This window comes from Endozoicomonas sp. 4G (assembly GCF_023822025.1).
Lineage (GTDB): Bacteria > Pseudomonadota > Gammaproteobacteria > Pseudomonadales > Endozoicomonadaceae > Endozoicomonas_A.
The window spans coordinates 4,800,226-4,857,896 of sequence record NZ_CP082909.1 but is presented as its reverse complement, the minus strand read 5'-3'; the positions used below and the strand labels follow the sequence as shown (position 1 = coordinate 4,857,896).

Below are 57,671 nucleotides of genomic sequence, written 5' to 3'. Positions count from 1 at the left end.
GTCAATGATGGTGCAACCATAAAAACATCGCACCTTATGGCTACATCGGGTATTTCTTCCAACAGATTATGGATCAGTTTAAGCGGGTTTGAATAGGTCAGGAACAGTCGGATAAAGTACTCATTAAAGCAACTTCTTTCGAATCGTATTATGGGTGGGTGTTGGTCAGATAGGTTGGCTTTATCAATGATGTCCAGAACAATCCTGGACAAAATCCTCAGGTTGTTGTTGCCTGCTTCCGGCATTACCCGATGGTCAGTTGGGGTGATGTGTTGGAGTTCAGACCAAATATCAGGACTATTGAAAGGCTTTCTTACGCCGCTTGTGGCCAGTATCAGCTGCTTAATAAACAGATTGCGAATTGAATTATCTTTGGAAACACGACGCAGCTCCAGCACCGCCTCAAGAGGCGTGACAGGACGACCCTCGAAGTTTGTGCCTGTTGTTTCCAGAACTTGTAAACGCTGAGGCATGTCCAGCCCATTCAGAATATCCTTCAGCTTAAATGCAGCAAGGCGATTGTTGCGTTCAATGATGGCAATAAGCCGGTTTGCCAGCTCCTGAAGGTTCTGAGTCGTAGCGCTTGGAGAGGGAGAGTTTCCAGCTCCCTCGCCATTGTCGTCTTTTCCGTTTTCTTCTGGTGGTGGGTTCTCCTGACCTTCAGATTCATCACTTTGCTCTTGGTCATGGTTATTTTCACCCTCTGGTTGATTGTCTGGTGCCTCGCCAGAGGGTTTTCCATCGACATTGCCTGCCTCTGAGTGATCCGCATAATGTGTCTTCAAGGCTGTGTGCTCAAGAAACTGTTTTAAATAGCTCAGTTGCCACTCAAACGAGACAGAATGCTTACCGATGGACATCAGCCAGGAGATGATGGGTTGTAGAATAACCAGGTCAATGTCGAATAATCCCGATGGCTTGCCACCGCCACCGCCCCAGGGAGGAGGCGGCGAATAAAAGAAGCCCCCGTTGCCGACGCCGGGAAAATCGACATCGCCAGCGAGCTTGCCTCCGGTCAATGTCAGGGTGCTGTTGCCTGCCTGACCGGTTTCCAGCCCACTGTCTGCCATGTTGTCGGGGAAGGCCGGACGAGGGTCTGTGTCATCATGGATTTCAATCCAGGCTTTGTGCCCATCAGGATGATGCCAGTCAACGATGATTGAGGAATGGCATAATGGCACAAACGCCATAGCCATTAGCGAAACAATAGCCAGTAGCGAAAGAATAAATGGTATCAATAAGTAGTAAAACCGCATTCGAATCTCACTACAATTCAGCCCGGTCAGACGGCTAATCATGACTTGCACCAGAACACAAAGACGCTCTGCAAACAGGGCAGGTTCTTATCCCATTTTGAATCATCGCTTTATAACATTCACTGTGAACCTTGTGGGAGCAGGGCAATATCCGGCAGCCGCTGAAGACATCTTCCAGGCAGATGCCGCACTCATCGTGCCCTGAATCAGGTCGGCATTTATGATTGTTCAGTAGTCTTGTATCCAGGCAGACATTGCAAACATCACAGTGAAAGGACTTATCACGGTGTATTCTGCAAATACCGCATTTATCGCAGTGGTATGGCTCTTTATCATGTGAGGTGAAGTGTTTGCATATTGAGCAGTAATATTGACACACTGGGTTATTGCAGTTTGGGCATGTACGGGAGCCTTCATTAATTTCGCTCTCATAATCACATAGAGAACATTTAATCCTTTTTGCTTCTTTGGCTTTAACCTCTTTCGTGCACGGCTTATTAGTGTCGTTATGACATCTATGGCACGGGAAAAACGTCCTACAGCAGTTAAAGCTCACATAGCAGTACCTCTGGTAATGACCGCATAACGGTTTCGGGTTTTGTTGCCGTGCTCTCTGCATATCCAACATGATTTCCTGACGATCAAGACGATTTGCAACATTGTTTGGTGGTGGCGGTTCTACAGGGTTGCCAGATGGGTTAGCCTGCTCATCCGACCCGGTTTCCTGATGATCAGGACGGCTCATTGCGCCTGCGCCATCGTTTGGTGGTGGCGGTTCTACAGGGTTGCCAGATGGGTTAGCCTGCTCATCCGACCCGGTTTCCTGATGATCAGGACGGCTCATTGCGCCTGCGCTATCGTTTGGTGGTGGCGGTTCTACAGGGTTGCTAGATGGGGTAGCCTGCTCATTCAGCCGACTGTTCTGTGCTGCCTGTAACTCTTCGAGTTTCCGGTTTTTCAATTCAAGATGAGTAGTCAAGAGTTTGTTCCGAACTTCCAAAGACTTCACGGATTTTTGTAACTCCTTCTTATCTCTTCTTAACCTTTCATTCTCTAACCTTATCTCTTCAAATTGTTTGCTTATATCTTTATTCCGTCGTCTTTCTGCCTCTTGTCTTTCGCTCTCTTCTTTTATTTGGGCGAGGTTTCTTAGCCCAGCCTCTCTGTTAAACTCGCAGAAGCTGGTCAGGGCTTGCCCCAACCATCTCAAGCTTTGAGCTTCATGGTCGTCGAAACTGTGGCCAGCATTCAGTGTATTTTCCTGAGTTCTCGCGGGGGGCAGCGCAGCCAGTTCCGGGGTATCCGGGGCAGGCAAAGTGGTTTGCGGATAAGATGGGTGAGTCAAAATAGAAGCATCGGTCGAATGTCTTCTCAGGAAATCCAGCTTTAGCCCCAACTCTTGGGAATCAGATCGAGCTTGTGCCCTGTGAGTTTGATTATCACCGTTGGTGCGTCGTGCCTGTAATCGCCTTTGAGAAGCGTTATTTGACCGGTTAGTTTTTGGCCTTGCGCCCTGCTGCAAGTATATGTCGTTGGCTGGGTCAGGAGCGACAGCGCCAGAGGCGCTGTGGTCGCTATCAGGCGGTGCCGGGAGGGCAGCCTGATAGATCAGTTTATTTTTGAAATCTTGTAATTCATGAAACGATGGGTGCTGGTGAAATCTTATAAAACCCTCTAAAAAACGGCTGGGAAGTGTCAATGCCTCTGTATTCGTCAGAACATCACATCTTATGGCTACATCCGATATTGCTCCTAACAGATTACGAATCAGTTGCAGCGGGTTTGAATAGGTCAGGAACAATTGGGCAAAGTACTCAGTAAAGCACTTTTTTTCAAATGCCCCTATGGGGGGCTGGTCAGATTGACTCGCTTTATGAACGATGTCCCAAACAATCTTGTGCAAAATCCTCAGGTTGTTGTTGCCCGCTTCGGACATTGCCTGGTCAGCCGTAATGATCGGTTGGAGTTCAGACCAAATATCCGGCTTATTCAAAGACTCTCTATTGCCGCTTGTGACCCGTATCAGCGCTTCGATAAACCCGTTGCGAATGCGAAGTGAAGCATTCTCTTTGAAAGCAAGCGGCAGTTTCAGCACCGCCTCAAGAGGCGTGACAGGATGACCGTCGGCGTTTGTGCCTGTTGTTTCCAGAACCTGCAAACGCTCAGGCATGTCCAGCTCTAACAGAATACCTTCCAGCTTAAATGTAGCTACAAAAGGGGAGTCGTAGCCTTCAATGATGGCGATAAGCCGGTTTGCTACTTCCTGAAGGTTCTGAGTCGTAGCGTTTGCAGAAGGAGAGTATTCAGCTCCCTCGCCATTGTCGTCTTTTCTGTTATCTTCTTCGTTGCCGTCATTGCTTTCTTCTGGTGGTGGGTTCTCCTGAGATTCATCACTTTGCTCTTGATCATGGTCATTTTCGTCCTCTGGTTCTTTGTCGGTAGCTGGACAGGATGTGGCAGCACGCTGGAACGGGATGTTCCAGAAATCAACATCGGTCAATTGTTCACTATTCAGAGAGTCAAGCCAGCTAACGGGTATAGCGGCTTCATTGGCAGAGCCATCGGCATTAACACGGGTGATTTGCAAATATTCCGGGGAGGGCTGCTCTTCAAACGAGACAGAATGCTTACCGATGGGCATCAGCGAGGAGATGACGGGTTTCAGGATAATCAAGTCATTTGAGCGGTTAGCAGGGGCAGGAGCGACAGAGCCAGAGGCACTGTGGTCGCTATCAGGCAGTGCAGAGAGGGCAGCCTGATAGATCAGTTTATTTTTGAAATCTTGTAACTCATTAAACGATGGGTGCTGGTGAAATCTTATAAAACCCTCTAAAAAACGGCTGGGAAGTGTCAATGACTCTGTATTCGTCAGAATATCACATCGTATGGCTACATCCGATATTGCTCCTAACAGATTACGAATCAGTTGCAGCGGGTTTGAATAGGTCAGGAACAATTGGGCAAAGTACTCAGTAAAGCACTTTCTTTCAAATGCCCTTATGGGGGGCTGGTCAGATTGACTCGCTTTATGAACGATGTCCCAAACAATCTTGTGCAAAATACTCAGGTTGTTGTTGCCCGCTTCGGGCATTGCCCAATCATCTGGAATGATCGGTTGGAGTTCAGACCAAATATCCGGTTTATTCAAAGACTCTCTATTGCCGCCTGTGGACTGTATCAGCAGTTCGATAAACCGGTTGCGAATGCGAAGTGAATAATTCTCTTTGAAAACACGCGGCAGTTTCAGCACTGCCTCAAGAGGCGTGACCGGATGACCCTCGGCGTTTGTGCCTGTTGTTTCCAGAACCTGCAAACGCTGAGGCATGTCCAGCTCTAACAGAATACCTTCCAGCTTAAATGCAGCTACAAAAAGGGGCTCGTAGCCTTCAATGATGGCGATAAGCCGGTTTGCCACTTCCTGAAGGTTCTGAGTCGTCGTGTTTGCAGAAGCAGAGTTTCCAGCTCCCTCGCCATTGTCGTCTTTTCCGTTATCTTCTTCTTCGTTACCCTCATCGCTTTCTTCTGGGGGTGGGTTCTCCTGACCTTCAGATTCATCACTTTGCTCTTGATTATGGTCGTTTTCACGCTCTGGTTCTTTGTCGGGTGCGGGTGCGTTGCCAGAGGGTTCTCCATTGCCGTCAGCGGCCTTTAAAGCCGTGTGTTCCAGAAACTGTTTTAAACAGCTCAGCTGCCACTGAAGGCTGTCGGTGGCTGGGCAGGACGTGGCAGCACGCTGGAACAGGGCGTTCCAGAAATAAACATCGGTTAGTTGTTCACTATCCAGAAAGTCAAGCCAGCCAACGGATATAACGGCTTCACTGGCAGAGCCATCGGCATTAACACGGGTGATTTGCAAACGTGCCGGGGATGGCTGCTCCTCAAACGAGACAGAATGCTTACCGATGGACATCAGCCAGGAGATGACGGGTTGCAGGATAACCAGGTCAATGTCGAATAATCCCGATGGCCTGCCTCCTCCACCTCCCCAGGGAGGAGGCGGCGAATAAAAGAAGCCCCCGTTGCCGACGCCGGGAAAATCGACATCGCCAGCGAGCTTGCCTCCGGTCAATGGCAGTGTGCCATTGCGACCGGTTTCCAGCCCACTGTTTCGGTCATGGAAGCCTTCTGGCAGCAGTAAGCTCAGCCGCCGCTGACTCACATCCTGAAGGTCTGTACCCTCATTGAATTCAATCCGAACCTTGTTCCCATCGGGATTATGCCGGTCAATGATGGTCAAAGAATGGCACATCGGTACAAACGCCATAGCTAATAGCGAAAGAATAAATGTGATCAATAAGCGGTAAAACTGCATTCAAATATGTGAACTACTCGCCCCTAAAGGAGCGAGCTTCCAATACTAAGCAAGCTACCGGGGTAGTTACCGTTCTTTTCTTTTTTGACGTTTCACTGCGAGCTGCACAAGAGGGCTTGCCCTTTCCCGACTTACATTTCGCTCCACGTCCTTTAGTTAGCACAGGAATTCCTTTGCCAACCAACTCCGTTCCAGAGTCCATAAAAAACTTAATTGCTCGTTTCTTGATTACGATGCTGGCGTTTCTGTCAGCGTTGTCAAAGTGTCCACATTGACCGCAAAGAAACCGTTCTTGTGTCTTGCGGTTGTCGGGGTGAGTGTGACCGCAATCAGCACACTCTTGACTCGTAAAGGGTGCAGGCACTTTGAAGACTGCTTTGCCTGCTCTTGCTGCTTTATATCGGGTGTAGGCTTCCAGGAAGTGCCATCCTACGTTGAGAATGGCCTTGTTCAGTCCGGCTTTTTGTTTCGCCTTGTTGGAGATGAACTTTCCGTTTTGATCTTTTTTTGCTTTTGGCCTGCGAGTCATTTTTGAGGTTTTCAGATCCTCGAAAACAATGACCCTGGCCTTGCTATCGACCATTTTACGGCTGGTTTGGTGGCAGAAATCTTGCCGAATGTTGGCTACTTTCTTGTGCTGCCTGCTAATCCTGTTCTTTGTTTTCTGACGACGGTTAGAGCCTTTGGTTTGGCGTGACAAACGGCGCTGAAACCTCTTTAGGTATCGCTGGCGCTTATCCATGCTCTTTGTCTGGTTTTCTGTAAAGTCGTGAGGCTTAACGCCAGTATGAACAGGTATAACAACACCTCGGTCCACGCCGATAACATGCTCTTCCAGCCACTCTTTGGAAGCACCTTTAAGGTATTCCAAATGCTCTTTTTCTGTAGCGGGTTCTTCTGATCCATCGTCATAACAGAAAGAAACAGAGTACTGACCAGCCTCTTTTCTAATGTAAATGGATTTTGGTTCGTTGAATGAGCGGTGAGTTTTAAACGACAAATAACCAATATTATTGGTCTTTGTGCCAATAAAAAGACGGGTTACACCATCTTCACAGACATCGAACCGGAACACTTCATTGGTAAGGTGAATGCTGCCCTTGTCAGATTTTGGCTTTTTCTTTGGCTTACCGCACTGGCCATTAATGTGTTTTTGGTAGGTCTGATACCAATTGACGGCAGAATTCCTGATTATCTGGCTGGGACAATCGGATAACCAGGGTGTTAATTCTTTGCTTTTGAATTGCGAAGTCTTCTGATCGACCGGAGCATGAGTTCCGACAGGACAATACTTTCTGGCGTAGGTGCTGTAATAGCGATGTTCATCACACTTTGCATTCCAGATAACCCGAGCGCAACCCATCCACTGAGACAGAACCAACTTTTGCTGATCTGTTGGATTGGCTTTGAGTTGGATACCTTGAAGCATTACATAACCCGTTGAATTGAATGGCTTCATGCTAGTCTGGTTACAAATATCAGTCAAATATGAAGTTTGTATGTACGAACGGAAATTATGTAAATCCTGTGTATTTAGGAATAACGTACATCTAGTATTTGGTACTAAATACCGTAGAACCGTGTTCACCAAGGAAATGATCGACCGGCTACGAAGCGACTGACACAGCAAGGCTAACGCCTTGCAAGGGCTTGACCCGCCTCTAAAGAAGCGGGATTGCGCCCTTAATTTCGTTCAAACAGCGAGTGTTAACAATACCAGCTCCGCCGTTAGCCAATCTTATTTTTCTCAGTACATCAGAGAATAGCCAAGAATTTCTGAATCGCTATATTTTGTACTGGTTTTGTTCAACCCGGTCGGTTAATCATCGTTTTCAGCTTTAAGTAGACGTACAGGGTGTCTGCAAATAGGGCAGGTTGTAATCCTGTTTTGAATCATTTTGAGAGCACAGTCGTTGTGAACTTTGTGGGAGCAGGGGAATATCTGGCCGCCGCTGAAGACATCTTCCAGACAGATGGCGCACTCATCGTGCCCTGAATCAGGTCGACATTTGTGATTGCCCAGCAGTCTTATATCCAGACAGACATTGCAAACATCACAGTGAAAGGAATTATCCAGCTTTGTTCTACAAATACCGCATTTATCGCAGTGGTGTGGGTCTTTAGCTCTTGAGGTGAAGTGCTTGCATATTGCGCAGTGATATTCCGACATTTGCTTTTTGCAGTTTGGGCATGTCTGGGAGCCTTCATTAATTTCGCCCTCATAATCGCAGAGAGAACATTTAAGCATTGTTGCATCTTTAGCCTGTTTCTTCGTTTTGCATGTTATCTCTTTGAGGTCAACTTTCTCGTTATGACATTTATGGCACGGGAAAAACGTGTTACAGCACTGAAAGCTCACATAGCAGAGCCTGTCGTAGTGAACGCATAACGGTTCTGGGGTTTCTTGCACAGGTTGCTGTACTGCCTGCTCATTTGACCCGCTTTCCTGATGATCAAGACAACTTATTGCGCCATTGTCTGGTATTGGCAGATTGGCCACACCCATCTGTTGATATTTTCCATGGATAATGCGTTCAACTGATGGTGACCCTGATGGTGGTGATAGTGATAGTGGTGGTGGTTTCAAATAGATAATATCGTCGACTGATAGTCTTGCTGGTGATACTTGTATTGGTGGTGGCGTTGGTGGTAATGGCAGTGGTGGTTCTACATGGTCATTATAAGGTGGTTCAGTCAAATCTGACCGGTTAGCAGGGGAGGGCTGTTTCGGTCTTGCGCCCTGCTGTAAGTATCTATCGTTGGCTGGGTCAGGAGCGTCGCTGTGGTCGCTAACCAGTGGTGAAGAGAGGGCAGCCTGATAGAACAGTTTATTTTTAAAATATTGTAATTTATCAAACGATGGGTGCCGGTGAAATCTTAGAAAACCATCTAAAAAACGGCTGGGAAGTGTCAATGATTCTGTATTCATAATAACAGCGTATCTTATGGTTACCTCTGATATTTCTCCTAACAGATTATCAATCAGTCCAAGTGGGTTGGAATAGATCAGGAACAAGCGAGCAAAGTACTCAGTCAAGCACATTTTTTCAAATTGTCCTATGGGTGGCTGTTGTTCAGATTGATTGGCTTTTTGAATGATGTTCCGAACAATCTTATGCAAAATCCTCAGGTCGTTGCTGCTCGCTTCGGGCATTGCCCGGTCGATTGGTTGGAGTTCAGACCAAATGTCAGGATCATTAAAAGGCTGTCTATTGCCGCTTGTGGCCAGTATCACCTGCTCAATAAACAGGTTGCGAACTGAATTCTCTTTGAAAACACGCGGCAGTTTCAGCACCGCCTCAAGAGGCGTGACAGGATGACCCTCGACGTTTGTGCCTGTTGTTTCCAGAACCTGCAAACGTTGGGGCATGTCCAGCTCTAACAGAATAACTTCCAGCTTATATGCAGCTACAAAAGGGGGCTCGTAGCCTTCAATGATGGCGATAAGCCGGTTTGCCAGTTCCTGAAGGTTCTGAGTCGTAGCGTTTGGAGAAGCAGAGTTTTCAGCTCCCTCGCCATTGTCGTCTTTTCTGTTATCTTCTTCGTTACCCTCATCGCTTTCTTCTGGGGGTGGGTTCTCCTGACCTTCAGATTCATCACTTTGCTCTTGATTATGGTCGTTTTCACCCTCTGGTTTATTGTCCGGCGCCCTGCCAGAGGGTTCTCCATTGCCATCAGCGGCTTTTAAAGCACTATCGGTGGACATCAGCCAGGAGATGACGGGTTGCAGGATAACCAGGTCAATGTCGAATAATCCCGATGGCCTGCCACCTCCCCAGGGAGGGGGAGGTAAATAAAAGAAGCCCCTGTTACCGACGCCGGGAAAATCGACATCGCCAGCGAGCTTGCCTCCGGTCAATGGCAGTGTGTTATTGCGCACTCTCCCATCATTGATTTCAAGCCGAACTCTGTCCCCATCGGGTTGATGACGGTCAATAAGGGTTGAGGAATAACATAACGGCGCAATCATCATAGCCAGCATCATAACCAGCATCATAACCAGCAGGAAAAAAATAAAAATACCCATCACGCCTTTCTTGTTTGCCAGAAAAAGCCAAGACAATCCGTGTTGAATATCTGTTCTGGAAAAATCAAGGAACGCCATTGGTGAATCTCATTATTCGTAGTGCATCCGAGAATAGCCAGGAACTAAAAACGTCGCCTGCAAATAGGGCAGGTACGTATCCCGTGTCTGCTCATCCCATCGGCGCATTCGCGATGAATATGGTGGCCGCAGGGGAGAATAATGCAGCCATCGAAGGTATCTTCCAGGCAGATGCCGCACTGATCGTGTCCTGCATTTGGTCGGCATTTGTGATTGTTTTTCAGCCCTATAGGCAGACAGGTGTTGCAAACATCACAGTGAAAGTTCTTATCCTTCTCTGTCCGACAAACACCACACTTATCACAGTGATATGGCTTTCTTCCCACGCCGGTGAAGTGCTTGCATTTTGCACAGAAATAGTCAGACATTAGCCCACTGCAGCACGGGCAGGTCTGGGAGTCTTCTGTAATGTCTCCCTCATAATTGCATACAGAGCATTGAAGCCCTATTGCATCCATAGCTTTGCGATCCATGACTGTGCATAAATCACTGTCGTTATGACATTGATGACAGCCGAAATACCATTCACAGCACCCAAAGTTTACACGACAGAGCCTTTCGTAATGACTGCATAATAGGTTTCGGGTTGCCTGCGCCGATGCCCCTGACGGCTGATTCGACGCGCCTGCCTCTTCATTGGAGAGGCTCAACTGACGGTAAGAAGCGGAATACTCTAAACCATTGCTATCTATCGTTCGATTAATGCGCGCTGCTGCCCGATGGTGTGCTTGATGAAGCAAATGGTCTACTAATTCCTGTTGTCTTCTGAGATCAAGAGCCATATTTTGGAGATCTTGTCTCAAGATGTAGTTTGTAGTCTGTACACCGGCAAACCGCTCCCTGAACAGCCGATTATTATCAATGAGATGTTGATTGTTTCTAGCTAAGCTCTGATAGTCTACTCTTGCTCTTTGAGCTTCTTTGGTTAGCTCCTGATTCTCTTCTCTTAACCCTTGAACTTCTCCAGTTAACGCCTGATTTTCTGTTCTCAACCTTTGAACTTCCATCGTTAACTGTTCCATCTGTCGTCTTTGCATTTCTTTTTTTTCCTGAGCCCGTCTTTTCAGCTCAGTGATAATGGAAGCATCGGTTGAATGCTTATTCAGGAAGTCTTTATTGACCCCCGACTTCTCCAGACTGGCTCGGTTCTGTGTCTCATCGGTTTGATGATGAGCACATGAAGGTTCTGTCTGTGATTCAGCAGGGGGAAGCCACTTTGGCCTTGCGCCCTGACGTGTATATTTATCAGTGGCTAAGCCAGAGGCACTTTGGCTGCTATCAACTGGCCGGACGGAATGGGTGAAGGTATCGGTATTGCTGACCATTATTTCGTTGGCGGTATGCGCCGGCCTCATCAGCTCATGCGTGAGGCGTGATAATGCATGGAACGATGGGTGCTGTTCAAGTTGCCTAAAGGTTTCACGAAAAGGGATTGAGAGTGTCAATGAGGGTGCATTCATCATAATGTCACGGATTATGACGGAATCTGATATTTCCCTTAACAGATTGCGAATCAGTATAAGTGGGTTTGAATAGATCAGGAACAGTTGAGCAAGGTACTCAGTAAAGCAACATTTTTCAAATTGCCCTATGGGTGGCTGTTGGTAAGATTGATTGGCTTTATAAATGATGTCCTGAACAATTCTATGCAAAATCCTCAGGTTGTTGTCGCCCGCTTCGTGTATTGCCCGGTCGGGTGGAATGATTGGTTGGAGTTCAGACAAAATGTCAGGGTTATTCAAAGACTGTGTTGGATTGCTTGTGGCCAGTATCAGCTGTTCGATAAACCGGTTGCGAAGTGAACTCTCTTTGGCAACACGCCGCAGTTCCAGTACCGTCTCAAGAGGTGTGACAGGATTACCCTCGGCGTTCGTGCCCAGGGTTTCCAGAACCTGCAAACGCTGAGGCATATCCAGTCCTTCAAGGATATCCCTCAGCTCGAATACCGCATGGGGTTGGTTGCCTTCAATGATGACGATAAGTTGGTTTGCCAGTTCATTAAGGTTCTGGGTCGTGGCGTTTGCAGAAGGAGAGTTGTCAGCCCCCTCACCATTGTCGTCTTTTCCGTTATCGCCTTCTTCATTACCCTCATCGCTTTCTTCTGGTGGTGGGTTCTCCTGACCTTCAGATTCATCACTTTGCTCTTGATCATGGTCATTTCCCCCCTCTGGTGCATTGTCCGGTGCCTTGCCAGTGGGTTCTCCATTGGCATCAGCTGCCTTTAAAGCACTACCGATGCACATCAGCCATGAGATGACAGGTTGCAGAATAGTCAGGTCAATTTCGAACAATCCCGATGGTCTGCCGCCTCCACCTCCCCAGGGAGGAGGAGGCAAATAAAAGAAGCCGCCATTGTCGGCGACACCGGGAAAATCGGCATTGCCAGCGAGCTTGCCTCCCGTCAATGTCAATGTGCTATTGCGTGTTCTCCCGTCATTGATTTCAAGCCGAACCCTGTGCTCATCGGGATGATGACGGTCAATAAGGATTGAGGAATAGCATAACGGCACAACCGTCATAGCCAGCATCATAGCCAGCATCATAGCCAGCAGGGAAAGAACAAACATACCAATCACACTCTTCTCATTCACTCTTCCTTCCAAAGTTCAGTGATTTTCGCAATGCTGACGTCACCGCCAATTGATGTGATGTAACCAGAGGTCACCACAAAGCGGCTATTGGCGCTGAAGTTGGCTAAGAATATCGGACCAGGGTTGTAGATAATGATTTCATGTTTCCACGACCCATCGTCACTCAGGAGATAGATTACCGCCCTCTCATCTCGACCAAAGGTCATCAAAACACGGCCATCGGTACTGAAGATGGCCGAAGTGATCATACCATCATGAGGGATAGTGATTCCTTCTTCCCATGATCCACCATTTTTGTAGCTATGGATTTTTGCCTTTCCAAACTTACCGGTGGTTACCACATGTTGGCTATCGGGGCTGAAGGAGGCAAAATTGATCGGCTCACGGTAACGGATAGTGATTTCTTCTTCCCATAATACATCGGTTTTTTCGACGTAGATTTTTGCCTGTTTATCGTCACTGGCGGTTACCACATGGCGACTATCGGGACTGAAGGTGGCTGTGTTGATACGACGACTATGGGAAATGATGGCTTTGATTCCCCATGATCCGTCGGCCCGTTTGCCAACGATTTTAACCAGGTTATCCTTGCCGACAGTCAGCACATGTCGGCTATCGGGGCTGAAGGCGCCTGATACGATCGGACCATCGGTGCTAATGTGGCTAATGGTGAACTCTTCTCCCCATGACTGATCGTCTTTCTGGCCAATGATTATTGCCGTGCCATCGCTACTGGCGGTCAACACATAGCGGTTATTGGGACTAAAGATGGCTAAGTTGACAGTGTCCTCATGAAAAACGATAGATTTTACTTGCCATGATCCATCGGCGGATTTGCCCGTGATTTTTACCAGGTTATCTTTGCCAGCCGTCACCACATGGCTATCATCAGCACTGAAGCTGGCCAAATGGATCGAACCATCATGGTTGATGCTCCCTTCTTCTTGCCATGGTCCACCCTCTTTCTGAACATGGATTTTTGCTGTCCCATCGTCACTGGCGGTCAACACACGGCTATTATCGGCGCTGAAGGTGGCTGAATGAATGGGCCCATGGTGGCGGATAGTGATTTCTTCTTGCCATGATCCATTCTCCTTCTGAATATGGATTTTTGCTGTCCCATCGTCACTGGCGGTCAACACACGGCGACTATCGGCGCTGAAGCTGGCGAATCTGACCGGACCATCGTGGTGGATAGTGAACTCTTCCTGCCAGGGTTCATCGGACCGATAAACATAGATTTTCGCAGTGCCATCGTCACTGGCGGTCACCACACGCTGGTTATTGGGGCTAAAGGCATTTGAGTTGATCTCACCGTCATGGTGGATCTTGGCTTTTGTCGCGGGATGAATGATGCGTCGCAAGAGTTTTACAAACTGTGAATCATCAGATGCCTGGCTGCGATGTCGGCACAATTGGACGAAATGGTACAAGGTGTCATGACTCGTTGATATTCTATTCCATTCCTCAACTGCTCTTTCTGCAGTCGCTAAAGAATGACTACCGTCGTATATCTTCAATAGTTTGTCAAAGTCGTTAAGTGTTGTACTTAAGGCGTCTAATTTTGTAGGACATGTAGGGCAAGGTCTCATTGAGCCATCGTGCTGCCTTTTTCTGAGCCACTGATTTAAACAATGGACGTGATAAAGGTGATTGCAGGGTGTTTTTACTATATTTGATGTGCGTACAAACTGCTCCTGACATAACGCGCACTTTGTACCAATAATGTGTGTAGGTTCTTCTTTATCCAAACGCAGTGCATCATCGTCGAAAGCACTGATAACCATGTCATCATCTGAGGTTTTAAAGATACTCATCAGGTGGCTGATGTCAGACAAAATCATCAGGTAGTGGTTGTCAGTGGCTGCTAACAGCTGCTTGATAAATTGGTTGCCTGTTGAGTGCTCATCGGAAGAACGCGGCAATGCCCATATCGCCTCACGAGGAGTAATACTATTGCCCATGGGGTTTGTGCCTTTTGTTTCCAGAACCTGCAAACGCTGAGGCATGTCCAGCTTATCCAGTATTTCCCTGAATTCAAAAGCGGCGTTGGGATCGTCGCTGTCAATGATGGCTAAAAGCTTATTGGCAAGTGCCTGAAGATCCTGGGTCGAAGCATTATTTTTACTCTGCTCTCCATTGTCGTCTTTTCTGTTATTGCCATCCCCGCTGCTACCATTACCTTCTCCCGGTGATTTGCTCTCCCGATCTTCAGGTGCTTCTCTTTTCTCCTGTTGGTGGTTAGTTGCGCCATTTGATCCTGCATTGGGTTTGCTGCCAGAGGGTTGTCCATCCTCATTACCTGCCTGTCGGCCATCGCCAGAATCCTTACCTACGGACATCAGCCAGTTAATAACGGGTTGCAGAATAGTCAGGTCAATTTCGAACAATCCCGATGGTCTGCCGCCTCCACCTCCCCAGGGAGGAGGAGGCAAATAAAAAAAGCCACCGTTGCCTCCGTTGCCGACACTGGGAAAATCGCCGTTGCCAGCGGGCTTGCCTCCTGTCACTGTCAGGGTGCTATTGCGCGTTTTCTCATCATTGATTTCACTCCGAACCTTGCGCCCATCGGGATGATGATGGTCAATAAGCGTTGCCGAATAACATAACGGCACAATCATCATAGCCAGCATCATAGCCAGCATCATAGCCAGCATCATAGCCAGCAGAGAAAGAAGAAAAATACCAACCATGCCCTTCTTGCTTGCCAGAAAATGCCAGAACAATCCGTGTTGAATATTTGTTTTGGAAAAATAAAGTAACGTCATTGGTGAATCTCATTATTGGCAGTGCATCAGAGAATAGCCGAAAATTTCCGGGACGTTGCTTGGTTTACTATTCCTTCCATAGTTCAGTAATTGACACAATGTTGCCGAACACACCTCCCAAAAAACTTTGGGTCAGCACAAAGCGGCTATTGGCGCTGAAGCTGGCTGACAAGATTGGATTGGGGTTGCGGATAGCGAATTCTACTTTCTGTGACCCATCACCTTTCAGGTAAGTGATTTTCACGAAACCATCATAACCAGCGGTCATCACAAAGCGGTCATCGGGACTGAAGGTGACAGAAGAGACCCGATCAGTATGATGGATAGTGAGCTCTTCTTCCCATGATCCATCATTCTTGTAGTTATGGATTTTTGCCGTTCCATCATCACTGGCGGTTACTGCATGTTGGCTATCGGGACTGAAGGTGGCTAACCTGACCCAATGGTTGTGGTGGATAGTGATTTCTTCTTCCCATAATTCATCGGTCTTTTCGACGTAGATTTTTGCCTGTTTGTCGAAACCGGCGGTCACCACATGGCGGCTATCGGGACTGAAGGTGGCTGTCTCAATAAAATGACTGTGGGAAATGATGGCTTTTACTATCCATGATCCGTCGGCCCGTTTGCCAATGATTTTAACCAGATTATCCTTGCCGAAAGTCAACACATGTCGGCTATCCGGGCTGAAGGCGGCTGATATGACCGAACTATCGGTGCTAATATGGCTAGTGGTGAATTCTTCTTCCCATGATTCATCGTCTTTCCGGCCAATGATTTTTGCCGTACCATCGTCACTGGCGGTCACCAGATAGCGGTTATTGGGGCTAAAGATGGCTGAGTTGACATAGCCCTTATGGATAACGATGATTTTTACTTGCCATGACCCATCGGCTGATTTGCCCGTGATTTTCACCAGGTTATCTTCACCGGCAGTCACCACATGGCTACCATCATCACTGAAGCTGGCTAAATCGATTGGACCATCATGGCTGATGGTCCCTTCTTCTTCCCATGATCCAACCTCCTTCTGAACATGGATTTTTGCTGTCCCATCTTTGCTGGCGGTCAACACGCGGCTATTATCGGCGCTGAAGGTGGCTGAATGAATGGGCCCACGGTGGCGGATAGTGATTTCTTCTTGCCATGATCCATCCTCCTTCCGAACATAGATTTTTGCTGTTCCATCGTCACTGGCGGTCAACACATGACTACTATCGGCGCTGAATCTGGCTAAATTGACCGGACCATCGTGACGGATAGTGAACTCTTCCTGCCAAGGTCCATCGGACTGATAAACATAGATTTTTGCTGTTCCATCGTCACTGGCGGTCACCATAAGGTGGCTATTGGCGCTGAAGGTGGCTGAGATATAACCGTGATGGTGGATCTCGGCTTTTGCCACGAGACGAATGAGGTGTCCCAAGATATATACAAACTGTGAATTATCAGATGCCTGGCTGTTATGTCGGCAAAATTGGATAAAATGGTATAAGGTTTGATAGCTTGTTTCTGCTTTATTCCATTCATTAACTGCTCTTTTTGCATTAGCTAAAAAATGACAACCGTCGTATTTTCTCACTAGTTGGTTAAAGTCGTTAAATTTTTTACTAAAGGCGTTTAATTCTGTACGACATGTAGGACAATTTATAATTGAATCATCCTGCTGTCTTTTATTTAACCACTGTTTTAAACAGTCTACGTGATAAAGGTGATTGCAGGGCGTTTTCACTATATTTGACGTGCGTACAAACTGCTCCTGACATACCGCGCACTCTGCATCAATAATGTGTGTAGGTTCTTCTTTAACCACATGCAGTGCATTATCGTCGAAAGCATTGATAGCGATGTAATCATCTGTGGTTTCAGAGTCACTCATCAGCTGGCTGTCGTCAGACAAAATCATCAGGTAGTGGTTGTTAGTGGCTGCTAGCAGCTGCTGGATAAATCGGTTGCGTGTTGTGTGCTCATAGGAAGAACGCGGCAGTGCCAATATTGCCTGAAGAGGAGTAATAGTATTGCCGCTGATGTTTGTGCCTTTTGTTGCTAGAACTTGCAAACGCTGAGGCATGTCCAGCTTATCCAATATTTCCCTGAATTTAAAAGCTGCATTGGGATCGTCGCTTTCAATGATGGCTAAAAGCTCGTTGGCAAGTAGCTGAAGGTCTTGAGTCGAAGCATTATTTTTACTCTCCTCTCCATTGTCGTCTTTTCTGTTATTGCCATCGCCGCTGCTACCATTGCCTTCTCCCGGTGATTCGTTCTCCCGATCTTCAGGTGCTTCTTTTTTCTCCTGTTGATGGTGGTTAGTTGTGTCCTTTGATTCTGCATTAGTTCTGCTGCCAGAGGGTTGACCATCCTCATTAGCTGCCTGTCGGCCATCGCCAGAACCCTTACCTACGGACATCAGCCAGTTGATGACGGGTTGCAGAATAGTCAGGTCAATTTCGAATAATCCCGATGGCCTGCCGCCTCCACCTCCCCAGGGAGGAGGAGGCAAATAAAAGAAGCCACCGCTCCCTCCGTTGTCTCCGTTGCCGACACTGGGAAAATCGGCGTTACCAGCGAGCTTGCCTCCTGTCACTGTCAGTGTGCTATTGCGGGTTTTCCCATCATTGATTTCAGTCCGAACCTTGCGCCCATCGGGATGATGACGGTCAATAAGCGTTGCGGAATAACATAACGGCACAATCATCATAGCCAGCATCATAGCCAGCAGGGAAAGAACAAAAATACCAACTACGCCTTTCTTGTTTGCCAGAAAATGCCAAGACAATCCGCGTTGAATGTCTGTTCTGGAAAAATAAAGTAACGCCATGGGTGACTCTCATTATTGGTAGTGCCTCAGAGAATAGCCAAGAATTTCCGGGACGTTGCTGGAGTTACTCTTCCTTCCACAGTTCAGTAATTTTCACAATGCTGCCGGGGACATCAAAGCCTGACAAAAAACTTCGGGTCAGCACAAAGCGGCTATTGGCGCTGAAGCTGGCTGAGAGGATTGAATTGGGTTGGCGGATAGTGAATTGGATAGCACCCTTCAGGTACTTGATTTTTGCGATACCATCATCATCAAAGGTCATCACAAAGCGGCCATCGGCACTGAAGGTGGCTGAAATGATCTGATCAGTATGATGGATAGTGACTCCTTCTTCCCATGATCCGTCATTCTTGCAGTTATGGATTTTTGCCGTTCCATCATCACTGGTGGTTACTGCATGTTGGCTATCGGGACTGAAGGTGGCTGAGCTGACCCAATTATTGTGGTGAATGGTGATTTCTTCTTCCCATAATGCATCGGTCTTTTCGCCGTAGATTTTTGCTTGTTTGTCGTAACTGGCGGTCACCACATGATGGCTATCGGGACTGAAAGTGGCTGAGTTGATACGATCATTATGCGAAATGATGGCTTTTACTACCCACGATTCGTCGGCCTGTTTACCAATGATTTTAACCAGGTTATACCCGCCGACAGTCAGCACATGTCGGCTATCGGGGCTGAAGGCGGCTGATCTGATCGAACTATCGGTGCTAATGTGGCTAATGGTAACTTCTACTTGCCATGACTTATCGTCTTTCTGACCAATGATTTTTGCCGTGCCATCGTTACTGGCGGTTACCACATAGCGGTTATCGGGGCTAAAGATGGCTGAGTTGACAGACTCCTCATGGATAACGATAAATTTTACTTGCCATGATCCATCGGCGGATTTGCCCGTGATTTTTACCGCTTTATCTTTGCCGACAGTCACCACATGGCTACCATCAGCACTGAAGCTGGCTAAGTGGATCGGACCATCATGGTTGATGCTCCCTTCTTCTTTCCATGATCCATCCTTATGAACATGGATTTTTGCTGTCCCATCTTTGCTGGCGGTCAACACACGGCTATTGTCGGCTCTGAAGCTGGCTGAATTAATGGGTCCATGGTGGTGGATAGTGATTTCTTCTTGCCATGATCCATCCTCCTTCCGAACATAGATTTTTGCTGTCCCATCCTTACTGGCGGTCAACACACGGCTACTATCGGCGCTGAAGGTGGCTACATTGACCAAATCATCGTGGCGAACGGTGAGTTCTTCCTCCCATGTTCCATCGGACTGATAGACACAGACTTTCGCAGTGCCATCGTAACTGGCGGTCACCACAAGGTGGTTATTGGCGCTGAAGGTGGCTGAGTTGATCCAATCGTCATGGCGGATCTCGGCTTTTTTCACGGGATGAATGAGGGTTCGCAAGAGTTTTACAAACTGTGAATCATCAGATGTCTGGCTGCTATGTCGGCAAAATTGGACAAAGTGGTACAAGGTTGCATAATTTGTTTCTGCCTTATTCCATTCATTAACTGCTCTTTCTGCAATAGCTAAAGAATGACAACCGTCGTATTTTTGCAATAGTTTATCAAAGTCGTTAAGTTTTTTACTTAAGGCATTTAATTCTGTCCGACATATAGGGCAAGTTCTAATTAAATCATCTCGCGCCCTTTTTTTGAGCCACTGGTTTAAACAACCTACGTGATAAAGGTGATTGCAGGGTGTTTTCACCATAACCATATTTGACGAACGTACAAACGGTTCCTGACATACTGCACACTCTGCATGAATAATGTGTGTAGATTTCTCTTTATCCACACTCATTGCATCATCGCTGAAAGCATTGATAGCGATGTAATCATTTTGCATACGCAGTTCATTTGATAAGCGTATTAATTCAAGGAACGATGGGTGATGGTCATATTGTGTCAGGATATCCAGAAAAGAGGTGGGGGATATCAATGATGGTGCAGCATTTATAATCTCATTCCTTATGGCTACATCTGATATTTCTTCTAATAGATTGCGAATACGCTTAACCGGGTGTGAATAATGCAGTAATAATTGAACGAAGTACTCAGTAAAGCAACGTTTTTCAAAATGTCCTATGGGTGGCTGTTGGTGAGATTCATTGACCTTGTCGATTATGTCCAGAACAATCTTATACAAAATCATCAGGTGGTTGATGTCAGGCGAAACCATCATACGGTTGTTGTCAGTGGCTGCTATCAGCTGCCTGATAAATCGGTTGCGTGTTGAGGGCTCATGAGAAGAGCGCGGCAGTGCCAATGTCGCCTCAAGAGGCGTGACTGTACTGCCACTGATGTTTGTACCTTTTGTTTCCAGAACCTGTAAACGCTGGAGCATGTCCAGCTGATCCAACATTTTCCTGAATTTAACAGCGGCGTTGGGATCGTCGCTTGCAATGATGGCTAAAAGCTCGTTGGCAAGTACCTGGAGATCCTGAGTCGAATCATTATTTTGACTCTCCTCGCCATTGTCGTCTTTTCTGTTATTGCCATCGCCGCTGCTACCATTACCTTCTCCCGGTGATTTGTTCTCCCGATTTTCAGGTGCTTCTCTTTGCTCCTGTTGATGCTGGTTATTTGCTGTGTCATTTGATCCTGCATTGGGTCTGCTGCCAGAGGACTGTCCATCCTCATTACCTGTCTGTCGGCCATCACCTATGGACATCAGCCAGTTGATAACGGGTTGCAGAACAGTCAGGTCAATTTCGAACAATCCCGATGGCCTGCCGCCTACACCTCCCCAGGGAGGAGGAGGCAAATAAAAGAAGCCGCTGTTGCCTCCGTTGCCTCTGTTGTCTCCGTTGCCGACACTGGGAAAATCGGCGTTGCCAGCGGGCTGGCCTCCGGTCACTGTCAGGGTGCTATTGCGTGTTCTCCCATCATGGATTGCAATCGGAATCTTGCGCCCATCGGGATGATGACGGTCAATAAGGGTTGAGGAATAGCATAACGGCGCAATCATCACAGCCAGCATCACAGCCAGCATCACAGCCAGCAGGGAAAGAACAAAAATATCAACCATGCCCTTCTTGTTTGCCAGAAAATGCCAGAACAATCCGCGTTGAATGTCTGTTCTGGAAAAATAAAGTAACGCCATGGGTGACTCTCATTATTGGTAGTGCCTCAGAGAGTAGCCAAGAATTTCCGGGATCTTGCTGGAGTTACTCTTCCTTCCACAGCTCAGTAATTTTCACAATGCTGTCGACACCATCAGGTACTGGCAAAAAACTTTGGGTCAGCACAAAGCGACTATTGGCGCTGAAGCTGGCTGAGAAGATTGGATTGGGGTGGCGGGTAATGATTTCTTCCCGTAACGAATTGTCCTTCAGGTAAGTGATTTTCGCGATACCATCAATACCAAAGGTCATCACAAAGCGGCCATCGGCACTGAAGGCGGCTGAAGTGACCTGACCAGTATGATGGATAGTGAGCTCTTCTTCCCATGATCCATCATTCTTGTAGCTTTGGATTTTTGCTGTTTCATCATGGCTGGTGGTGACTGCATGTTGGCTATCGGGACTGAAGATGGCTGAGAAGACCCAACTATTGTGGTGGATACTGATTTCCTCTTCCCATAATGCATCGGTCTTTTCGCCGTAGATTTTTGCCTGTTGGTCGAAACTGGCGGTCATCACAAGGTGGCTATCGGGACTGAAGGTGGCTGTGTGGATACGCTCACTATGGGAAATGATGGCTTTTACTACCCATGATCCGTCGGCCCGTTTACCAAGGATTTTAACCAGTTTATCCTTGCCGACAGTCAGCACATGTCGGCTATCGGGGCTGAAGGCGGCTGATTTGATATCACCATTGGTGCGAATGTGGCTGATGGTGAGTTCTTCTTCCCATGATCCATCGTCTTTCCGGGCAATGATGTTTGCCGTACCATCGTTACTGGCGGTGACCACATAGCGGTTATCGGGGCTAAAGATGGCTGAGTTGGCACGGTTTCTATGGCGAACGATGATTTTTACTTGCCATGATCCATCGACTGATTGGCCCGTGATTTTCACCAGGTTATCTTTGCCAACAGTCACCACATGGCTACCATCGGCACTGAAGCTGGCTAAATGGATCGGACCATCATGGCTGATGCTCCCTTCTTTTTCCCATGATCCATCCTCCTTTTGATGATGGATTTTTGCCGTACCATCGTTGCTGGCGGTCAACACACGGCGACTATCGGCGCTAAAGGCGGCTGAATTGATCGGCCTGCGGTGGCGGATAGTGACTTCTTCTTCCCATGATCCATCCTCTTTCCGAACATGAATTTTTGCTGTCCCATCGTCACTGGCGGTCAATACACGGCGACTATCGGCGCTGAAGCTGGCTAACTTGACCGGATCATCGTGGTGGACAGTGTATTCTTGCTGCCAGGATCCATCGGGCTGATAGACATAGATTTTTGCAGTGCCATCGTAACTGGCGGTCACCACAAGGTGGTTATTGGCGCTGAAGGTGGCTGATTTGATGCCATCGTTATGGCGGATCTCGGCTTTTGTCACGGGATGAATGAGGTGTCGCAAGAGTTTTACAAACGGTGAATCATCAGATGCCTGGCTGCTATGTCGGCAAAACTGGACAAAATAGTACAAGGTTGCATAACTTGTTTCTGCTTTATTCCATTCCTTCACTGCTCTTTCTGCAATAGCTAAAGAATGACAACCGTCGTATTTTATCAATAGTGCGTTAAAGTCGTTAAGCTTTTTTCTTAAGGCATTTAACTCTGCCCGACATGTAGGGCAAGTTCTAATTGAACGATCCCTCCTCCTTTTTTTGAGCCATTGATTTAAACAATCTACGTGATAAAGGTGATTGCAGGGTGTTTTCACTAGAACCATATTTGACGAGCGTAAAAACTGTTCCTGACACACCGGGCACTCTGCATCAATAATTTGTCTGGATTCATGTTTATCCACACGCAGTGCATTATCACGGAAAGAAGTGATCGCTATGTAATCATTTTGCATGCGCAGTTCATTTGATAAGCGTATTAATTCATGGAACGATGGGTGGTCGTCACATTTTGTCAAGATATCCAGAAAAGATTCGGGATATATCAATGATTGTGCACCATTTATAATCTCATTCCTTATGGCTAAATCTGATATTTCTTCTAATAGATTGCGAATATGCTCAACCGGGTGTGAATCAAGCAGGAACAATAGAGTGAAGTACTCAGTAAAGCAACGTTTTTCAAAATGTCCTATGGGTGGCTGTTGGTGAGATTGATTGACCTTGTCGATTATGTCCAGAACAATCTTATACAAAATCGTCAGGTTGCTGTTGTCAAACGAAATTATCAGGTAGTCGTTGTCAGTGACTTCTATCAGCTGCTTGATAAATCGGTTGCGTGTTGAGTGCTCATGGGGAGAACGCGGCAGTGCCAATATGGCCTCAATAGGCGTGACCGTACTGCCCCTGATTTTTGAGCCTTTTGTATTCAGAACCTGCAAACGCTGAGGCATGTCCAGCTTATCCAGCATTTCCCTGAATTCAAAAACGGCGTTGGGATCGTCGCTTTCAATGATGGCTAAAAGGTGATTGGCAAGTTGTTGAAGGTCCTGAGTCGAAGCATTATTTTTACTCTCCTCGCCATTGTCGTCTTTTCTGTTATTGCCATCGCTACTGCTACTATTACCTTCTCCCGGTGATGTGTTCTCCTGATCTTCAGGTGTTTCTCTTTTTTCCTGTTGTTGTTGATTATGATGATGGTGATGGTTAGTTGCGTCATTTGATCCTGTATTGGGTTTGCTGCCAGAGGGTTGTCGATCCTCATTACCTATGGGCGTCAGCCAGTTGATGACGGGTTGCAGAATAGTCAGGTCAATTTCGAACAGTCCCGATGGCCTGCCGCCTCCCCAGGGAGGAGGAGGCGAATAAAAGAAGCCCCCGTTGCCGACACCGGGAAAATCGGTATTGCCAGCGAGCTGGCCTCCTGTCACTGTCAGAGTGTTATTCTGGATTTTCCCATCATTGATTTCAATCCGAACCCTGTGCCCATCGGGATGATGACGGTCAATAAGGGGTGAGGAATAGCACAAGGGCACAGTCATCATAGCTACTAGCATCATAGTTACTAGCATCATAGCCAGCAGGGAAAAAACAATAATACTAATCACGCCCTTCTCAATCATTCTTCTTTCCATAGTTCAATGATTTTCGCAATGTTTTCGGTACCTCTAACAAGTGACACTAAACCGGTGGTCACCACAAAACGGCTATTGGCGCTGAAGGTAGCTGAGGATATCGGACCAGAGTTGTGGATAGGGAGCTCTTTTTTCCGTGAATTGCCCAGGAGATTGACTTTCGCCGTAGGATCTTCACCAAAGGTCATCAAAAGGCAGTTATCGGGACTGAAGGTGGCCGAAGTGAAACCACCACGATGAAGGATAGTGAATCCTTTTTCCCCATCCTTGCAGCTACGGACTTTTGCCGTTCCATCCAGACTGGTGGATACTGCTCGTAGGCTATTGGGACTGAGGGTAGCTGAAGAGACCCTATGATTGTGGGGGATAGTGATTGCTTCTTCCCATAATACATCGCTCTTTTTGCCGTAGATTTTTGCCTGTTTGTCGAAACTGGCGGTTATCATGCAGTGGCTATTGGGACTGAAAGTGGCTGCGCTGATATCATCACTGTGGGAAATGATGGCTTTTTCCAGCCATGATCCGTCGGCCTGTTTGCCAATGATTTTAACCAGGTTATCCTTGCCGACAGTCAGCACATGTCGGCTATCGGGGCTGAAGGCGGCTGATAGGATCAAGCCATGGGTGCTAATGTGGCTAATGGTGAATTCTTCTTCCCATGACTTATCGCCTTTCTGGCCAATGATTTTTGCCGTGCCATCGTGACTGGCGGTCACCAGATAGCGGTTATTGGGGCTAAAGATGGCTGAGTTAACATGGTTACTATGGAGAACGATAAACTTTACTTGCCATGATCCATTGGCGGATTTGCCCTTGATTTTCACCAGGTTATCTTTGCCAACAGTCACCACATGGCTACCATCAGGACTAAAGCTGGCTAAATGGATCGGACCATCATGGTGGGTGGTTCCTTCTTCTTCCCATGATCCACTCTCCTTCAGGACATAAATTTTTGCTGTCCCATCGTCACTGGCGGTCAACAAACGGCTACTATCGGCGCTGAAGCTGGCTGAATGAATGGGCCCACGGTGTTGGATAGTGAGTTCTTCTTGCCATGATCCAGCCTCCTTCAGAACATGGATTTTTGCTGTCCCATCGTCACTGGCGGTTAACACACGGCTATTATCGGCGCTGAAGCTGGCTGATTTGACCGGACCATCGTGGCGAATAGTGAATTCTTCCTTCCAGGATCCATCGGACTGAAAGACATAGATTTTCGCAGTGCCATCGTCACTGGCGGTCACCACACGTTGGTTATTGGCGCTGAAGGTGGCTGAGTTGACTTTACCGTCATGGCGGATCTCGGCTTTTACCTGGGGACTAATTAACTTTCGCAATATAGTTAGAAACTGTGGATCATCAGATGCCTGGCTGCTATGTCGGCAAAATTGGATAAAATGGTACAAGGTTTCATAACTTGTTGCTGTTTTATTCCATTCCTTAACTACTCTTTTTGCAGTAGCTAAAGAATGACAACCGTCGTATTTTCTCAATAGTTCGTTAAAGTTGTTAAGTTTTATTCTTAAGCCATTTAATTGTGTACGACAGGTAGGACAATCTTGAATTGCACGATTCTGCCTCCTTGTTTCGAGCCACTGATTTAAACAATCAACGTGATAAAGGTGATCGCAGGGCGCTTTCACTATATTTGACGAGTGTACAAACTGCTCCCTACATATCGCACACTCTGCACCAATAATGTGTCTGGATTCCTGTTTATTCACACGCAGTGCGTTATCGCGAAAAGAAGTGATAGCGATGTAATCATCTGTGGTTTCAGGGTCACTCATCAGGTGGCTGTTGTCAGACAAAATCATCAGATAGTGGTTGTCAGTGGCTGCCATCAGCTGCTCGATAAATCGGTTGCCTGTTGAGTGCTCATGGGCAGAACGTGGCAGTGCCAATATTGCCTCAAGAGGAGTAACAGTATTGCCCGTGATGTTTGTGCCTTTTGTTTCCAGAACCTGCAAACGCTGAGGCATGTCCAGCTTCTCCAGCATTTCCCTGAATTTAAAAGCGGCGTTGGGATCATCGCTTTCAATGATGGCTAAAAGCTGATTGGCAAGTAGCTGAAGGTCCTGAGTCGAAGCATTATTTTGACTGTCCTCGCCATTGTCGTCTTTTCTGTTATTGCCATCGCCGCTGCTACCATTGCCTTCTCCCGGTGATGTGTTCTCCCGATTTTCAGGTGCTTCTCTTTGCTCCTGTTGATGCTGGTTATTTGCTGCATCATTTGATCCTGCATTCGTTCTGCTGCCTGAGGGTTGTCCATCCTCATTGGCTGCCTGTCGGCCATCACCAGAATCCTTACCCATGGACATCAGCCAGTTGATGACGGGTTGCAGAATAGTCAGGTCAATTTCGAATAATCCCGATGGTCTTCCACCTCCACCTCCCCAGGGAGGAGGCAAATAAAAGAAGCCTCCATTGCCTCCATTGCCTCCGTTGCCGACGCTGGGAAAATCGGCATTGCCAGTGGGCTTGCTTCCTGTCACTGTCAGGGTGCTATTGCGCGTTTTCCCATCATTGATTTCAATCGGAACCTTGCGCTCATCGGGATGATGACGGTCAATAAGCGTTGAGGAATAGCATAGCGGTACAATCATCATAGCCAGCATCATAGCCAGCACCATAGCCAGCAGAGAAAGAACAAAAATACCAACCACGCCCTTCTCAATCATTCTTCTTTCCATAGTTCAATGATTTTCGCAATGTTTTCGGTACCTCTAACAAGTGACGCCAAACCGGTGGTCACCACAAAGCGGCTATTGGCGCTGAAGGTGGCTGAGGATATCGGGCCAGAGTTTTGGATAGGGAGTTCTTTTTTCCGTGAATTGCCCAGGAGATTGACTTTCGCCGTAGGATCTTCACCAAAGGTCATCACAGAGCGGCTATCGGTACTGAAGGTGGCCGAAGTGAAACCACCATGATGAAGGATAGTGTATCCTTTTTCCCCATTCTTGCGGCTAAGGGTTTTTGCCGTTCCACCCAGACTGGTGGCTACTACTCGTAGGCTATTGGGACTGAAGATAGCTGAGGAGACCCCATGATTGTGGTGGATAGTGCTTTCTTCTTCCCATGATACATCAGTCTTTTCGACGTAGATTTTTGCCTTTCTGTCGAAACTGGCGGTCACCACATAGCGGCTATCGGGACTGAAAGTGGCTGAGTTGATGTGATCACTATGGGAAATGATGACTTTTTCCAGCCAAGATCCATCGGCCTGTTTGCCAATGATTTTAACCAGGTTATCCTTGCCGACAGTCAGCACATGTCGGCTATCAGGGCTGAAGGCGGCTGACAGGATCGAACCATTGGTGCTAATGTGGCTAATAGTGAATTCTTCTTCCCATGACTTATCGTCTTTCTGGCCAATGATTTTTGCCGTGCCATCGTTGCTGGCGGTCACCAAATAGCGGTTATTGGGGCTAAAGATGGCTGAGTTGACATGGTTCCTATGGAGAACGATAAATTTTATTTGCCATGATCCATCGGTGGATTTACCCTTGATTTTCACCACGTCATCTTTGCCAACAGTCACCACATGGCTACCATCAGGACTGAAGCTGGCTAAATGGATCGAACCATCATGGTGGGTGGTTCCTTCTTCTTCCCATGATCCGCTCTCCTTCAGAACATAAATTTTTGCTGTCCCATCGTCACTGGCGGTCAACACACGATGACTATCGACGCTGAAGCTGGCTGATCTGACCGGAGCTTCGTGACGAATAGTGAGTTCTTCTTGCCATGATCCACTCTTCTTCAGAACATAAATTTTTGCTGTCCCATCGTCACTGGCAGTCAACACACGGCGACTATCGGCGCTGAAGCTGGCTGATTTGACCGGCCCATCGTGGCGAATAGTGAATTCTTCCTTCCAGGATCCATCGGACTGAAAGACATAGATTTTCGCAGTGCCACCGTCACTGGCGGTCACCACACGTTGGTTATTGGCGCTGAAGGTGGCTGAGTTGACTTTACCGTCATGGTGGATCTCGGCTTTTACCACAGGACGAATGATGGTTCGCAAGATATTTAGAAAATTTGAATCATCAGATGCCTGGCTGCTATGTCGGCAAAATTGGATAAAATGGTACAAGCTTTCATAACTTGTTTCTGCCTTATTCCATTCCTTAACTGCTTTTGTAATAGTTAAAAAATGACGACCGTCGTATTTTGTCAATAGTTTGTTAAAGTCGTTAATTTTTATTCTTAAGCCATTTAATTGTGTACGACAGGTAGGACAATCTTCAATTAAACGACCCTGCCTCCTTTTTTTGAGCCACTGACTTAAACAATCAACGTGATAAAGGTGATTGCAGGGCGTTTTCACTATATTTGACGAGTGTTCAAACTGCTCCTTACATATCGCGCACTCTGTATCAATAATTTGTCTGGATTCATGTTTATCCACACGCAGTGCATTATCGCGAAAAGAAGTGATAGTTATGTAATCATTTTGCATACGCAGTTCATTTGATAAGCGTATTAATTCATGGAACGATGGGTGCTCGTCACATTTTGTCAAGATATCCAGAAAAGATTCGGGATATATCAATGATTGTGCATTATTTATAATCTCATTCTTTATGGCTAAGTCTGATGTTTTTTCTAATAGATTGCGAATACGCTCAACCGGGTTTGAATGAAGCAGAAATAATTGAAGGAAGTACTCAGTAAAGCAAAATTTTTCGAAATTCCCCATCTGTGGTTGTTGGTCGGATTGATTGACCTTGTCGATTATGTCCAGAATAATCTCAGACAAAATCATCAGGCAGTTGTTGCCAGCGGCTTCTATCAGCTGCCCGATAAGTCGGTTGCGTGTTGAGTGCTCATGGGAAGAAAGCGGCAGTGCTAATATCGCCTGAAGAGGAGTAATAGTATTGCCCTTGATGTTTGTGCCTTTTGTTTCCAGAACCTGCAAACGCTGAGGCATGTCCAGCTTCTCTAACATTTCCCTGAATTTAAAAACGGCGTTGGGATCGTCGCTTTCAATAATGGCTAAAAGCTCGTTGGCAAGTGCCTGAAGGTCCTGAGTCGAAGCATTATTTTTACTCTCCTCGCCATTGTCGTCTTTTCTGTTATTGCCATCACCGCTGCTACCATTACCTTCTCCCGGTGATTTGTTCTCCCGATTTTCGGGTGCTTCTCTTTTTTCCTGTTGATGGTGTTGGTTATTTGCTTCATTTGATCCTGTGGGTCTGCTGCCAGAGGGTTGTCCATCCTCATTGGCTGCCTGTCGGCCCTTACCTGTGGACATCAGCCAGTTGATGACGGGTTGCAGAATAGTCAGGTCAATTTCGAACAATCCCGATGGTCTGCCGCCTCCACCTCTCCAGGGCGGAGGAGGCAAATAAAAAAAGCCCCCGTTGCCTCCGTTGCCTCCTTTGTCTCCGTTGCCGACACTGGGAAAATCCGCATTGCCAGCGGGCTTGCCTCCTGTCACTGTCAGGGTGCTATTGCGGGTTTTCCCATCATTGATTTCAATCCGAAATTTGCGCCCATCGGGATGATGACGGTCAATAAGGGGTGAGGAATAACACAAGGGCACAGCCATCATAGCCAGCAGGGAAAGAACAAAAATGCCAACCATGCTCTTCTTGTTTGCCAGAAAACGCCAGAACAATCCGTGTTGAATGTCTGTTCTGGAAAAATAAAAGAACGCCATGGGTGAATCTCATTATTGGTAGTGCATCAGAGAATAGCCAAGAATTTCCGGGATGTTGCTGGAGTTACTCTTCCTTCCATAGTTCAGTAATTTTCACAATGGCGCCGGGACCATCAGATACTGGCAAAAAACTTTGGGTCAGCACAAAGCGGCTATCGCCGCTGAAGCTGGCTGATTCGATTGGATTGGGGTGGCGGATAGTGATTTCTGCCAGCGATGAATCGTCCTTCAGGAAAGTGATTTTCGCGATATCATCAATACCAAAGGTCATCACAAAGCGGCCATCGGGACTGAAGGTGGCTGAAATGAGCGGGCCGGTATGATCGGTAATGAGTCTTTCTTCCCATGATCCATCATCCTTGTGGCTATGGATTTTTGCCGTTCCATCACGACCGGCGGTTACTGCATGTCGGCTATCGGGACTGAAGGTGGCTGTGAGGATCACATCATTGTGGTGGATAGTGATTTCTTCTTCCCATAATGCATCGGTCTTTTCACCGTAGATTTTTGCCTGTCTGTTGTGACTGGCGGTCACCACATAGCGGCTATCGGGACTGAAGGTGGCGGTGTGGATACGCTCACTATGGGAAATGATGGCTTTTACTCCCCATGATCCGTCGGCCCGTTTACCAATGATTTTAACCAGTTTATCCTCCCAGCCGATAGTCAGCACATGTCGGCTATCGGGGCTGAAGTTGGCTGATCTGATCCGACTATAGGTTCCAACGTGGCTGATGGTGTGTTCTTCTTCCCATGATTCATCGTCTTTCCGGACAATGATTTTTGCCGTGCCATCGTGACTGGCGGTCACCACGTAGCGGTTATCAGGGCTAAAGATGGCTGAATTGACCCAGTCCTCATGGATAATGATAAATTTTACTTGCCATGATCCAACGGTGGATTTGCCCGTGATTTTTACCACGTTATCTTCGCTGACAGTCACCACATGGCTACCATCATCACTGAAGCTGGCCAAATGGATCGAACCATCATGGTTGATGCTCCCTTCTTCTTGCCATGGTCCACCCTCTTTCTGAACATGGATTTTTGCTGTCCCATCGTCACTGGCGGTCAACACACGGCTATTATCGGCGCTGAAGGTGGCTGAATGAATGGGCCCATGGTGGCGGATAGTGATTTCTTCTTGCCATGATCCATTCTCCTTCTGAATATGGATTTTTGCTGTCCCATCGTCACTGGCGGTCAACACACGGCGACTATCGGCGCTGAAGCTGGCGAATCTGACCGGACCATCGTGGTGGATAGTGAACTCTTCCTGCCAGGGTTCATCGGACCGATAAACATAGATTTTCGCAGTGCCATCGTCACTGGCGGTCACCACACGCTGGTTATTGGGGCTAAAGGCATTTGAGTTGATCTCACCGTCATGGTGGATCTTGGCTTTTGTCGCGGGATGAATGATGCGTCGCAAGAGTTTTACAAACTGTGAATCATCAGATGCCTGGCTGCGATGTCGGCACAATTGGACGAAATGGTACAAGGTTTCATAGCTTGTTTCTGTTCCATTCCATTCCTCAACAGCTCTTTCTGCAATAGCTAAAGAGTGACGACCGTCGTATTTCTTCAATAGTTTGTCAAAGTCGTTAAGTTTTGTACTTAAGGCGTTTAATTCTGTAGGACATGTAGGGCAAGGTCTAATTGAGCCATCGTGCTGCCTTTTTTTGAGCCGCTGATTTAAACAATGGACGTGATAAAGGTGATTGCAGGGTGTTTTTACTATATTTGACGTGCGTACAAACCGCTCCTGACATACCGCGCACTCTGCACCAATAATGTGTGTAGGTTCTTCTTTATCCAAACGCAGTGCATCATCGTCAAAAGCACTGATAACGATGTCATCATCTGTGGTTTCAGAGGCACTCATCAGCTGGCTGTTGTGAGACAAAATCCTCAGGTAGTGGTTGCCAGTGGCTGCTACCAGCTGCTTGATAAATTGGTTGCCTGTTGAGTGCTCAAGGGAAGAATGCGGCAGTGCCAATATCGCCTCAAGAGGAGTAATAGTATTGCCCATGGCGTTTGTGCCTTTTGTTTCCAGAACCTGCAAACGCTGAGGCATGTCCAGCTTATCCAATATTTCCCTGAATTCAAAAGCGGCGTTGGGATCGTCGCTGTCAATGATGGCTAAAAGCTGATTGGCAAGTGCCTGAAGATCCAGGGTCGAAGCATTATTTTTACTCTGCTCTCCATTGTCGTCTTTTCTGTTATTGCCATCGCCGCTGCTGCCATTACCTTCTCCCGGTGATTTGCTCTCCCGATCCTCAGGTGCTTCTCTTTTCTCCTGTTGGTGGTTAGTTGCGTCATTTGATCCTGCATTGGGTTTGCTGCCAGAGGGTTGTCCATCCTCATTACCTGCCTGTCGGCCATCGCTGGCCAGGCGAGTTGTGGCGGCACCAGAATCCTTACCTACGGACATCAGCCAGTTGATGACGGGTTGCAGAATAGTCAGGTCAATTTCGAACAATCCCGATGGTCTGCCACCGCCACCTCCCCAGGGAGGAGGAGGCAAATAAAAAAAGCCACCGTTGCCTCCGTTGCCGACACTGGGAAAATCGGCGTTGCCAGCGGGCTTGCCTCCTGTCACTGTCAGGGTGCTATTGCGCGTTTTCTCATCATTGGTTTCACTCCGAAACTTGCGCCCATCGGGATGATGATGGTCAATAAGCGTTGCGGAATAACATAACGGTACAATCATCATAGCCAGCATCATAGCCAGCAGAGAAAGAACAAAAATACCAACCGTGCCCTTCTTGCTTGTCAGGAAATGCCAGAACAATCCGTGTTGAATATTTGTTTTGGAAAAATAAAGTAACGTCATGGGTGAATCTCATTATTGGTAGTGCATCAGAGAATAGCCAAGAATTTCCGGGACGTTGCTGGAGTTACTCTTCTTTCCATAGTTCAATGATTTTCGCAATGTTTTCGGTACCTCTATTAAGTGACACCAAACCGGTGGTCACCACAAAGCGGCTATTGGCGCTGAAGGTGGCTGAGGATATCGGGCCAGAGTTGTGGATAAGGAGTTCTTTTTTCCCTGTATTGCCCAGGATATTGATTTTCGCCGTAGGATCGTCACCAAAGGTCATCAAATAAAAGTTATTGGGACTTAAGGTGGCTAAGGTGGCTAAAGTAGAAGGGCCATCATGAAGGACGCTGATTCCTTCTTTCCATGATCCATCATTCATGTGTCTACGGGTTTTTACCGTTCCATCCAGACTGGTGGTTATTGCACGTCGGCTATTGGCACTGAAGATGGCTGAGGAGACCCTATGATTGTGGTAGATCGTGATTTCTTCTTCCCATAATACATCACTCTTTTCTGCGTAGATTTTTGCCTGTTCGTCGAAACTGGCGGTCACCACATGGCGACTATCGGGACTGAAAGTGGCTGAGCTGATGTCATCATTGTGGTAAATGATGACTTTTTCCCGCCATGATCCATCGGCCTGTTTGCCAATGATTTTAACCAGGTTATCCTTGCCGACAGTCAGCACATGTCGGCTATCGGGGCTGAAGGCGGCTGATAGGATCAGGCCATGGGTGCTAATGTGGCTAATGGTGAATTCTTCTTCCCATGAGTTATCGCCTTTCTGGCCAATGATTTTTGCCGTGCCATCGTTACTGGCGGTCACCACATAGCGGTTATCGGGGCTAAAGATGGCTGAGTTAACATGGTTCCTATGGAGAACGATAAATTTTACTTGCCATGATCCATCGGTGGATCTGCCCTTGATTTTCACCACGTTATCTTTGCCAACAGTCACCACATGGCTACCATCAGGACTGAAGCTGGCTAAATGGATCGGATCATCATGGTCGATGCTCCCTTCTTCTTCCCATGATCCACTCTCCTTCAGAACATAAATTATTGCTTCACCGTCACTGGCGGTCAAAACACGGCCATTATCGGCGCTGAAACTGGCTGAATGAATGGGCCCTTGGTGGCGGATAGTGATTTCTTCTTCCCATGATCCATCCTCCTTCCAAACATGGATTTTTGCTGTCCCATCGTCACTGGCGGTCAACACACGGCGACTATCGGCGCTGAAGCTGGCTGATTTGACCGGACCAGCGTGGCGAATAGTGAATTCTTCCTTCCAGGATCCATCGGACTGAAAGACATAGATTTTGGCAGTGCCACCGTCACTGGCGGTCACCACACGTTGGTTATTGGCGCTGAAGGTGGCTGAGTTGACTTTACCGTCATGGCGGATCTCGGCTTTTACCTTGGGAGAAATGTAACTTCGCAAGATATCTAAAAACTTTGAATCATCAGATGCCTGGCTGCTATGTCGGCAATATTGGAGAAAATGGTAAAAGGCGTCAAAATTTGTTTCTTCTGGATGTATTTCATCCGCTGCTCTTGTTGCAGTAGCTAAAGAATGACAACCGTCGTATTTTATCAATAGTTTGTTAAAGTCGTTAAGGTTTGTTCTTAAGCCATTTAATTGTGTACGACAGGTAGGACAATCCTGAATTGCACGATTCTGCCTCCTGTTTTGGAGCCACTGACTTAAACAATCAACGTGATAAAGGTGATCACAGAGCGTTTTCACTATATTTGACGAGCGTTCAAACTTATCCTTACATATCGCGCACTCCGTACCAATAATTTGTCTGGATTCATGTTTATCCACACGCAGTCCATTATTGACCGAAGTAGTGATCGTCATGTAATCATTTTGCATACGCAGTTCATTTGATAAGCGTATTAATTCATCGATCGATGAGTGCTGGTTAAATTGTTCCAAGGTATCCAGAAAAGAGGTGGGGAATGTTAATGATTGTTCATTTTTTATAATCTCATTCCTTATGGGCAAATCTGATATTTTTTCTAATAGATTGCGAATACGCTCAACCGGGTTTGAATGAAGCAGGAACAATTGAAGGAAGTACTCAGTAAAGTAACATTTTTCGAAATGCCCTATCTGCGGTGGTTGGTCGGATTGGTTGAGCTTGTGGATTATGTCCAGAACAACCTCAGACAAAATCATCTGGTGGTTGTTGCCAGCGGCTTCTATCAGCAGCCCGATAAATCGATTGCGTGTTGAGCGCTCATGGGAAGGACGCGGCAGTGCTAATATCGCCTCAACGGGAGTAACAGTATTGCCGCTGATGTTTGTACCTTTTGTTTCCAGAACCTGCAAACGCTGAGGCATGTCCAGCTCATCCAACAGTTCCCTGAATTTAAAAACGGCGTTGGGATCGTCGCTTTCAATGATGGCTAAAAGGTGATTGGCAAGTTGCTGAAGGTCCTGGGTCGAAGCGTTATTTTTACTCTCCTCGCCATTGTCGTCTTTTCTGTTATTGCCATCGCCGCTACCATTATTGCCTTCTCCGGGTGATTTGTTCTCCTGATTTTCAGGTACTTCTTTTTGCTCCTGTTGATGGTGGTTATTTGCGTCATTTGATCCTGCATTGGGTGTGCTGCCAGAGGGTTGACCATCCTCATTGGCTGCCTGTCGGCCATCGACAGAGTTCTTACCCATGGACATCAGCCAGTTGATGACGGGTTGCAGAATAGTCAGGTCAATTTCGAATAATCCCGATGGCCTGCCGCCGCCACCTCCCCAGGGAGGAGGCAAATAAAAGAAGCCTCCATTGCCACCGTTGCCGACACTGGGAAAATCGACATTGCCAGCGGGCTTGCTTCCTGTCATTGTCAGGGTGCTATTGCGCGTTTTCCCATCATTGATTTCAGTCCGAACCCTGTACCCATTGGGATGATGACGGTCAATAAGGTTTGAGGAATAGCATAACGGCACGATCATCATAGCCAGCAGGGAAAGAACAAAAATACCAACCATGCTCTTCTTGTTTGCCAGAAAACGCCAGGACAATCGGTGTTGAATGTCTGTTCTGGAAAAATAAAAGAACGCCATGGGTGAATCTCATTGTTGGTAGTCCATCAGAGAATAGCCAAGATTTTCTGGAACGTTGCTTGATTTATTCTTCCTTCCATAGTTCAGTAATTGCCACAATGTTGCGGGGACCAACAAAGCCTGACGAAAAACTTTGGGTCAGCACAAAGCGGCTATCGGCGCTGAAGCTGGCTTCGAAGATTGACTTGGGGTGGCGGATAGTGATTTGTTCTTCCCATGATCCATCGCCCTTCAGTTGAATGATTTTCGCGGTACCATCCACACTAAAGGTCATCACAAAGCGGCCATCGGCACTGAAGGTGGCTGAAATGACCCGACGAAAATGATGAATAGTGAATCCTTCTTCCCATGATCCATCATTCTTATAGCTATGGATTTTTGCCGTTCCATCATCACAGGTGGTTACTGCATGTTGGCTATCGGGACTGAAGCTGGCTGACCTGATCCAAAAATTGTGGTGGATAGTGATTTCTTCTTCCCATGATACATCGGTCTTTTCGCCGTAGATTTTTGCCTGTCGGTCGAAACTGGCGGTCACCACATGGTGGCTATCGGGACTGAAGGTAGCAGACCAGATACCTCCACCATGGGTAATGGTGGCTTTTACTACCCATGATCCGTCGGCCCGTTTGCCAATGATTTTAGCCACTCCATCATTGCCGACAGTCAGCACATGTCGGCTATCGGGGCTGAAGTCGGCTGATTGGATCCGAGCATTGGTTCTAATGTGGCCGATGGTGAGTTCTTCTTCCCATGATTCATCGTCTTTCCGGGCAATGATTTTTGCCGTACCATCGTCACTGGCGGTCACCACATAGCGGTTATCGGGGCTAAAGATAGCTGAGTTGATACGGTCTCTATGGACAGCGATGATTTTTACTTGCCATGATCCATCGACCGATTTGCCCGTGATTTTCACCAGGTTATCTTCGCCGACAGTCACCACATGGCTACCATCAGCACTGAAGCTGGCTAAATGGATCGGACCATCATGGTTGATGATCACTTCTTCTTCCCATGATCCATCCTCCTTCTGAACATGGATTTTTGCTGTCCCATCGTCACTGGCGGTCAACACACGGCGACTATCGGTGCTGAAGCTGGCTGAATTAATGGGCCAATCGTGGCGGATAGTGATTTCTTTTTGCCATGATCCATCCTCTTTCTGAAGATAGATTTTTGCTGTCGCATCGTCACTGGCGGTCAACACACGGCGACTATTGGCACTAAAGGTGGCTGATCTGACACAATCATTGTGGAGAATGGTGAGTTCTTCCTTCCATGATCCATCGGACTGATAGATATAGATGTTCGCAGTGCTATCACGACTGGCGGTCACCACAAGGCGGTTATTGGCGCTAAAGGTGGCTGAGTTGACCGTACCGTAATGATGGATCACGGCTTTTATCACGGGATTAAGGATGCTTCGCAAGAGTTTTACAAACTGTGAATCATCAGATGCCTGGCTGCTATGTCGGCAAAATTGGATAAAATGGTACAGGGTTTCATAACTTGTTTCAGCTTCATTCCACTCCTTAACTGCTCTTTCTGCAATAGCTAAAGAATGACAACCGTCGTATTTTTTCAAGAGTTTGTTAAAGTCGTTAAGTTTTTTACTTAAGTCGTTTAATTCTGTACGACATATAGGGCAAGTTCTAATTGAATCATCGTACTCCCTTTTTTTGAACCACCGATTTAAACAATCTATGTGATAAAGGTGCTTGCAGGGCGTTTTTACTATATTTGACGTGCGTACAAACTGCTCCTTACATATCGCGCACTCTGTATCAACAATGTGTGCAGGTTCTTCTTTATCCACATGCAGGGCATTATCGTCGAAAGCATTGATAGCGATGTAATCATCTGTAGTGTCAGAGTCACTCATCAAGTGGCTTTTGTCAGACAAAATCATCAGGTAGTGGTTGTCAGTGGCTGCTATCAGCTGCTCGATAAATCGGTTGCCTGTTGTGTGCTCATGGGAAGAACGCGGCAGTGCCAATATCGCCTCAAGAGGAGTAACAGTATTGCCCCTGATGTTTGTGCCTTTTGTTGCCATAACCTGCAAACGCTGAGGCATGTCCAGCTTCTCTAACATTTCCCTGAATTTAACAGCGGCGTTGGGATCGTCGCTTTCAATGATGGCTAAAAGCTGGTTGGCAAGTACCTGAAGCTCCTGAGTCGAAGCATTATTTTTACTCTGCTCGCCATTGTCGTCTTTTCTGTTATTGCCATCGCCTCTGCCATTATTGCCTTCTCCCGGTGATTTGTTTTCTTGATTTTCAGGTGCTTCTCTTTTCTCCTGTTGATGGTGGTTAGTTGCGTCATTTGATCCTGCATTGGGAGAGGGTTGTTCATCCTCATTAGCTGCCTGTCGGCCACCACCAGAATCCTTACCTATGGACATCAGCCAGTTGATGACGGGTTGCAGAATAGCCAGGTCAATTTCAAACAATCCCGATGGCCTGCCGCCTCCACCTCCCCAGGGAGGAGGAGGTAAATAAAAAAAGCCTCCGTTGCCGACACCGGGAAAATCGGCATTGCCAGCGGGTTTGCCTCCTGTCACTGTCAGGGTGTTATTGCGTGTTCTCCCATCATTGGTTTCAATCCGAACCCCGTGCCCATCGGGATGATGACGACTAATAAGGGTTGAGGAATAGCATAACGGCACAACCATTATGGCCAGTATGGAAAGAACAAAACTGCACCTTGAGTTCTGAAACATCAATTATTCTTCCTTCCATAGTTCAGTAATTTTCACCATGCCGCCCTTACCATCAGATGCTGGCAAACCACTTAGAGTCAGTACAAAGCGGCTATTGGCGCTGAAGCTGGCTGAGGTGATTGAACAGGGGTGGTGGATAGCGATTTGGATCTTGCTATTCAGGTCAATGATTTGCGCGATACTACCCCCAAAGGTCATCATAAAGCGGCCATCGGCACTGAACCTGTCGTAAGAGGGCTGACGTATATCATGGATAGTGCGTCCCTCTTCCCATGATCCATCATTCTTGAGGTTATGGATTTTTGCCGTTCCATCATCACTGGCGGTTACTGCATGTTGGCTATCGGGACTGAAGATGGCTGTGAAGATCAAATCATCGTGGTGGATAATGATTTCTTCTTCCCATAATGCATCGGTCTTTTCGCCGTAGATTTTTGCCTGATGGTCGTAACTGCCGGTAATCACATGGCGGCTATCGGGACTGAAGTCAGCTGTGTCGATAAAACCGCTATGGGAAATGATGGCTTTCACTCCCCATGATCCGTCGGCCCGTTTACCAATGATTTTAACCAGGTAATCATCCTCGCAGACACCGAGCACATGTCGGCTATCGGGGCTGAATTCAGCTGAAAAGATCGGACTATCGGTGTTAATGTATTCTTCTTGCCATGATCCGTCGTCTTTCTGGCCGATGATTTTTGTCGTACCGTCGTCACTGGCGGTGACCAGATAGCGGTTATTGGGGCTAAAGATGGCTGAGTGGACCCAGCCCTGATGGATAACGATAAATTTTACTTGCCATGATCCATCGGCGGATGTGCCCGTGATTTTCATCAGGTCATCTATGTCGACAGTCACCACATGGTTACCATCAGCACTGAAGCTGGCTAAAACGATCGAACCATCATGGCTGATGATCACTTCTTCTTTCCATGATCCATCCTCCTTCTGACCATGGACTTTTGCTGACCCATTGTCACTGACGGTCAACACACGGCGACTATCGGCGCTGAAGTCGGCTATATGGATCGAATCAACATGGCTGATGGTCATTTCTTCTTGCCATGATCCATCTTCCTTCAGAGCATGGATTTTTGCTATCCCATCGTCACTGGCGGTCAACACACGGCGACTATCGGCACTGAAGCTGGCTAATTTGACCGGACCATCGTGGTGGAAAGTGAACTCTTCCCGCCAGGATCCATCGGTCTCATCGCTATGGATTTTCACAGTGCCGTCGTCACTGGCGGTCACCACACGGTGGTTATTGGTGCTGAAGACGGCTGAGTGGATCCTGCCGTGATGGATAATTTCGGCTTTTGTCACGAGATGAGGGATGCGTCGCAAGAGTTTTACAAACTGTGAATCATCAGATGGCAGGCTGCTATGTTGGCAAAATTGGACAAAATGGTACAAGGCTTCATAACTTGTTTCTGTTTTATTCCATTCCTTAACTGCTCTTTCTGCAGTAGTTAAAGAATGACAACCGTCGTATTTTCTCAATAGTTCGTCAAAGTCGTTCAAATTTATTCTTAAGCCATTTAATTGTGTACGACAGGTAGGACAATCTTGAATTGCACGATTCTGCCTCCTTTTTTTGAGCCACTGATTTAAACAATTAACGTGATAAAGGTGATTACAGGGCGCTTTCACTATATTTGACGAGTGTACAAACAGCTCTCTACATATCGGGCACTCTGCACCAATAATTTGACTGGGTTCCTGTTTATCCACACGCAGTGCATTATCGCGAAAAGAAGTGATTGCTATGTAATCATTTTGCATACGCAGTTCATTTGATAAGCATAATAATTCATGGAACGAGGGGTGCTGGTTAGATTGTGTCAAGATATCCAGAAAAGAGCTGGAGAATTTCAATGATTTTGTATCATTTATAATCTCATTCCTTATGGCTAAATCCGATATTTCTTCTAATAGATTGCGAATACGCTTAACCGGGTGTGAATCAAGCAGGAATAATTGAATGAAGTACTCGGTAAAGCAACGTTTTTCAAAACGTCCTATGGGCGGCTGTTGCTGAGATTCATTGACCTTGTGGATTATGTCCAGAACAATCTTATACAAAATCATCAGGTGGTTGTTGTCAGACCAAATCATCGGGTAGCTGTTGCCAGCGGCTGCTATCAGCTGCTTGATAAATCGGTTGCGTGTTGAGGGTTCATAAGAACGCGGCAGTGCCAATATCGCCTCAAGAGGCGTGACTCTACAGCCAGTGATGTTTGTGCCTTTTGTTTCCAGAACCTGCAAACGCTGGAGCATGTCCAGCTGATCCAACATTTTCCTGAATTTAACAGCGGCGTTGGGATCGTCGCTTGCAATGATGGCTAAAAGCTCATTGGCAAGTACCTGAAGGTCTTGAGTCGAAGCATTATTTTGACTTTTCTCGCCATTGTCGTCTTTTCTGTTATTGCCATCGCCGCTGCTACCATTAGCTTCTCCAGGTGATTTGTTCTCCTGATCTTCGGGTGCTTCTCTTTTTTCCTGTTGATGGTGGTTAGTTGCGTCATTTGATCCTGCATTGGGATCGCTGCCAGAAGGTTGTCCATCCTCATTGGCTGCCTGTCGGCCATCACCAGAATCCTTACCTATGGATATCAGCCAGTTGATGACAGGTTGCAGAATAGTCAGGTCAATTTCGAACAATCCCGAGCCCGTACCTCCCCAAGGCGGAGGAGGCAAATAAAAGAAACCTCCGTTGCCGACACCGGGATAATCGGCATTGCCAGCAGGCTTGCCTCCTGTTAATGCCAGGGTGCTATTGCGTGTTCTCTCATCATTGATTTCAATCCGAAACTTGCGTCCATCGGGATGATGACGGTCAACAAGGGCTGAGGAATAACATAAAGGCACAACCATTATAGCCAGCAGGGAAAGAACAAAAATATCAACCATGGTCTTCTTATTTGTCAGTAAGCGCCAGGACAATCCGCGTTGAATATCTTTTCTGTAAAAATAAAGGAACGCCATGGGTGAATCTCATTATTGGCATTGCATCAGAGAATAGCCAAGAATTTCTGAGACGTTGCTGGAGTGTAAGTATTCGAACACACAACACTGCATTCCTCCTCTGCCGGATTAAGTCCTGATATCTGTCAATTCTTCCCAGAAAACTCATCTATAATTGTGCTTTTAGCGAATTCGTAGCCTGATATGCGCTGTACTGGATTGCTGGCCAGACTTGTTTTTGTCCTTCTGCTGGTGGCTTCTGGCAATGCCATGTTGGACGATGTCAGTGCCAGCGAGTCTGTCACTTATCTCGAAACTCTGCTTATTCAAGCCTTGGAAGATGAAGCAACACTTTCCCGTCATGCCATTCAATACCTTGCGCTAACAGGTCAGGACTCCAGGTCTTTCATTGATAACCTTGCAGGTAATTATTCTTTGCCATGGCTGAACATGATTCAACAGTTCCAGCACTCACTGCCGGGCTGTTCTGAAGAGCCTTTCTTACTCGAATCTATTCTGAACTTCTTCATAAGAAAAACGTCGTTTACTCTTCATTGGGAAGCGCAATGGAGAGGCTGGCAGCAAGCGCTGAAAAACCAACCAGACCACTTTTTACTCCACTGGCTTGCAAGGGATTGGTTGCGATGGGTGCCTGGTGGCGGTCACTGGAAAGCGGATCAGTTCTGGCAATCATGGCTGGCAGAGCAGGCAATAACGCCTGATTGGAAGCGTCTTGGGCAATTACACTATCCAGGCCCCTGCCAGGATGTGTCAAAACAAAGTGGAGGTGCTTTCGGGTTGCCCGGTGCGAGCGCCCATATTCTTCATGACCGGGGTGGTGGTCAGGATGTGGTTATTCGTCGAGGCGGTTCAACGCCCTACCATCCTGCCCGGCAAACGTTGAGGCACGCCACCCGGTTTTATCACTTTGTCGCCAGTCATTCCTCCCGACGAGGCAGTACTCACCGCGCTTCAAGTCATGTGCAGGAAAACGTCTTGCAGAAGTCGTTTGATGAACAACAGGCTCAGATCCAGCAACGTTTAAACAGTAGCCCTCTGTCAGAGCAAAACTGGCAGGCAATGATTGACCTGCTGGAATCGGTTCTGCCCAAAGCGTCCAATCCGGAAGAGGCCAGGCAGTTAGTCAGCCGTCACAGGAGCCAGCTTGGCTTGGTGAAAACCCACCACAGCATCGTGGCGCGTTTCGATACGGAACCGATTCAGGCTAGAAAAAATCATATTACCTTTTTAGAGAACGAAGGGCGTTCTCTTTTTTCCGAAGCAAGACGACAGCACGATATAGAAGCGGCGCAGTGGGAAATTCGTAGTTTTGAAATGTTTGAGGCTATGTCCCAAAACCGACAACAGATGACCACGGATGAATACCGAAACTGGCTGGAATACAGCATGGCTGAGTTCAATGGTCTGCGCCATCATCCGCAACTGACCGCCCCGATACGGTGGGAGCAGCATGGGGCTCAGTTCAGTGCCAGGGTTTGCCACAGGCAAGCCGGATGCTTCAAAAAAATCTGGGCTTCAGGCATCACAGCCTTGGGCGAAGCAGATAACCCCAGCGAACTCCAGAACCATAATGCGTTAATGGTGCTTTTAGATGGCGTTGCCGATCTGGAGAAGCTTCGTCTACAGGCGCTGGCAGATATTCAGGCTCAGCGGCAACAGACACCGGATGAAAACCTGCTGTTCACTGCCCTGGAAACCCTTGGTCGGGGTGAAGACCCGCTGACCCAGGGTATTGAGCAGGCAACGGAAAGTATGGTCAGAGTCTCTTACCAGCACTTTCCAGAAGGAACTGAACGGGTTCTTCATGCTCTAAGGGAACTGGCGATCAAAATCATACCGGAGTATGGTAGGCAGCAAGCTTAAACTCCTATGTCATTGATTGCTATGTCTACCTCTGTTGCTATTCCTCAAGAAGCCAAAGACGTCATTAAGTTTGCAGCCAAACAACTCACTGGCATGAAAAAAAGAATCTTCATGGCTGAGGTGTCGAAAAAGCTCTGCTACGAGAGTCCCCGCTTAACGGAGTCAGAGTTTGGTTGGAGCAGAAAGTCCGTAGAACTCGGTATCAATGAGCTACGGACAGGGTTCGAGTGCTTTGGCCATTATGAAGTATGTGGCAAGCGCCGTTCAGAAATTAACCTACCACAATTAGAACAAGACATCCGTAGTCTGGTTGAACCGGAAAGCCAGGCAGACCCACAGATGAAGAACACATTAGCCTATACTCGCATTACAGCTAAAGCGGTTCATCGAAAGCTCATTGAAGAAAAAGGCTGGGCGGAAGATCAGGTTCCCAAAGTGCGAACCATTAATGATATTCTCAATCGCCTGGGCTATAAACTGCGTCGGGTACAAAAAACCAAACCCCAAAAAAAGTCCCGGAAACCGATGCCATTTTTGAAAACGTCCACCGAATAAACGAAGAAGCTAAAAACAACAAAAAAGCGTTGCGAGTCAGCATAGACTGCAAAGCAACAGTTAATCTTGGCGACTTTTCCAGAGGGGGTAAATCTCGTGGGAAGGCTCCTGTTAAAGCACTTGATCATGACATGGCTACGAAGAGTAAACTGATTCCTTTTGGCATTCTCAATCTTGAAAACGACCAACTCCATATTTTCTACGGCAATTCGAACAAAACCAGTGATTTTGTCTGCGATGCGTTCGAGTGGTGGTGGGATCTGGTGAAAGAAGAAAATCCGGAGGTAGAGGAGATTGTTATTTTTGCCGATAATGGTCCGGAAAATAATAGTCACCGCACTCAGTACCTCTCAAGGCTGGTGCGTTTCAGTCAAAGCAAAGGCCTGAAAATTCATGGGGTGTACTATCCTCCCTATCACAGCAAATACAACCCCATCGAACGTAGGTGGTCTTCGCTGGAAAATCATTGGAGTGGGACGTTATTGAATACAGTGAGCACTGTATTGAAATGGACGGAAACTATGACATGGAAAGCGATGAGTCCTGTGGTTAATCTGCTGGACAAGTTTTATCCCAAGGGAGTGAGACTTGGAAAATCAGAAATGACTGATATAAATCCATACATTATCAGGAATCCGAAACTACCAAAGTGGGATATGACTGTCGTTCCTGAATCGGTAGTTTCTTAACCGCCACTTCCCTAAGTCGTGTCGATAGCGCCATGGATGCCGTGGTGGAGTTTATCGACGACAGCACTGGCAACCGGGTCAGTGCCGTCTGGCAACAACTGGACGAAATCACTCAGGCTCGTATACTGGGAGCCGGGAAGGTGCTTTCGGTGCTGGTGCCGGTTGCGAAAGTAAAGGCTTTGGCTGAGCTGACCAGAGTACCGTCACCTGCTCTGAAGAAAAATGGCTGGCACCCGGATAGTGTTGAAGCCCGGCATAAGGAGTGGCAGCGGCATTATGGAGGACGTGAGGATCATGATTATCAGGGAGTCAGTGGTTATGTTCCCGCTCCGGATTATCTAAAAGCCTTTCCTGAAGCAGCCAAGGCAAAGAAAAAGACTTCCGTTCAAGAAGGTGGTGCAAAAAGAGCACGATGGGTCGATCAAAAAGGTAACATTTACGAGTGGGACAGTCGTCACGGCACTGTTGAAAAATATAACAAGCATGGAAAGCATCTTGGCGAGTTTGACCCCGAGACAGGTCGACCACTAGTGCCAGCAGATAAAAATCGAAAAGTGGAGCAATAAGTAGTATGGGTTTTAAAATAGAATGTTTTAGCAATAGGACAGAGAGACTGGTCGATGAAAAACCTATTTCAGGAACACCTTTATCAAAATTACAGGATTTATTCGAAGTCCCTCGTAACAACTCTATGTATGATGGTGGCTATCCTATTGAAGAAAAGGATGTAGAGAAAATACGGTTTTTTAGCTATTTTTTTGGTATCAATTTTGATTTTCACAAGAACAGTTATTTCCTTATTTATCGTGCTGATTCTTAATAGTGGAAAAATAACAAGTGCGTGAAGCATCTTGGTGAGTTTGACCCAGAAACTGGTTGCCCGCTCAAACCAGCAGACAATACTCGACACGTGGAGCCTTAAAAATGGGATTTACGAGCTTGTGCATTTCTCTGAAATTGAAAAGTAGACTCCTAAGCCTGATTGGGCGAATCATGCCCCTGCATTGCCTTCAGCCTTTATTCATCCATTGCCCATGGCAACCACTGTGACCAATCATACGTCGACTGTCGGTTATTGTCGGCACAGGCCTGAAGGTAACCACCCAGTCCGGTGTGAAGATTGATACCCCTTTTTTCCTATCATTGATTTCACCCCGAACCCTGTGCCCATCGGAATGACGCTCAATAAGGTTTGAGGAATAGCATAGCGGCACAACCACCATAGCCAGCAGGAAAAGAACAAAAATACCCATCACACCCTTCTTGTTTGCCAGGAAACGCCAGAACAATCCGTGTTGAATATCTGTTCTGTAAAAATAAAAGAACGCCATGGGTGAATCTCATTATTCGTAGTGCATCAGAGAATAGCCAAGATTTTCCGGGACTACTCTTCTTTCCATAGTTCAATGATTTTCGCAATGTTTTCGGTACCTCTATCAAGTGACACCAAACCGGTGGTCACCACAAAACGGCTATTGTCGCTGAAGGTGGCTGAGGATATCGGACCAGAGTTGTGGATAAGGAGTTCTCTTTTCCGTGAATGGCCCAGCATATTGATTTTCGCCGTAGGATCTTTACCAAAGGTCATCAAATAGCAGAAACCGGGACAGAAGGTTGCCGAAGTGAAACCACCACGATGAAGGGCAGTGATTTCTTCTTCCCATAATGCATCGGTCTTTTCGCCGTAGATTTTTACCTGTTTGTCGAAACTGGCGATCACCACATAGCGGCCATTGGGACAGAAAGTGGCTGTGCTGATAAGATCACTATGGGAAATGATGGCTTTTTCCAGCCATGATCCATCGGCCTGTTTGCCAATGATTTTAACCAGGTTATCCTTGCCGATAGTCAGCACATGTCGGCTATCGGGGCTGAAGGCGGCTGATAGGATCGAACCACCGGTACTCATGTGGCTAATGGTGAATGCTTCTTCCCATGATTCGTCGTCTTTGCGGCCAATGATTTTTGCCGTGCCATCGTTACTGGCGGTCACCACATAGCGGTTATCGGGGCTAAAGATAGCTGAGTTGACAGACTCCTTATGGAGAACGATAAATTTTACTTGCCATGATCCATCGGCGGATTTGCCCTTGATTTTCACTACGTTATCTTTGCCAACAGTCACCACATGGCTAGCATCAGGACTGAGGCTGGCTAAACGGATCGGATCATCATAGTTGATGGTCTCTTCTACTTCCCATGATCCACTCTCCTTCTGAACATGAATTTTTGCTGTCCCATCTTCACTGACGATCAACACACGGCTGCTATCGGCGCTGAAGCTGGCTGAATGAATGGGCCCACGGTGGCGGATAGTGATTTCTTCTTCCCATGACCCATCCTCCTTCCAAACATGGATTTTTGCTGTTCCATCGTCGCTGGCGGTCAACACCCGGCTACTGTCGGGGATGAAGTTGGCTGATTTGACCGGACCATCGTGGCGAATAGTGAATTCTTCCTGCCATGATCCATCGGACTGAGAGACATAGATTTTCGCAGTGCCATCGTCACTGGCGGTCACCACACGTTGGTCATTGGCGCTGAAGGTGGCTGAGTTGACTTTACCGTCATGGCGGATCTCGGCTTTTACCACGGGATGAATGCAGCTTCGCAAGAGATTTAGAAACTGTGAATCATCAGATGCCTGGCCGCTATGTCGGCAAAATTGGATAAAATGGTACAAGGCTGCAAAACTTGTTTCTTCTTTATTCCATTCATACGTTGCTCTTCTTGCAGTAGCGAAAGAATGACAACCGTCGTATTTTCTTAATAGTTCGTTATAGTCGTTAAGTTTTTTTCTTAAGCCATTTAATTGTGTGCGACATGTAGGACAATATCTAATTGCACGATCCTGCTCCCTTTTTTTGAGCCACTGATTTAAACAATCTACGTGATAAAGGTGATTGCAGGGTGTTTTTATTATATTTGACGTTCGTACAAATTGCTCCTTACATATCACGCACTCTGTATCAATAATTTGTCTGGTTTCATGTTTATCCACTCTCAGTGCGTTATCGCGGAAAGAATGGGTAACTATGTAATCATTTTGCAAACGTAGTTCATCTGATAAGCGTAATAATTCATGGAACGAGGGGTGCTGGTTAGATTGTGTCAAGATATCCAGAAAAGAGCTGGGGGATTTCAATGATTTTGTATCATTTATAATCTCATTCCTTATGGCTAAATCTGATATTTCTTCTAATAAATTGCGAATACGCTCAACCGGGTGTGAATCAAGCAGGAATAATTGAATGAAGTACTCGGTAAAGCAACGTTTTTCAAAATGTCCTATGGGTAGCTGTTGGTGAGATTGATTGACCTTGTTGATTATGTCCAGAACAATCTTATGCAAAATCATCAGGTGGTTGTTGTCAGACCAAATCATCAGATGGTTTTTGTCAGACCAAATCATCGGGTAGCTGTTGCCAGCGGCTGCTATCAGCTGCTTGATAAATCGGTCGCGTGTTGAGTGCTCATGGGAAGAACGCGGCAGTACCAATATCGCCTTAAGAGGCGTGACCGTAGTAGTGCCCCTGATGTTTGTACATTTTGTTTCCAGAACCTGCAAACGCTGACGCATGTTCAGCTTATCCAGCACTTCCCTGAATTTAAAATCGGCATTGGGATCGTCACTTTCAATGATGGCTAAAAGCTCGTTGGCAATTACCTGAAGGTCCTGAGTCGAAGCATTATTTTTACTCACCTCTCCATTGTCGTCTTTTCTGTTATTACCATCCCCACTGCTACCATTACCTTCTCCCGGTGATTGGTTCTCTCGATTTTCAGGTGCTTCTCTTTTTTCCTGTTGATGGTGATTAGTTGCGTCATTTGATCCTGCATTGGGTTCGTTGCCAGAAGGTTGTCCATCCTCGTGGGCTGCCTGTCGGCCATCGCTAGAATCCTTACCTATGGACATCAGCCAGTTGATGACGGGTTGCAGAACAGTCAGGTCAATTTCGAATAATCCCGATGGCCTGCCGCCTCCACCTCCCCAGGGAGGAGGAGGCAAATAAAAAAAACCTCCATTGCCTCCGTTGCCTACACTGGGAAAGCCGACACTGGGAAAATTGGCGTTGCCAGCGGGCTTGCCTCCTGTCAATGTCAGGGTGCTATTGCGTGTTCTTCCATCATTGATTTCAGTCCGAACCTTGCGCCCATCGGGATGATGACGGTCAATAAGGAGTGAGGAATAGCATAACGGCACAATCATCACTAGCATGATAGCCAGCAGGAAAAGAGCAAAAATACCAACCATGCTCTTCTTGTTTGCCAGAAAACGGCAGGACAATCCGTGTTGAATGTTTGTTCTGGAAAAATAAAGGAACGCCATTGGTGAATCTCATTATTGGTAGTGCATCAGAGAATAGCCAAGAATTTCCGGGATGTTGCAAGAGCTACTCTTCCTTCCATAGTTCAATGATTTTCGCAATGTTTTCGGTACCTCTAACAAGTGACTCCAAACCGGTGGTCACCACAAAACGGCTATTGTCGCTGAAAGTGGCTGAGGATATCGGGCCAGAGTTGCGGATAGGAAGTTCTGTTTGCCGTGAATTGGCCAGGATATTGATTTTCGCCGTAGGATCTTCACCAAAGGTCATCACAAAGCGGCCATCGGTACTGAAGGTGGCCAAAATGAACCGACCATGATGAAGGATAGTGATTCCTTCTTCCCATGAATTATTCTTGCGGTCATGGATTTTTGCCGTTCCATCCAGACTGGTGGTTACTGCTCTTAGGCTATTGGGACTGAAGGTAGCTGAGGAGATCCTATGATGGTGGTGGATCGTGATTTCTTCTTCCCATAATACATCGGTCTTTTTGCCGTAGATTTTTGCCTGTTTGTCGAAACTGGCGGTCACCACATGGCGGCTATCGGGACTAAAAGTGACTGAGCTGATGTCATCACTGTGGGAAATGATGGCTTTTTCTACCCATGATCCGTCGGCTTGTTTGCTAATGATTTTAACCAGGCTATCCTTGCCGACAGTCAGCACATGTCGGCTATTGGGGCTGAAGGCGGCTGATAGGATCGGGCCATTGGTGCTAATGTGGCTAATGGTGAATTCGTCTCCCCATGACTTATCGCCTTTCTGGCCAATGATTTTTGCCGTGCCATCGTTACTGGCGGTCACCAGATAGCGGTTATTGGGGCTAAAGATGGCTGAGTTAACATGGTTACTATGGAGAACGATAAATGTTACTTGCCATGATCCATTGACGGATTTGCCCTTGATTTTCACCATGTTATCTTTGCCAACAGTCACCACATGGCTACCATCAGGACTGAAGCTGGCTAAATGGATCGGACCATCATGGTGGGTGGTTCCTTCTTCTTCCCATGATCCACTCTCCTTCAGGACATAAATTTTTGCTGTCCCGTCGTCACTGGCGGTCAACACACGGCTGCTATCGGCGCTGAAGCTGGCTGATCTGACCGGGCCTTCGTGGCGAATAGTGAGCTCTTCTTCCCATGATCCACTCTCCTTCCAAACATGGATTTTTGCTGTCCCATCGTCACTGGCGGTCAACACACGGCTACTATCGGCGCTGAAGCTGGCTGATTTGACCGGCCCATCGTGGCGAATAGTGAATTCTTCCTTCCATGATCCATCGGACTGAAAGACATAGATTTTCGCAGTGCCATCGTCACTGGCCGTCACCATACGGTGGTTATTGGCGCTGAAGCTGGCTGAGTTGACTTTACCGTCATGGCGGATCTCGGCTTTTACCACGGGATGAATGATGTTTCGCAAGATACTTAGAAACTTTAAATCATCAGATGCCCGGTTGCTATGTCGGCAATATTGGACAAAATGATACATGGTTTCATAACTTGTTTCTGCTTCATTCCATTCCTTAACTGCTCTTGCAATAGTTGAAAAATGACGACCGTCGTATTTGCTCAATAGTTTGTTAAAGTCGTTAAGTTTTTTTCTTAAGCCATTTAATTGTGTACGACAGGTAGGACAATCTTGAATTGCACGACCCTGCCTCCTTTTTTTGAGCCACTGACTTAAACAATTAACGTGATAAAGGTGATTACAGGGCGTTTTCACTATATTTGACGAGCGAGCAAACTGCTCCTTACATATCGCGCACTCTGCATCAATAATTTGTCTGGATTCATGTTTATCCACACGCAGTGCATTATCGCGGTAAGAAGTGATAGTTATGTAATCATTTTGCATACGCAGTTCATTTGAATAGCGTATTAATTCATGGAGCGATAAGTGTTGGTTAAATTGTTTCAAGGTATCCAGAAAAGAGGTGGGGAATGTTAATGATTGCGCATTATTTATAATCTTATTCCTTATGGCTAAATCTGGTATTTTTTCTAATAGATTGCGAATACGCTCAACCGGGTTTGAATGAAACAGGAACAATTGAAGGAAGTATTCAGTAAAGCAACATTTTTCAAAATGCCCTATTTGTGGTTGTTGGTCGGATTGATTGACCTTGTAGATTATGTCCAGAACAATCTCAGACAAAATCACCTGGCGGTTGTTGCCTGCGGCTTCTATCAGCTGCCTGATAAATCGGTTGCCTGTTGAGTGCTCATGGGAAGAACGCGGCAGTGCCAATATCGCCTCAAGAGGAGTAACAGTATTGCCCTTGATGTTTGTGCCTTTTGTTTCCAGAACCTGCAAACGCTGAGGCATGTCCAGCTTCTCCAGCATTTCCCTGAATTTAAAAGCGGCGTTGGGGTCGTCGCTTGCAATGATGGCTAAAAGCTCATTGGCAAGTAGCTGAAGGTCCTGAGTTGAAGCATTATTTTTACTCTCCTCGCCATTGTCGTCTTTTCTGTTATTGCCATCCCCGCTGCTATCATTGCCTTCTCCCGGTGATTTGTTCTCTCGATTTTCAGGGGGTTCTCTTTTTTCCTGTTGATTTTCCTGTTGATTTTCCTGTTGATTTTCCTGTTGATTTTCCTGTTGAGGGTGGTGGTTAGTTGCGTCATTTGATTCTGTGGGTCTGCTGCCAGAGGGTTGACCATCCTCATTAACTGCCTGTCGGCCATCACCTGTGGACATCAGCCAGTTGATGACGGGTTGCAGAATAGTCAGGTCAATTTCGAACAATCCCGATGGCCTGCCGCCGCCACCTCCCCAGGGAGGAGGAGGGGAATAAAAGAAGCCGCCGTTGCCTCCGTTGTCTCCGTTGCCGACACCAGGAAAATCGGCGTTGCCAGCGGGCTTGCCTCCTGTCACTGTCAGGGTGCTATTGCGTGCTCTCCCATCATTGATTTCAATCTGAAACTTGCTCCCATCGGGATGATGGTCAACAAGGGTTGTGGAATAGCATAATGGCACAATCATCATAGCCAGCATCATAGCCAGCAGGAAAAGAACAAAACTGCATCTTGAGTTCTGAAACATCAATTATTCTTCCTTCCATGGTTCAGTAATTGACACAATCTTGTGCACACGAAATCCTCCCCAAAACTTTTGGCTTACAAAGCGGCTATCGGCGCTGAAGCTGGCTGAGATGATTGTACTGGGTTGGCGAATAATGATTTTTTCTTCCCATGATCCATCGCCTTTCAGTTGAGTGATTATCGCGACACCATCCAAATCAAAGGTCATCACAAAACGGCCATTGGCACTGAAGGTGGCTGAAATGACCTTATCAGTATGATGGATAGTGAGTCCTTCTTCCCATGATCCATCATTCTTGTAGTTATGGATTTTTGCTGTTCCATCATGACCGGTGGTTACTGCATGTTGGCTATCGGGACTGAAGGTGGCTGAGGAGACCCTAACATCGTGGTGGATAGTGATTTCTTCTTCCCATGATACATCGGTCTTTTCGCCGTAGATTTTTGCCTGTTTGTCGTCACAAGTGGTCACCACATGGCGGCTATCGGGACTGAAGTTGGCTTTGCGGATAAGATCACTATGGGAAATGATGCCTTTCACTCCCCATGATCCGTCGGCCCGTTTACCAATGATTTTAACCTTGTAATCATCCGCGCAGAAAGTGAGCACATGTCGGCTATCGGGGCTGAATTCGGCTGAAAAGACCGGACCATCGGTGTTAATGTATTCTTCTTGCCATGATCCGTCGTCTTTCTGGCCAATGATTTTTGCCGTACCGTCGCTACTGGCGGTCACCAGATAGCGGTTATTGGGGCTGAAGTTGGCTGAGTTGACATCATTCTTGTGGATAACGGTAAATTTTACTTGCCATGATCCATCGGCAGATGCGCCCGTGATTTTCACCAGGTCATCTGTTACGTCGGCAGTCACCACATGGTTACCATCAGCACTGAAGCTGGCTAAATCGATCGGACCATTATGGCTGATGATCACTTCTTCTTTCCATGATCCATCCTCCTTCTGACCATGGACTTTTGCTGGCCCATTGAAACTGACGGTCAACACACGGCGACTATCGGCGCTGAAGTCGGCTATACGGATCGAATCAACATGGCTGATGGTTATTTCTTCTTGCCATGATCCATCCTCTTTCCGAACATGGATTTTTACTATCCCATCGTCACTGGCAGTCAACACACGGCGACTATCGGCGCTGAAGCGGGCTAATTTGACCCGATCATCGTGGTGGATAGTGAACTCTTCCCTCCACGATCCATCGGTCTCATCGCTATGGATTTCCACAGTGCCGTCGTTACTGGCGATCATCACATGGTGGTTATTGGTGCTGAAGACGGCTGAGGTGATACTGCCGTGGATAATTTCGGCTTTTGTCACGAGATGAGGGATGCGTCGCAAGAGTTTTACAAACTGTGAATCATCAGATGGCAGGCTGCTATGTCGGCAAAGCTGGACAAAATGGTACAAGGTTTCATAACTTGTTACTGCTTTATTCCATTCCTCCACTGCTCTTCTTGCAGTAGCTAAAGAATGACAACCATCGTATTTTTTCAATAGTTCGTTAAAGTCGTTAAGTTTTATTTTTAAGCCATATAATGGTTTGCGACAGGTAGGACAATCTGGAGTTGCACGATTCTGCTCCTTTGTTTCGAGCCACTTATTTAAACAATCAACGTGATAAAGATGATTACAGGCCACTTTCACTATATTTGACGAGTCTACAAACTGCTCTCTGCATATCGCACACTCTACACCAATAATTTGTCTGGATTCCTGTTTATCCACACGCAGAGCATTATCGCGACCACAAATGATTGCTATGTAATCATTTGTGGTCGAAGCATTATTTTCACTCTCCTCGCCATTGTCGTCTTTTCTGTTATTGCCATCGCCGCTGCTACCACTGCCTTCTCCCGGTGATTTGTTCTCCCGATTTTCAGGTGCTTCTTGATGGTGCTGGTTAGTTCCGTCATTTGATCCTGCATTGGGTCCGCTGCCAGAGGGTTGACCATCCTCATTAGCTGCCTGTCGGCCATTGGCAGAATCCTTACCTATGGACATCAACCCGTTGATGACGGGTTGCAGAATAGTCAGGTCAATTTCGAATAATCCCGATGGCCTGCCGCCGCCACCTCCCCAGGGAGGAGGAGGCAAATAAAAAAAGCCGCCATTGCCTCCGTTGCCGACACCGGGAAAATCGGCGTTGCCAGCGGGCTTGCCTCCCATCACTGTCAGGGTGCTATTGCGTGCTCTCCCATCATTGATTTCAATCGGAACCTTGCGCCCATCGGGATGATGACGGTCAATAAGGTTTGAGGAATAACATAACGGCACAATCATCATAGCCAGCATCATAGCCAGCATCATAGCCAGCATTATAGCCAGCAGGGAAAGAACAAAAATACCAATCACGCCCTTCTTGTTTGCCAGGAAATGCCAGGACAATCCGTGTTGAATGTCTGTTCTGTAAAAATAAAGGAACGCCATGGGCGAATCTCATTATTGGTACTGCATCAGAGAATAGCCAAGAATTTCCAGAACGCTGGTGGAGTTACTCTTCCTTCCACAGTTCAGTAATTTTCACAATGTCGCCGAAACCATCAGAGTCTGACAAATAACTGTGGGTCAGTACAAAGCGGCTATTGGCGCTGAAGCTGGCTGAGAAGATTGGGCGGACGTAGCGGATAACGATTTTGATAGCGCCATTCAGGTCATTGATTTTCACGGCCCCATCGATCCCATCGATCCCATCGATCACATTCCCAAAGGTCATCACAAAGCGGCCATCGGCACTGAAGCTGGCATGAGAGGCCTGACGTATATCATGGATAGTGCGTCCTTCTTCCCATGATCCATCATTCTTGAGGTTATGGATTTTTGCCGTTCCATCATAACTGGTGATGACTGCATGTTGGCTATCGGGGCTGAAGATGGCTGTTAAGATCAAATCATTGTGGTGGATAGTGATTTCTTCTTCCCATAATGCATCGGTCTTTTCGCCGTAGATTTTTGCCTGATCGTCGTGACTGGTGGTCATCACATGGCGGCTATCGGGACTGAAGATGGCTGTGTTGATAAGATTACTATGGGAAATGATGGCTTTTGCTCCCCATGATCCGTCGGCCCTTTTACCAATGATTTTAACCAGATTATCATCCCTGCCGACAGTCATTACATGTCGGCTATCGGGGCTGAAGTGGGCCTCAAAGATCGGACCACCGGTGCTAGTGTATTCTTCTTCCCATGATCCATCGTCTTTCTGGCCAATGATTTTTGCCGTGTCGTCTTCACAGGCGGTCACCAGATAGCGGTTATCGGGGCTAAAGTTGACTGCGTTGAGCCAGCCCTCATGGATAACGATAAATTTTACTTGCCATGATCCATTGGCAGATTTGCCCGTGATTTTCACCAGATTATCATCGCCGACAGTCACCACATGGCTACCATCAGCACTGAATCTGGCTACATAGATCATACCATGATGGTTGATAGTCCCTTCTTTTTTCCATGATCTATCCTCCTTCTGACCATGGATTTTTGCTGTCCCATCTCTGCTGGCGGTCAACACACGGCTACTATCGGCGCTGAATTCGGCTAAATGGATCGGACCATCATGGCTGATGGTCACTTCTTCTTGCCATGATTCATCCTCCTTCAGAATATGGAGTTTTGCTGTCCCATCGCTACAGGCGGTCAACACACGGCGACTATCGGCGCTGAAGCGGGCTAATTTGACCATACCATCGTGGAGGATAGTGAACTCTTCCCGCCAGGATCCATCGGACTGATAGACATAGATTTTCGCAGTGCCGTCGTCACTGGCGGTCACCACACGGTGGTTATTGGGGCTGAAGACGGCTGAGTTGATCTTGCCGCGATGGATAATTTCGGCTTTGTTCATGGGATGAATGAGGGTTCGCAAGAGTTTTACAAACTGTGAATCATCAGATGCCTGGCTGCTATGTCGGCAAAATTGGACAAAATGGTACAAGGTTGCATAACTTGTTTCTGCTTTATCCCATTCCTTGACTGCTCTTTCTGCAATAGCTAAAGAATGACAATCGTCGTATTTTTTCAATAGTTTGTTAAAGTCGTTAATTTTTTTTCTTAAGCCATTTAATTGTGTACGACAGGTAGGACAATTTCTAATTGAACGATCCTGCAACCTTTTTTTGAGCCACTGACTTAAACAATCAACGTGATAAAGGTGATTACAGGGCGTTTTCACTATATTTGACGAGCGTTCAAACGGCTCCTTACATATCGCGCACTCTGCATCAATAATTTTTCTGGATTCATATTTATCCACACGCAGTGCATTATCGCCGAAAGCAGTGGTCGCTATGTAATCATTTTGTACACGCAGTTCATTTGATAAGCGTAATAATTCATGGAGCGATGAGTGCTGGTTAAATCGTTTCAAGGTATCCAGAAAAGAGGTGGGAAATGTCAATGATTGCGCATTATTTATAATCTCACTCCTGATGGCTAAATCTGATATTTTTTCTAATAGATTGCGAATACGCTCAACCGGGTTTGAATGAAGCAGGGACAATTGAAGGAAGTACTCAGTAAAGCAACATTTTTCGAAATCCCCTATCTGTGGTTGTTGGTGAGATTGGTTGAGCTTGTGGATTATGTCCAGAACAATTTCAGACAAAATCATCTGGCGGTTGTTGCCAGCGGCTTCTATCAGCTGCCCGATAAATCGGTTGCGTGTTGAGTACTTATGGGAAGAACGCGGCAGTGCCAATATCGCCTCAAGAGGAGTAACCGTATTGCCCTTGATGTTTGTGCCTTTTGTTTCCAGAACCTGCAAACGCTGAGGCATGTCCAGCATCTCTAACATTTCCCTGAATTTAAAAGCGGCGTTGGGTTCGTCGCTTGCAATGATGGCCAGAAGCTCGTTGGCAAGTATCTGAAGGTCCTCAGTCGAAGCATTATTTTGACTTTCCTCTCCATTGTCGTCTTTTCTGTTATTGCCATCTCCACTGCTATCATTGCCTTCTCCTGGTGATTTGTTCTCTCGATTTTCAGGTGATTCTCTTTTTTCCTGTTGATTTTCCTGTTGAGGGTGGTGGTTATTTGCATCATTTGATCCTGTGGGTCTGCTGCCAGAGGGTTGACCATCCTCATTGGCTGCCTGTCGGCCATCACCAGAATCCTTACCTATGGGCATCAGCCAGTTGATGACGGGTTGCAGAATAGCCAGGTCAATTTCGAACAATCCCGATGGCCTGCCGCCGCCACCTCCCCAGGGAGGAGGCGGCAAATAAAAGAAGCCCCCGTTGCCTCCGTTGTCTCCGTTGCCGACACTGGGAAAATCGGCGTTGCCAGCGGGCTTGCCTCCTATCACTGTCAGGGTGCTATTGCGGGTTTTCCCATCATTGATCTCAATCCGAACCTTGCGCCCATCAGGATGATGACGGTCAATAAGGGTTGAGGAATAGCATAACGGCACAATCATCATAGCTAGCATCATAGCTAGCATCATAGCTAGCAGGGAAAAAGTAAAAATACCAACCACGCCCTTATTATTTGCCAGAAAACGCCAGGACAATCCGTGTTGAATGTCTGTTCTGTAAAAATAAAGGAACGCCATGGGTGACTCTCATTATTGGTACTGCATCAGAGAATAGCCAAGAATTTCCGGGACGTTGTTGGAGTTACTCTTCCTTCCATAGTTCAGTAATTTTCACAATTTCGCCGAAACCATCAGGGTCTGACAAAAAACTTTGGGTCAGTACAAAGCGGCTATTGGCGCTGAAGCTGGCTGTGAAGATTGGATAGAAGTGGCGGATATTGATTTGGGCAGCGCCATTCAGGTCATTGATTTTCGCGAGACCATTCCCAAAGGTCATCACAAAGCGGCCATCGGGACTGAAGCTGGCGTCAGAGGCCTGACGTATATCATAGATAGTGCGCCCTTCTTCCC

General features: G+C 46.9%; 26 protein-coding genes (2 of these 26 only partly in view). 5 read left to right on the top strand and 21 right to left on the bottom strand.

What is annotated here, in order from left to right:
- The 15 genes from K7B67_RS19040 to K7B67_RS18970 form a co-directional block, all read right to left on the bottom strand.
- Positions 1-1,256: the 5' portion of a CHY zinc finger protein gene (locus K7B67_RS19040; protein WP_252177444.1), read on the bottom strand. 1,081 nt of this gene lie to the left of the window's left edge; only the first 1,256 of its 2,337 coding nucleotides appear in the window; the start codon lies at positions 1,254-1,256; its stop codon lies off the left edge, out of view.
- A 34-nt stretch (positions 1,257-1,290) separates the two neighbouring features.
- The gene (locus K7B67_RS19035) at positions 1,291-5,568 is read right to left on the bottom strand and encodes a CHY zinc finger protein (protein ID WP_252177443.1); all 4,278 of its coding nucleotides are present in this window, start codon (positions 5,566-5,568) and stop codon (positions 1,291-1,293) included.
- Between the two features lie 13 nt (positions 5,569-5,581).
- Positions 5,582-6,997: a transposase gene (locus tag K7B67_RS19030; protein ID WP_252177442.1), complete on the bottom strand. Its 1,416-nt coding sequence runs from the start codon at positions 6,995-6,997 to the stop codon at positions 5,582-5,584.
- 390 nt (positions 6,998-7,387) lie between these two features.
- A complete protein-coding gene (locus K7B67_RS19025; protein ID WP_252177441.1) occupies positions 7,388-9,673 on the bottom strand; it encodes a CHY zinc finger protein in 2,286 nt (761 codons plus the stop codon).
- A 44-nt stretch (positions 9,674-9,717) separates the two neighbouring features.
- A complete protein-coding gene (locus K7B67_RS19020; protein ID WP_252177440.1) occupies positions 9,718-12,264 on the bottom strand; it encodes an RING finger domain-containing protein in 2,547 nt (848 codons plus the stop codon).
- Entirely contained in the window at positions 12,261-15,032 is a 2,772-nt protein-coding gene (locus K7B67_RS19015) for an RING finger domain-containing protein (RefSeq protein ID WP_252177439.1), read from the bottom strand. The genes K7B67_RS19020 and K7B67_RS19015 overlap by 4 nt, the downstream gene beginning before the upstream one ends.
- Before the next feature lie 67 nt (positions 15,033-15,099).
- Complete coding sequence (locus K7B67_RS19010) at positions 15,100-17,847, bottom strand: RING finger domain-containing protein (RefSeq protein WP_252177438.1); 2,748 nt, start codon at positions 17,845-17,847, stop codon at positions 15,100-15,102.
- 64 nt (positions 17,848-17,911) lie between these two features.
- The gene (locus K7B67_RS19005; RefSeq protein WP_252177437.1) at positions 17,912-20,965 is read right to left on the bottom strand and encodes an RING finger domain-containing protein; all 3,054 of its coding nucleotides are present in this window, start codon (positions 20,963-20,965) and stop codon (positions 17,912-17,914) included.
- A gap of 64 nt (positions 20,966-21,029) precedes the next feature.
- Complete coding sequence (locus tag K7B67_RS19000; protein WP_252177436.1) at positions 21,030-24,005, bottom strand: RING finger domain-containing protein; 2,976 nt, start codon at positions 24,003-24,005, stop codon at positions 21,030-21,032.
- On the bottom strand, positions 24,002-26,698 hold the full coding sequence (locus tag K7B67_RS18995; RefSeq protein ID WP_252177435.1) for an RING finger domain-containing protein: 2,697 nt from the start codon (positions 26,696-26,698) through the stop codon (positions 24,002-24,004). The genes K7B67_RS19000 and K7B67_RS18995 overlap by 4 nt, the downstream gene beginning before the upstream one ends.
- A complete protein-coding gene (locus K7B67_RS18990) occupies positions 26,695-29,685 on the bottom strand; it encodes an RING finger domain-containing protein (protein WP_252177434.1) in 2,991 nt (996 codons plus the stop codon). Before K7B67_RS18990 ends, K7B67_RS18995 begins: the two co-directional genes overlap by 4 nt.
- Positions 29,686-29,749: 64 nt before the next feature.
- Positions 29,750-32,521 (bottom strand): RING finger domain-containing protein, encoded by a 2,772-nt coding sequence (locus tag K7B67_RS18985; RefSeq protein ID WP_252177433.1) that lies wholly within the window; start codon positions 32,519-32,521, stop codon positions 29,750-29,752.
- A gap of 64 nt (positions 32,522-32,585) precedes the next feature.
- Positions 32,586-35,585, bottom strand: coding sequence for an RING finger domain-containing protein (locus tag K7B67_RS18980; RefSeq protein ID WP_252177432.1), 3,000 nt, complete (start codon positions 35,583-35,585; stop codon positions 32,586-32,588).
- 64 nt (positions 35,586-35,649) lie between these two features.
- A complete protein-coding gene (locus K7B67_RS18975; protein ID WP_252177431.1) occupies positions 35,650-38,307 on the bottom strand; it encodes an RING finger domain-containing protein in 2,658 nt (885 codons plus the stop codon).
- A 3-nt stretch (positions 38,308-38,310) separates the two neighbouring features.
- A complete protein-coding gene (locus K7B67_RS18970; RefSeq protein WP_252177430.1) occupies positions 38,311-41,295 on the bottom strand; it encodes an RING finger domain-containing protein in 2,985 nt (994 codons plus the stop codon).
- 183 nt (positions 41,296-41,478) lie between these two features.
- Between K7B67_RS18970 and K7B67_RS18965 the strand changes: the two genes are divergently transcribed.
- Genes K7B67_RS18965 through K7B67_RS18945 form a run of 5 tightly spaced genes read left to right on the top strand, consistent with a single transcriptional unit; the run spans position 41,479 to position 45,222 of the window.
- The gene (locus K7B67_RS18965) at positions 41,479-43,158 is read left to right on the top strand and encodes a hypothetical protein (protein WP_252177429.1); all 1,680 of its coding nucleotides are present in this window, start codon (positions 41,479-41,481) and stop codon (positions 43,156-43,158) included.
- Positions 43,159-43,164: 6 nt separating this feature from the next.
- Entirely contained in the window at positions 43,165-43,713 is a 549-nt protein-coding gene (locus K7B67_RS18960) for a hypothetical protein (RefSeq protein ID WP_252176297.1), read from the top strand.
- Positions 43,689-44,402, top strand: coding sequence for a transposase (locus tag K7B67_RS18955; RefSeq protein WP_252180576.1), 714 nt, complete (start codon positions 43,689-43,691; stop codon positions 44,400-44,402). Before K7B67_RS18960 ends, K7B67_RS18955 begins: the two co-directional genes overlap by 25 nt.
- Positions 44,403-44,443: 41 nt before the next feature.
- Positions 44,444-44,968 (top strand): colicin E3/pyocin S6 family cytotoxin, encoded by a 525-nt coding sequence (locus tag K7B67_RS18950; RefSeq protein WP_252177428.1) that lies wholly within the window; start codon positions 44,444-44,446, stop codon positions 44,966-44,968.
- A gap of 5 nt (positions 44,969-44,973) precedes the next feature.
- Complete coding sequence (locus K7B67_RS18945) at positions 44,974-45,222, top strand: hypothetical protein (protein WP_252177427.1); 249 nt, start codon at positions 44,974-44,976, stop codon at positions 45,220-45,222.
- 190 nt (positions 45,223-45,412) lie between these two features.
- Here the strand turns inward: K7B67_RS18945 and K7B67_RS18940 are convergent, their stop codons facing one another.
- The 6 genes from K7B67_RS18940 to K7B67_RS18915 form a co-directional block, all read right to left on the bottom strand.
- Entirely contained in the window at positions 45,413-45,733 is a 321-nt protein-coding gene (locus tag K7B67_RS18940) for a hypothetical protein (protein WP_252177426.1), read from the bottom strand.
- 53 nt (positions 45,734-45,786) lie between these two features.
- Positions 45,787-48,732 carry an RING finger domain-containing protein gene (locus tag K7B67_RS18935; protein WP_252177425.1) on the bottom strand — a complete coding sequence of 982 codons (2,946 nt, stop codon included), beginning with the start codon at positions 48,730-48,732 and terminating at the stop codon, positions 45,787-45,789.
- A gap of 64 nt (positions 48,733-48,796) precedes the next feature.
- The gene (locus tag K7B67_RS18930) at positions 48,797-51,778 is read right to left on the bottom strand and encodes an RING finger domain-containing protein (protein WP_252177424.1); all 2,982 of its coding nucleotides are present in this window, start codon (positions 51,776-51,778) and stop codon (positions 48,797-48,799) included.
- Between the two features lie 3 nt (positions 51,779-51,781).
- The gene (locus tag K7B67_RS18925) at positions 51,782-54,223 is read right to left on the bottom strand and encodes an RING finger domain-containing protein (protein WP_252177423.1); all 2,442 of its coding nucleotides are present in this window, start codon (positions 54,221-54,223) and stop codon (positions 51,782-51,784) included.
- A gap of 64 nt (positions 54,224-54,287) precedes the next feature.
- A complete protein-coding gene (locus tag K7B67_RS18920; RefSeq protein ID WP_252177422.1) occupies positions 54,288-57,338 on the bottom strand; it encodes an RING finger domain-containing protein in 3,051 nt (1,016 codons plus the stop codon).
- Positions 57,339-57,402: 64 nt separating this feature from the next.
- On the bottom strand, positions 57,403-57,671 hold the 3' end of the coding sequence (locus K7B67_RS18915; RefSeq protein WP_252177421.1) for an RING finger domain-containing protein. 2,731 nt of this gene lie beyond the right edge of the window; only the last 269 of its 3,000 coding nucleotides appear in the window; its start codon lies beyond the right edge, outside the window; it ends in the stop codon at positions 57,403-57,405.

Excerpts from the sequence above, each read along its gene's own strand:
- K7B67_RS18920 (WP_252177422.1), bottom strand. The coding sequence starts at position 57,338 with ATGGCGTTCCTTTATTTTTACAGAACAGACATTCAACACGGATTGTCC.
- K7B67_RS19010 (WP_252177438.1), bottom strand. The coding sequence starts at position 17,847 with ATGGCGTTACTTTATTTTTCCAGAACAGACATTCAACGCGGATTGTCT.
- K7B67_RS19005 (WP_252177437.1), bottom strand. The coding sequence starts at position 20,965 with ATGGCGTTACTTTATTTTTCCAGAACAGACATTCAACGCGGATTGTTC.
- K7B67_RS19015 (WP_252177439.1), bottom strand. The coding sequence starts at position 15,032 with ATGACGTTACTTTATTTTTCCAAAACAAATATTCAACACGGATTGTTC.
- K7B67_RS18985 (WP_252177433.1), bottom strand. The coding sequence starts at position 32,521 with ATGACGTTACTTTATTTTTCCAAAACAAATATTCAACACGGATTGTTC.
- K7B67_RS18930 (WP_252177424.1), bottom strand. The coding sequence starts at position 51,778 with ATGTTTCAGAACTCAAGATGCAGTTTTGTTCTTTTCCTGCTGGCTATG.
- K7B67_RS18925 (WP_252177423.1), bottom strand. The coding sequence starts at position 54,223 with ATGGCGTTCCTTTATTTTTACAGAACAGACATTCAACACGGATTGTCC.
- K7B67_RS18980 (WP_252177432.1), bottom strand. The coding sequence starts at position 35,585 with ATGGCGTTCTTTTATTTTTCCAGAACAGACATTCAACACCGATTGTCC.
- K7B67_RS18990 (WP_252177434.1), bottom strand. The coding sequence starts at position 29,685 with ATGGCGTTCTTTTATTTTTCCAGAACAGACATTCAACACGGATTGTTC.
- K7B67_RS19030 (WP_252177442.1), bottom strand. The coding sequence starts at position 6,997 with ATGCTTCAAGGTATCCAACTCAAAGCCAATCCAACAGATCAGCAAAAG.
- K7B67_RS18970 (WP_252177430.1), bottom strand. The coding sequence starts at position 41,295 with ATGGCGTTCCTTTATTTTTACAGAAAAGATATTCAACGCGGATTGTCC.
- K7B67_RS18965 (WP_252177429.1), top strand. The coding sequence starts at position 41,479 with ATGCGCTGTACTGGATTGCTGGCCAGACTTGTTTTTGTCCTTCTGCTG.
- K7B67_RS19035 (WP_252177443.1), bottom strand. The coding sequence starts at position 5,568 with ATGCAGTTTTACCGCTTATTGATCACATTTATTCTTTCGCTATTAGCT.
- K7B67_RS18995 (WP_252177435.1), bottom strand. The coding sequence starts at position 26,698 with ATGATTGAGAAGGGCGTGGTTGGTATTTTTGTTCTTTCTCTGCTGGCT.
- K7B67_RS18945 (WP_252177427.1), top strand. The coding sequence starts at position 44,974 with ATGGGTTTTAAAATAGAATGTTTTAGCAATAGGACAGAGAGACTGGTC.
- K7B67_RS18975 (WP_252177431.1), bottom strand. The coding sequence starts at position 38,307 with ATGTTTCAGAACTCAAGGTGCAGTTTTGTTCTTTCCATACTGGCCATA.
- K7B67_RS19025 (WP_252177441.1), bottom strand. The coding sequence starts at position 9,673 with ATGGCGTTCCTTGATTTTTCCAGAACAGATATTCAACACGGATTGTCT.
- K7B67_RS18960 (WP_252176297.1), top strand. The coding sequence starts at position 43,165 with ATGTCATTGATTGCTATGTCTACCTCTGTTGCTATTCCTCAAGAAGCC.
- K7B67_RS18940 (WP_252177426.1), bottom strand. The coding sequence starts at position 45,733 with ATGGCGTTCTTTTATTTTTACAGAACAGATATTCAACACGGATTGTTC.
- K7B67_RS19000 (WP_252177436.1), bottom strand. The coding sequence starts at position 24,005 with ATGATTGAGAAGGGCGTGATTAGTATTATTGTTTTTTCCCTGCTGGCT.
- K7B67_RS18935 (WP_252177425.1), bottom strand. The coding sequence starts at position 48,732 with ATGGCGTTCCTTTATTTTTCCAGAACAAACATTCAACACGGATTGTCC.